Origin of the sequence: Muriicola sp. SD30, from assembly GCF_041205185.1 — a bacterium.
Lineage (GTDB): Bacteria > Bacteroidota > Bacteroidia > Flavobacteriales > Flavobacteriaceae > Muriicola.
The window spans coordinates 461,372-519,042 of sequence record NZ_JBGEWB010000002.1; the positions used below are offsets into that span (position 1 = coordinate 461,372).

46 protein-coding genes (2 of these 46 running past the window's edge) are annotated in these 57,671 nt (G+C 42.1%); 29 read left to right on the plus strand and 17 right to left on the minus strand.

Annotated features, from left to right (window positions below; translation table 11 throughout):
- From AB8P51_RS07165 to AB8P51_RS07185, 5 genes are all read left to right on the plus strand, one after another.
- Positions 1-637 carry the 3' portion of a DUF4382 domain-containing protein gene (locus AB8P51_RS07165; protein WP_369748108.1) on the plus strand. It extends 311 nt beyond the left edge of the window, so only the last 637 of its 948 coding nucleotides appear in the window; its start codon lies off the left edge, out of view; the stop codon is at positions 635-637.
- Positions 638-758: 121 nt separating this feature from the next.
- On the plus strand, positions 759-4,160 hold the full coding sequence (gene ileS, locus AB8P51_RS07170) for an isoleucine--tRNA ligase (protein ID WP_369748109.1): 3,402 nt from the start codon (positions 759-761) through the stop codon (positions 4,158-4,160).
- A gap of 6 nt (positions 4,161-4,166) precedes the next feature.
- Entirely contained in the window at positions 4,167-4,550 is a 384-nt protein-coding gene (locus AB8P51_RS07175) for a TraR/DksA family transcriptional regulator (protein WP_369748110.1), read from the plus strand.
- On the plus strand, positions 4,551-5,213 hold the full coding sequence (locus tag AB8P51_RS07180; RefSeq protein ID WP_369748111.1) for a DUF4097 family beta strand repeat-containing protein: 663 nt from the start codon (positions 4,551-4,553) through the stop codon (positions 5,211-5,213).
- Between the two features lie 77 nt (positions 5,214-5,290).
- On the plus strand, positions 5,291-5,938 hold the full coding sequence (locus AB8P51_RS07185) for a lipoprotein signal peptidase (RefSeq protein ID WP_369748112.1): 648 nt from the start codon (positions 5,291-5,293) through the stop codon (positions 5,936-5,938).
- On the opposite strand, the gene AB8P51_RS07190 is transcribed toward AB8P51_RS07185, so the two are convergent.
- Positions 5,926-6,486: a 5-formyltetrahydrofolate cyclo-ligase gene (locus AB8P51_RS07190; RefSeq protein WP_369748113.1), complete on the minus strand. Its 561-nt coding sequence runs from the start codon at positions 6,484-6,486 to the stop codon at positions 5,926-5,928. The genes AB8P51_RS07185 and AB8P51_RS07190 overlap by 13 nt on opposite strands.
- Before the next feature lie 531 nt (positions 6,487-7,017).
- Here AB8P51_RS07190 and uvrC point away from each other — a divergent pair.
- From uvrC to AB8P51_RS07240, 10 genes are all read left to right on the plus strand, one after another.
- Complete coding sequence (gene uvrC, locus AB8P51_RS07195; protein ID WP_369748114.1) at positions 7,018-8,805, plus strand: excinuclease ABC subunit UvrC; 1,788 nt, start codon at positions 7,018-7,020, stop codon at positions 8,803-8,805.
- A gap of 17 nt (positions 8,806-8,822) precedes the next feature.
- Positions 8,823-11,087: a patatin-like phospholipase family protein gene (locus AB8P51_RS07200; protein ID WP_369748115.1), complete on the plus strand. Its 2,265-nt coding sequence runs from the start codon at positions 8,823-8,825 to the stop codon at positions 11,085-11,087.
- Between the two features lie 205 nt (positions 11,088-11,292).
- Positions 11,293-12,435 (plus strand): 4-hydroxyphenylpyruvate dioxygenase, encoded by a 1,143-nt coding sequence (gene hppD, locus AB8P51_RS07205; RefSeq protein WP_369748116.1) that lies wholly within the window; start codon positions 11,293-11,295, stop codon positions 12,433-12,435.
- Between the two features lie 305 nt (positions 12,436-12,740).
- Positions 12,741-13,520, plus strand: coding sequence for a DUF3108 domain-containing protein (locus AB8P51_RS07210; protein WP_369748117.1), 780 nt, complete (start codon positions 12,741-12,743; stop codon positions 13,518-13,520).
- A 7-nt stretch (positions 13,521-13,527) separates the two neighbouring features.
- A complete protein-coding gene (locus tag AB8P51_RS07215; RefSeq protein ID WP_369748118.1) occupies positions 13,528-14,493 on the plus strand; it encodes a tryptophan 2,3-dioxygenase family protein in 966 nt (321 codons plus the stop codon).
- A 7-nt stretch (positions 14,494-14,500) separates the two neighbouring features.
- On the plus strand, positions 14,501-15,781 hold the full coding sequence (locus AB8P51_RS07220; protein WP_369748119.1) for a peptidoglycan DD-metalloendopeptidase family protein: 1,281 nt from the start codon (positions 14,501-14,503) through the stop codon (positions 15,779-15,781).
- 1 nt (position 15,782) lies between these two features.
- A complete protein-coding gene (gene pgi / locus AB8P51_RS07225; RefSeq protein ID WP_369748120.1) occupies positions 15,783-17,420 on the plus strand; it encodes a glucose-6-phosphate isomerase in 1,638 nt (545 codons plus the stop codon).
- 170 nt (positions 17,421-17,590) lie between these two features.
- Entirely contained in the window at positions 17,591-20,857 is a 3,267-nt protein-coding gene (locus tag AB8P51_RS07230) for a carboxypeptidase regulatory-like domain-containing protein (RefSeq protein WP_369748121.1), read from the plus strand.
- A 92-nt stretch (positions 20,858-20,949) separates the two neighbouring features.
- Positions 20,950-21,408: a hypothetical protein gene (locus tag AB8P51_RS07235; protein ID WP_369748123.1), complete on the plus strand. Its 459-nt coding sequence runs from the start codon at positions 20,950-20,952 to the stop codon at positions 21,406-21,408.
- A 10-nt stretch (positions 21,409-21,418) separates the two neighbouring features.
- Complete coding sequence (locus AB8P51_RS07240) at positions 21,419-22,012, plus strand: DUF1080 domain-containing protein (protein ID WP_369748124.1); 594 nt, start codon at positions 21,419-21,421, stop codon at positions 22,010-22,012.
- Here the strand turns inward: AB8P51_RS07240 and AB8P51_RS07245 are convergent.
- A complete protein-coding gene (locus AB8P51_RS07245; protein ID WP_369748125.1) occupies positions 21,995-23,053 on the minus strand; it encodes an endonuclease/exonuclease/phosphatase family protein in 1,059 nt (352 codons plus the stop codon). The two genes, AB8P51_RS07240 and AB8P51_RS07245, sit on opposite strands and share 18 nt — an antisense overlap.
- Positions 23,054-23,222: 169 nt before the next feature.
- On the opposite strand from AB8P51_RS07245, the gene AB8P51_RS07250 reads away from it, so the two are divergent.
- On the plus strand, positions 23,223-25,940 hold the full coding sequence (locus tag AB8P51_RS07250) for a carboxypeptidase-like regulatory domain-containing protein (protein WP_369748126.1): 2,718 nt from the start codon (positions 23,223-23,225) through the stop codon (positions 25,938-25,940).
- A gap of 82 nt (positions 25,941-26,022) precedes the next feature.
- Complete coding sequence (locus tag AB8P51_RS07255) at positions 26,023-27,321, plus strand: DUF5689 domain-containing protein (RefSeq protein ID WP_369748127.1); 1,299 nt, start codon at positions 26,023-26,025, stop codon at positions 27,319-27,321.
- Here AB8P51_RS07255 and AB8P51_RS07260 read toward each other — a convergent pair.
- The 3 genes from AB8P51_RS07260 to AB8P51_RS07270 all read right to left on the minus strand — a co-directional run bounded on the left by AB8P51_RS07260 (position 27,318) and on the right by AB8P51_RS07270 (position 30,420).
- Complete coding sequence (locus AB8P51_RS07260) at positions 27,318-27,719, minus strand: two-component system response regulator (protein WP_369748128.1); 402 nt, start codon at positions 27,717-27,719, stop codon at positions 27,318-27,320. The two genes, AB8P51_RS07255 and AB8P51_RS07260, sit on opposite strands and share 4 nt — an antisense overlap.
- A gap of 3 nt (positions 27,720-27,722) precedes the next feature.
- Positions 27,723-29,915 carry a PAS domain-containing protein gene (locus tag AB8P51_RS07265; protein ID WP_369748129.1) on the minus strand — a complete coding sequence of 731 codons (2,193 nt, stop codon included), beginning with the start codon at positions 29,913-29,915 and terminating at the stop codon, positions 27,723-27,725.
- A gap of 124 nt (positions 29,916-30,039) precedes the next feature.
- On the minus strand, positions 30,040-30,420 hold the full coding sequence (locus AB8P51_RS07270; RefSeq protein WP_369748130.1) for a DUF2237 family protein: 381 nt from the start codon (positions 30,418-30,420) through the stop codon (positions 30,040-30,042).
- A 141-nt stretch (positions 30,421-30,561) separates the two neighbouring features.
- On the opposite strand from AB8P51_RS07270, the gene AB8P51_RS07275 reads away from it, so the two are divergent.
- Positions 30,562-31,032 (plus strand): ankyrin repeat domain-containing protein, encoded by a 471-nt coding sequence (locus AB8P51_RS07275; protein WP_369748131.1) that lies wholly within the window; start codon positions 30,562-30,564, stop codon positions 31,030-31,032.
- 19 nt (positions 31,033-31,051) lie between these two features.
- Positions 31,052-31,825 (plus strand): amidohydrolase, encoded by a 774-nt coding sequence (locus AB8P51_RS07280; protein ID WP_369748132.1) that lies wholly within the window; start codon positions 31,052-31,054, stop codon positions 31,823-31,825.
- Here the strand turns inward: AB8P51_RS07280 and AB8P51_RS07285 are convergent.
- Together AB8P51_RS07285 and AB8P51_RS07290 are read right to left on the minus strand one after the other, a co-directional pair.
- On the minus strand, positions 31,812-33,431 hold the full coding sequence (locus AB8P51_RS07285) for an Ig-like domain-containing protein (protein ID WP_369748133.1): 1,620 nt from the start codon (positions 33,429-33,431) through the stop codon (positions 31,812-31,814). The genes AB8P51_RS07280 and AB8P51_RS07285 overlap by 14 nt on opposite strands.
- A 49-nt stretch (positions 33,432-33,480) precedes the next feature.
- Positions 33,481-34,185: a ComF family protein gene (locus tag AB8P51_RS07290; RefSeq protein WP_369748134.1), complete on the minus strand. Its 705-nt coding sequence runs from the start codon at positions 34,183-34,185 to the stop codon at positions 33,481-33,483.
- A 43-nt stretch (positions 34,186-34,228) separates the two neighbouring features.
- Here AB8P51_RS07290 and AB8P51_RS07295 point away from each other — a divergent pair, with 43 nt between their 5' ends.
- Together AB8P51_RS07295 and AB8P51_RS07300 are read left to right on the plus strand one after the other, a co-directional pair.
- Complete coding sequence (locus AB8P51_RS07295) at positions 34,229-35,128, plus strand: hypothetical protein (protein WP_369748135.1); 900 nt, start codon at positions 34,229-34,231, stop codon at positions 35,126-35,128.
- A gap of 37 nt (positions 35,129-35,165) precedes the next feature.
- Entirely contained in the window at positions 35,166-36,716 is a 1,551-nt protein-coding gene (locus tag AB8P51_RS07300) for a glycine--tRNA ligase (protein WP_369748136.1), read from the plus strand.
- Here the strand turns inward: AB8P51_RS07300 and AB8P51_RS07305 are convergent.
- Positions 36,713-38,806 carry a TonB-dependent receptor family protein gene (locus AB8P51_RS07305; protein WP_369748137.1) on the minus strand — a complete coding sequence of 698 codons (2,094 nt, stop codon included), beginning with the start codon at positions 38,804-38,806 and terminating at the stop codon, positions 36,713-36,715. The two genes, AB8P51_RS07300 and AB8P51_RS07305, sit on opposite strands and share 4 nt — an antisense overlap.
- A 139-nt stretch (positions 38,807-38,945) precedes the next feature.
- On the opposite strand from AB8P51_RS07305, the gene AB8P51_RS07310 reads away from it, so the two are divergent.
- Positions 38,946-39,713 (plus strand): exodeoxyribonuclease III, encoded by a 768-nt coding sequence (locus AB8P51_RS07310; RefSeq protein ID WP_369748138.1) that lies wholly within the window; start codon positions 38,946-38,948, stop codon positions 39,711-39,713.
- Positions 39,714-39,769: 56 nt separating this feature from the next.
- The gene (locus AB8P51_RS07315) at positions 39,770-40,810 is read left to right on the plus strand and encodes an aldo/keto reductase (protein ID WP_369748139.1); all 1,041 of its coding nucleotides are present in this window, start codon (positions 39,770-39,772) and stop codon (positions 40,808-40,810) included.
- Here AB8P51_RS07315 and AB8P51_RS07320 read toward each other — a convergent pair whose 3' ends face one another.
- The 6 genes from AB8P51_RS07320 to panC form a co-directional block, all read right to left on the minus strand.
- Positions 40,811-41,863, minus strand: a complete 1,053-nt coding sequence (locus tag AB8P51_RS07320) for a proline iminopeptidase-family hydrolase (protein WP_369748140.1) — start codon at positions 41,861-41,863, stop codon at positions 40,811-40,813.
- Between the two features lie 45 nt (positions 41,864-41,908).
- Positions 41,909-43,270, minus strand: coding sequence for a DNA repair protein RadA (gene radA / locus AB8P51_RS07325; RefSeq protein WP_369748141.1), 1,362 nt, complete (start codon positions 43,268-43,270; stop codon positions 41,909-41,911).
- 94 nt (positions 43,271-43,364) lie between these two features.
- The gene (locus AB8P51_RS07330; protein ID WP_369748142.1) at positions 43,365-44,510 is read right to left on the minus strand and encodes an alpha/beta hydrolase; all 1,146 of its coding nucleotides are present in this window, start codon (positions 44,508-44,510) and stop codon (positions 43,365-43,367) included.
- Positions 44,511-44,537: 27 nt separating this feature from the next.
- Positions 44,538-45,503: a lysylphosphatidylglycerol synthase transmembrane domain-containing protein gene (locus AB8P51_RS07335; RefSeq protein WP_369748143.1), complete on the minus strand. Its 966-nt coding sequence runs from the start codon at positions 45,501-45,503 to the stop codon at positions 44,538-44,540.
- A gap of 3 nt (positions 45,504-45,506) precedes the next feature.
- Positions 45,507-45,857 carry an aspartate 1-decarboxylase gene (panD, locus tag AB8P51_RS07340; protein WP_129606150.1) on the minus strand — a complete coding sequence of 117 codons (351 nt, stop codon included), beginning with the start codon at positions 45,855-45,857 and terminating at the stop codon, positions 45,507-45,509.
- A 13-nt stretch (positions 45,858-45,870) separates the two neighbouring features.
- Entirely contained in the window at positions 45,871-46,719 is an 849-nt protein-coding gene (panC, locus tag AB8P51_RS07345) for a pantoate--beta-alanine ligase (protein ID WP_369748144.1), read from the minus strand.
- A gap of 103 nt (positions 46,720-46,822) precedes the next feature.
- On the opposite strand from panC, the gene AB8P51_RS07350 reads away from it, so the two are divergent.
- From AB8P51_RS07350 to AB8P51_RS07375, 6 genes are all read left to right on the plus strand, one after another.
- Positions 46,823-47,632, plus strand: a complete 810-nt coding sequence (locus tag AB8P51_RS07350) for a glycogen/starch synthase (protein ID WP_369748145.1) — start codon at positions 46,823-46,825, stop codon at positions 47,630-47,632.
- A 5-nt stretch (positions 47,633-47,637) separates the two neighbouring features.
- Positions 47,638-49,464: a DUF4270 family protein gene (locus AB8P51_RS07355; protein ID WP_369748146.1), complete on the plus strand. Its 1,827-nt coding sequence runs from the start codon at positions 47,638-47,640 to the stop codon at positions 49,462-49,464.
- A gap of 117 nt (positions 49,465-49,581) precedes the next feature.
- Positions 49,582-51,429, plus strand: a complete 1,848-nt coding sequence (gene glmS / locus AB8P51_RS07360) for a glutamine--fructose-6-phosphate transaminase (isomerizing) (RefSeq protein ID WP_369748147.1) — start codon at positions 49,582-49,584, stop codon at positions 51,427-51,429.
- A gap of 227 nt (positions 51,430-51,656) precedes the next feature.
- Positions 51,657-54,407, plus strand: coding sequence for a TonB-dependent receptor (locus tag AB8P51_RS07365; protein WP_369748148.1), 2,751 nt, complete (start codon positions 51,657-51,659; stop codon positions 54,405-54,407).
- Positions 54,408-54,588: 181 nt separating this feature from the next.
- Entirely contained in the window at positions 54,589-56,097 is a 1,509-nt protein-coding gene (gene atpD / locus AB8P51_RS07370) for a F0F1 ATP synthase subunit beta (RefSeq protein WP_369748149.1), read from the plus strand.
- Positions 56,098-56,145: 48 nt separating this feature from the next.
- Positions 56,146-56,424 (plus strand): F0F1 ATP synthase subunit epsilon, encoded by a 279-nt coding sequence (locus AB8P51_RS07375; RefSeq protein ID WP_369748150.1) that lies wholly within the window; start codon positions 56,146-56,148, stop codon positions 56,422-56,424.
- Positions 56,425-56,472: 48 nt separating this feature from the next.
- On the opposite strand, the gene AB8P51_RS07380 is transcribed toward AB8P51_RS07375, so the two are convergent.
- The 3 genes in view from AB8P51_RS07380 to AB8P51_RS07390 are tightly spaced (at most 13 nt apart) and all read right to left on the minus strand, a layout consistent with a single transcriptional unit that may run on beyond the window.
- Positions 56,473-56,679, minus strand: coding sequence for a helix-turn-helix domain-containing protein (locus AB8P51_RS07380; RefSeq protein WP_369748151.1), 207 nt, complete (start codon positions 56,677-56,679; stop codon positions 56,473-56,475).
- 2 nt (positions 56,680-56,681) lie between these two features.
- A complete protein-coding gene (locus tag AB8P51_RS07385; RefSeq protein ID WP_369748152.1) occupies positions 56,682-57,194 on the minus strand; it encodes a DUF2975 domain-containing protein in 513 nt (170 codons plus the stop codon).
- A 13-nt stretch (positions 57,195-57,207) separates the two neighbouring features.
- Positions 57,208-57,671 carry the 3' portion of a DUF2975 domain-containing protein gene (locus tag AB8P51_RS07390; protein WP_369748153.1) on the minus strand. The gene runs 52 nt beyond the window's last position, so the window shows 464 of its 516 coding nt (coding positions 53-516); its start codon lies beyond the right edge, outside the window — the gene reads right to left on this strand; the stop codon is at positions 57,208-57,210.

The following is a 57,671-nucleotide window of genomic DNA, read 5'->3' on the forward strand; positions in this document are numbered from 1 at the left end:
ATTTTTAGATTATGAGACCGATGCTGACGGGAACTCGCCCGGATGCTATGTAGCCCTTGCTAATGGAGAGAAAGACAAGCTAACGGCTACTGCGAATAAAATATCGGTGAACGATGCTTTTGAGGTCTTTGCCAATACCTCTAATGAAGTGATCTTAGATTTTGACCTGAGGAAAACCATCAAAGAAGAGCAGGGAACCATGGGATCTGATTTTGAATTCGTTTCCATGTCTGAATTAACAGCCGGGATCAGAACGGTAAATGAGGAAACTACCGGAGAGATTTCAGGAACTGCAAATGATGCTGAAAATACCTCAGACAGAATCGTGGTTTACGCTTATGAAAAGGGGACTTTCAATGCCGAAACTGAAACTAGTGGGCAGGGGGAAAGTAATGTTACCTTTAAAAATGCGGTAACCAGTTCCGTAGTGAATAATACTACCGGATCGTATACGCTCAGTTTCCTTGAGGAAGGTGAGTACGAGTTGGTATTTGTATCCTATACAAAGGACGGTAACGTTTTCTACTTCAATGCATTGTTGGAGGCAGAATCGACAACCGGACTAAATTTAGGTGCTATCAGTGTAAGTTCAGCTCTGCAGATCAGTGCCAATGTAACGATTACCGGCACAATATAAAGCAATTAGTTTATCAGAATAAAAGGCCCTTAGCAGGGCCTTTTTTTGTTTCCGATTCATCAGAAATATGGACAAAATTCACTAATTTTGCCACCTTTAATTAGGTGAAAGAACAGTAGTTATGAAATTTCAGGAATACAAAGGTTTGGATTTATCCAGAATAGGCGAAGAGGTACTTCAGCGCTGGAAAAACGATCGTATTTTTGAAAAAAGTATTTCTACCAGAGAAGGGAAGCCCAGATATGTGTTTTATGAAGGTCCGCCTTCTGCAAATGGCCTGCCGGGAATCCACCATGTTATTTCACGTACCATCAAGGACATCTTTCCCAGGTATAAAACCATGAAGGGCTATCAGGTAAAACGTAAAGCCGGATGGGATACCCACGGACTGCCCATTGAACTGGGGGTTGAGAAGGAACTGGGAATTACCAAAGAAGATATTGGGGTAAAGATTAGTATAGAAGAATATAACGCCGCCTGTAAAAAGGCCGTGATGCGGTATACCGATGTGTGGAATAACATGACGGAAAAGATAGGATACTGGGTGGATATGCAGGACCCCTATATCACTTACAAGCCAAAGTACATGGAATCGGTATGGTGGCTGCTGAAAGAGATCTATGACAAAGGCCTCTTATACAAGGGATACACCATCCAGCCGTACTCGCCAAAGGCAGGGACCGGACTCAGTTCTCACGAGCTGAACCAGCCGGGGACATATCAGGATATTACGGATACTACCGTAACAGCTCAGTTTAAGGCTAAGGAAGAAAGTTTACCTTCCTTCCTGCAAGAGGTGAAAGGAGATATCTATTTCCTGGCCTGGACCACTACCCCTTGGACATTGCCATCAAATACTGCCCTCACAGTGGGTCAGAAGATTGAATATGTACTGGTCAAGACCTTTAACCAATACACCTTTGAGCCCATCAATGTTATCCTGGCTAAGGCCCTGATAGGCGAGCAATTTAAAGGCAAATTCACAGAAGTATCATCGGATGAAGAACTCAGTTTTTACAAAGCCGGGGACAAGAAAATTCCTTTTAAGGTAGCATTGAGCTGCCAGGGGAAGGACCTTTTGGGAATCAAATATGAACAGTTATTACCCTACGCCCTGCCCTATCAGCATTCGGAAAATGCCTTCAGGGTTATTTCCGGGGATTTCGTAACCACTGAGGATGGTACAGGGATTGTTCACACGGCACCAACCTTTGGAGCAGATGATGCCCTGGTAGCCAAACAGGCTTCTCCTGAAGTTCCGCCCTTGCTTGTCCTGGATGAAAATGAAAATCCCGTACCTCTTGTAGACCTTCAGGGGAAGTTTCGTACGGAGATGAAAGAACTGGCGGGGAAGTATGTAAAGAACGAATACTACGAAGAAGGAAAGGCACCTGAAAGGTCGGTCGATGTTGAACTGGCCATAAAACTAAAGGAAGAAAACAGGGCTTTTAAAGTGGAGAAATACCTCCACAGTTATCCTAATTGCTGGAGAACAGACAAGCCCATCTTATACTATCCGCTCGATTCCTGGTTTATCAAAGTGACTGATATCAAAGACAGGATGTTCGAGCTTAATCAGACGATTAACTGGAAACCAAAAGCCACAGGAGACGGTCGGTTTGGGAATTGGCTGGCCAATGCCAATGACTGGAATCTTTCCCGCTCTCGTTTCTGGGGTATACCTCTGCCTATCTGGAGAACAGAAGACGGGACAGAAGAAATTATCATCGGTTCAGTGGCACAACTGAAGGAAGAAATTTCAAAGTCGCTCAAAGCTGGTTTATTACAGGAGGATGTTTTTGCTTCCTTTGAGCCCGGAAATATGGATGAGGCGAATTATGATAAAATAGATCTGCATAAGAATGTAGTTGATGCTATCATCCTGGTTTCTCCTTCCGGCAAGCCGATGAAAAGGGAAACAGACCTGATCGATGTATGGTTTGATAGTGGCTCCATGCCTTATGCACAATGGCATTATCCTTTTGAGAACAAGGAGCTGATTGATGATGGGAAGACATTTCCTGCCGATTTTATCGCTGAAGGAGTAGATCAGACAAGAGGATGGTTTTATACCCTTCACGCAATAGCCACTATGGTTTTTGATTCGGTGGCATACAAGAACGTTGTCTCTAATGGCCTTGTATTAGACAAGGAGGGAAAGAAAATGTCGAAAAGGTTAGGAAACGGGGTCGACCCTTTTGAGACGATTGGTGAATTTGGTCCTGATGCCACCAGGTGGTATCTTATTGCCAATGCCAATCCATGGGATAACCTGAAATTCGACTCAAAGGGTATCCAGGAGGTCAAGCGGAAGTTTTTCGGCACCCTTTACAATACCTATTCCTTCTTTGCCCTCTATGCTAATATCGATGAGTTCAGTTATAGCGAAAAGGATATACCCTTAAATGAAAGGCCCGAAATCGATCAATGGATTTTATCTGAACTGCACTCCCTTATAAAAACCGTTGATGAGGCCTACGCAGACTATGAGCCCACTAAAGCGGCCAGGGCTATTTCGGATTACGTCCAGGAGAACCTAAGTAACTGGTATGTACGCCTTTGCAGAAGAAGGTTCTGGAAAGGGGATTACCAAAGGGATAAAATTTCAGCTTATCAAACTCTTTTTACCTGCCTTCGTACGGTTGCCCAACTCTCAGCCCCTATTGCCCCATTTTTTATGGAGCAATTATATTCAGACCTGTCTAAAGGAATAGGAGATACTTCTTTGGAAAGCGTCCATTTGTCAGACTTCCCGGTCTTTGATGAGACCATGGTAAATCGAACACTGGAAAGTAAAATGGAAAAGGCACAGACTATTTCGTCTCTGGTGCTATCAATCAGGCAAAAAGAGAAGATCAAAGTAAGACAGCCCTTGCAAAAAGTAATGATCCCGGTATTGGATGAAATGCAGCGCAAAGAGATTGAAGCGGTTGCAGACTTGATAAAATCGGAGGTCAATGTTAAAGAAATTGAACTTCTGGACGATGCCTCCGGAATTTTGGTTAAAAAGATCAAGCCCAACTTTAAGGTTTTAGGCCCCAGATTTGGCAAGGACATGAAAAAAATCGCTCAGGAAGTAGGGAAATTCGTACAGGAAGATATCCAGAAAATTGAGCGGGAAGGCGAAATTCCGCTTGAGATAGAAAATAAAAGTATTATCTTACAGTTAGAGGAAGTAGAAATAAGTTCCGAGGATATAGAAGGCTGGCTGGTTGCCAGTTCTGGAGGACTCACCGTAGCACTTGATGTGACTATAGATGATGATCTCAGGAAAGAAGGTATAGCCAGAGAGCTTGTAAACAGAATTCAGAATCTCAGAAAAGAGTCCGGATTTGAGGTTACTGATAAAATAGATATTAAAGTATTAAAGGACGGTTTTGTAGAAAAGGCGATTGAAAGCAACATGCAATACATCAAAACTGAAACTCTTACGGCCGACCTGGCCCTGGAGGAGCAACTGGATGCAGGAACAGAGATCGTGTTTGATGAAGTAAATACAAAATTGTTCATTCAAAAACATTAAGAAATTATGGGACAAGATTTAAAAGTTAGGTACTCAGATAAAGAACTGGAAGAATTCCGGGTTTTGATAGAGGAAAAAATTGAAAAAGCAAAAAGTCATCTCGATTTGCTGCGCAGTTCATATATGAATGATGGTAATAATGGTACGGATGATACGTCACCAACTTTCAAAGCTTTCGAAGAAGGCTCCGAGACCATGAGTAAAGAAGCGAATACCCAGTTGGCTATCAGGCAGGAAAAATTTATTCGCGACCTGAAGAATGCGCTTTTGCGGATTGAAAATAAAACTTACGGGATCTGCAGAGTTACAGGGAAGCTCATAAATAAGGAGCGATTGAAACTCGTGCCACATGCTACCTTAAGCATAGAGGCAAAAAATATGCAAAAATAAATGACACGCCCCGGGAAGGGGCGTTTTCATATCAGCTTAGTGAAGAACTTCGTCTTTTTGTTAATTCTCGTCCTGGGAATAAAGTCGGCCTCAGGCCAGAAAGTAGTAAGGAAAGTTCTGCTTCTTCCACATATTACACATATTCAGATCGATGCTAATAGCCTGGCCAAAGTAGATTTGGAAACGATCTCAGGGGCAGATTTAAGTTTACAGGCCATCATAGAAGGGGAATACCGGAAGGATCTGGCCATTGAGTTGGTAGAGGAAGGGAATACATTGAGGGTTTACGCAGCTTTACAACCTTATTTTAAGTTTCCAAATGATAAACTGAGTGCACATAAGGTGATCGCCATTTCCCTTCATATTGAGGTGCCGGAAGATAAATTTGTGAACCTATATGGAACCAGCGCACAGGTTACGGCTAGGGGAATATATAAAGAATTGGAAGTCGTATTAAGTGATGGGCAGTGTACCTTAAAAAATCTTAAGGATAATGTCCATGTTACCACCCAAAGCGGAAATATTGATCTGGAGACGGCGAGTGGAACAGTGAATGTGAACTCAAAATACGGTACCGTTAAACAGGACAACATCCCGGAAGGGCATACCAATTATCACCTTCAGTCGAACAGCGGAAACATAACAATTAAAGCGGTAGAGTGATGATATAATTTCTATCAGAAATACAACAACTACATTGTATTAATAATCCCTATTTTTGCCCCTGCAGAAGAAACCCTATGAATTTAAAGAAGTCCCTCATCCTCATATTCATCATTTTATTGGTAGACCAAATCAGTAAAATTTATATCAAAACCCATTTTATATTAGGGGAATCCATTGATGTAGTGAGTTGGTTTAAGATACTTTTTATAGAAAATGAAGGGGCAGCCTGGGGAACGAAACTGAGTGACATTCTACCCATTTCCGATAGTAGTGGAAAACTTGTACTTACCATCTTCAGGCTATTTGCCATCTCAGGAATAGGCTACTGGCTTTGGGATAGTATTCAGAAAGGAGCGTCAAAAACCTTAGTTATTGCGGTTTCATTGATTTTTGCCGGTGCCGTTGGAAATATCATCGATTCCCTTTTCTACGGGATGATTTTCGACGACAGCTACAATACTGTCGCAACTTTATTTTCTGATGAACCTTACGGAAGGCTTTTTTATGGTAAGGTGGTAGACATGCTCTATTTCCCTATGATCGATACCGTATGGCCCGATTGGGTTCCATTTTTTGGGGGGAATGATTTCCGCTTTTTTGAACCGGTCTTTAATATAGCAGATACCGCTATCAGCACAGGAGTTGGCATTCTGATTGTGTTCAATAAAAAGGCCTTTGGGAAAAAAGAAGATACTTCAGTAGAAACTGATCAGAACGAGTAGACTTTTTCGGGCGTGACACAGTAATCCAGTCTTATATCCTGTGCGTTCGTGTCCGTTATTTTATCAACGGCATCAAATAAGCTCAGACCAATTTTTCTGGTATTTTCTCCACATTCAGCCAAAAACTTGTCGTAATACCCGCCGCCGTAGCCTACTCTGTTCCCGGCTTGATCAAATGCGAGTAAAGGGACAAAAACTACCTCTATTTTTAAAGGGTTAACCTCAATTCCATTCTGAGGTTCCGGAATACCCCAGCTATTCGGTTTTAAGGAGGTGTTGTCTGTCAATAGAAAGTGTTCCAACTTATTTTTTGGCGCAATTTTAGGAACGATAACCTCTTTGTCTCTCCCCTGGAGAAGGGTAATAACAGGGCGGGTATCTACCTCTTTTTTAAGAGTACTGTGTAAGAAAATATGATAATAAGTAAAGTCCCATACATCCAGGGCCAGAAGGTTGTTGGCCACTTTCAGGCTGGCTTCATCGATGACGACATCGGATGTGTTCTTTCTCAATTCAAGAAAATGCGTCCGGAGATCTTTTTTAAGCATAAGGCCGAACAGTTCTTAGAAGTGGGGCTATGAAATGAACTTTAATCCTTAGCGGAAACAGTAAAATAAATCTTGAAGAAGAGCATCAAGATCAGGTACATTCCCAGGGTGATCAGGTAATTGTCCATTAAGTTATTGTTACGTTTGCGCTAAAAATAAGTAAAATATTTTCACTAATTCTACAAGAGGTATGATTTACTCGATGAAATACACATTTTTAGTAAATATTTAACAGGCCCATCAAAGTGTACAAAATAAATACATCTCTAAAACACAGATAAACAGCGACTTGAGTAGAATGTGAAAATTTAGCGCAAAGAAGGCTTTTTTGTTATTTTTTTAACGCACTTTTTCATCCTGATATCTGGTCCCTAGTGAGGATCGGCATTCTGTGGTTATTTTTAAAAATCTTTTCCCTAAATGCACGTCAGTATGAAGAGCAAAACCTACTCAATTTATAAAATAAAGGAATTTAGGGTTTAATAGAATTTGCTAAATTATCTTTGTTTATCGCGCTTCCAAATATTCCATATGCCTGAATTATCGGTAGAACTCCAGTTGAATACCCTCCCACAGTCGCCCGGGGTCTACCAGTTCTATGATAAGGACGGGAAGATTCTCTATGTTGGCAAAGCTAAAAACCTTAAAAAGAGGGTGACTTCATACTTTACCAAAACCCATGAAAATGGCAAGACCCGGGTTATGGTAAAAAAGATCCGCAACCTGAAGTACATTGTTGTCCCTACCGAATCGGATGCCTTGCTGCTCGAGAACAACCTTATAAAAAAATATCAGCCACGCTATAATGTGTTGCTGAAAGACGACAAGTCTTATCCCTGGATCTGTATAAAGAATGAGCGCTTTCCCAGAATATTTCCGACCCGAAAATTGATTAAAGATGGTTCGGAATACTACGGGCCCTACACCAGTATGAAGACGGTTAAAACTCTTCTTGATCTGATTAAAAGTGTTTATCCGCTGCGTACCTGCAACTACGATCTCTCTGAAGAGAAAATTGCTGCCGGAAAGTACAAGGTATGCCTTGAATACCACCTCGGTAATTGCAAGGGTCCCTGTGAAGGATTGCAAAAGGAACAGGAATACCATCAGCAGATCAGTGACATCAGAGATATCATAAAAGGAAACTTTAAATCATCTCTACACTATTTTAAAAAAGAAATGAAGTCTCTTGCAGCAGATATGCAGTTTGAGAAGGCGCAGCAGATTAAAAATAAGATTGAAGTACTGGAAAACTACCAGGCAAAATCTACCATCGTAAATCCTAAAATTAATAATGTGGATGTATTCTCCATTATTTCCGATGAAGCCTATGCCTATATTAATTTCTTGCAGCTTTCACACGGCTCTATAATCAGGTCTCATACCATGGAGATAAGGAAAAAACTGGAAGAATCTGATAAGGACCTACTGCAACTGGCAATTGTTGAAATCCGGCAGCGTTTTCAATCCCAATCCCGGGAACTTTACCTGCCTTTTACTGTGAGCCTGCCCGAAGATTTAAAAATTACACTGCCCAAACTGGGAGACAAAAAGAAGATCCTGGACCTCTCCAAAAGGAACGCCATGTTCTTCAGGCAGGAACGATTTAAACAAGTTAAGATTACGGACCCCGACCGGCATGTAAACCGGATTATGGCCCAGATGAAATCAGACCTGCGACTTTCCGAGGAACCAAGGCACATAGAGTGTTTTGACAACTCGAACATACAGGGGAGTAACCCGGTTGCAGCTTGCGTAGTCTTCAGAAATGGGAAGCCGGCTAAAAAGGAATACCGTCATTACAATATTAAGACCGTTGAAGGTCCTGACGATTTTGCTTCTATGGAAGAGGTGGTCTATCGCCGATATAAACGCCTGCTTGAAGAAGATGCCTCCTTGCCCCAACTGATCGTGATCGACGGGGGGAAAGGTCAACTTTCATCGGCCCTGAAGAGTCTCGATATTTTAGGGCTGAGGGGAAAAATAGCGATCATCGGGATCGCCAAAAGACTGGAGGAAATCTATTTTCCCGGGGATCCTGTTCCGCTCTATCTCGACAAGAAATCTGAATCCTTAAAGGTGATACAACAATTGAGAAATGAAGCGCACCGTTTTGGCATCACCTTTCACAGAAACAAACGCAGCAAAGAAGCAATCAATTCTGTCCTGGAAGAAATTTCAGGAATAGGCGAGAAAACCGTAGAACAGTTGCTGAAAAAATTTAAATCGGTCAAACGGATCAAAGAAGCTTCACTGGAAGACCTCAGCGAAGAGGTTGGCTGGGCAAAGGCAAAGAAAATATATGAAAACTTTCATTAAACTCCTATCTTCACTTTATGCGGAATAGTTATTTTTTCCTCTTGATGTTCATGGTGATCTGCCAGGTTAACGCACAGCAAATACCCATAGAGGACGCGCCTAAAGTGGGTCTGGTGCTCAGCGGAGGGGGGGCAAAAGGAATGGCACATATCGGCGCTCTTAAAGTCATAGAGGAGTCGGGAGTACACATCGATTACATCGGAGGGACAAGTATGGGGGCTATCATTGGGGCATTGTATGCTTCCGGCTACTCGGCCGATCAGCTCGATCAACTCTTTCGAAGTTCAGATCTCGCCAATCTGATCCAGGACAACCTGCCCAGAGATGCCAAAACTTTTTATGAAAAAGAGAACTCCGAACGTTACGCACTAACGTTGCCTTTTAACGATTTTAAATTATCATTTCCGCAAGGCCTATCCAGTGGTCAGAATATCTACAGTACCTTGGTAAGAATGCTTTACCATGTAAAGGATATTCGCGACTTTAATAAGCTTCAGATTCCGTTTTTCTGTATAGCAACCAATGTAGAAACCGGGAAAGAAGTTTTACTTAATAGCGGATTTCTCCCAGAAGCAATACTGGCAAGCGGGACGTTTCCCTCCTTGTTCCAGCCGGCGGAGGTCGATGGACAAATCCTTATCGACGGGGGTGTGCTTAATAACTATCCGGTTGATGAATTAAGGGCCATGGGTGCCGATATTGTCATCGGTGTGGATGTGCAACACGGCCTTAGAGACCGTTCATCTCTTTCATCTGCCACGGAGATCCTATTGCAGATCAATAATTTCAGGACTATCAAGGATATGCAACGAAAATCGGAGCTCACCGACATCTACATAAAACCCGACATGAATAATTTTTCCGTGATCGATTTTGAGCTAAAGGATACCATAATAAACACCGGGGAGCAAGTGGCTTTAGGGCACAAGGAAGCGCTGGAAGCCCTCGCCGCAAAACAAAACCGTGCTCCTGCACCAAGGCCTGAAATTCCGATTCAGGATTCTCTTATGGTAAACCGATTGGTCCTTGAGGGGAATACCAATTTTTCCAGAGGGTATATAAAGGGAAAATTACGTATTGACCTGAATGAAAAAATAAGTTTTGCAAAGCTGCAGCAGGGGATCAATAATTTAGCTGCTACCGGAAATTTTAAAACCATCAGATACGAACTTACATCCAATGGACTGGGTCAGGACCTTATAATGAACCTTACAGAAAGTACTGATAAGACCTTTCTGCGGATCGCGGCACATTACGACAATCTGTACAAGAGTGCGGCCCTCATCAACCTCACAAGAAAAAACTTGTTGCTGCAAGACGATGTGGCATCCATTGATCTAATTCTCGGGGACAACGTAAGATATAATTTCCAGTACTATCTGGATAAGGGATCCTACTGGAGTTTCGGAATCAATTCGAGGTTTTATGAATTTGAAAAAGAGATAGACTACCGTGTAATTGAATCTAACTATGATGTGCCTATAAATTTCAATGTCAACAATATTAACCTGAAGGTAACAGACCTGACCAATCAGATTTATCTTCAAACGGCCCTGAATGAAGAGTTTGCCTTTAAGATTGGAGCCGAACACAAGTTATTGACCTATAGCACAACCACCCTTGGGGAACAACAAAATGACAGTTTGCCACCTCCGCCAACCGGTTCAGGGAATACCACTTTTTTTGAGAAGAGCAATTACGTATCAGCATTCGGGCGTTTAACGCTCGATACCTACGACGACAAGTATTTTCCCTCAAGAGGGCTTTATTTTGACGGAGATTTTCACCTCTATCTCTGGTCATCTGATTTTAACGATAATTTTAAGGAATTTTCTATTGCAAAGGCTACCATGGGGGCCGCATTCCCTCTTTTTGATAAAATGAGTCTTAACCTGGAGACAGAAGGGGGATTTAAACTGGGAACATCGCGAGTTACTTCCTTCGATTTTGTTCTCGGGGGATTTGGTAATTACCCCCTGAATAACTTTCAATCCTTTTTGGGGTATGATTTTCTTAGCCTGCCGGGGAATAGCTATGTAAAAGCGTACGCTCGTTTCGATTTTGAATTCAGTCCGAAGAACCACCTCCTTTTTGCTGCCAATATGGCCAATGTTGAAGATGATATTTTCAGGACAGGAGAGTGGTTTACAGCACCGGATTATACAGGTTATGGTGTGGGATATGGCTGGGAATCCTTCTTTGGTCCGGTACAACTTATTTACTCCTGGTCCCCGGAAACGGAAGAAGGTAATTTTTTCTTCAGCCTTGGATATTGGTTCTAGTTCAATTCGTATGCTGAATTTCTCGGGCAGGGATACAGCCATACCGCATTTTCGCTCATTTTTTACGATCTTTGCAGGGATAATATAATTATGCTGATAAGGAGAATAGATATTACAGCCCATCTCCGGGCCATGTGGTAGTAACCCAATACTTTCAGGGGAATAACTCTACATAATTTTGTAAAATCATTTCAAATAAAATATCATGGCTACTTTAGATAACACATCATTACACTTGCCAAAGGAAAATCCTGAGGCAGAAGATTTCCTGCCCCTTTTAGGGACAGATCATGTTGAGCTCTACGTTGGGAATGCGAAACAGGCAGCGTATTATTACATGGCGGCATGGGGATTTCAACCTCTGGCATATGCCGGTCTGGAAACCGGACTAAAAGATCGGGTTTCTTATGTGTTGCAACAGGATAAGATAAGATTAGTTCTTACTTCTCCCTTGAAATCAGGGGGAGACATAAATCGGCACATAGACCTGCATGGAGATGGTGTTAAGGCTATTGCCCTGTGGGTAGATGACGCCACCAAGAGTTACGAGGAAACTGTAAAGCGCGGAGCGGAATCATATTTCGAACCAAAAACCATGAAGGACGATCAGGGAGAGGTGGTGCTTTCCGGGATACACACTTACGGTGAGACCGTACACGTGTTTGTGGAAAGAAGCAAGTACAATGGAGTTTTTATGCCCGGTTACAGGGCGTGGAATCCATTTTACCAGCCCGCTGATGTGGGACTGAAATACATCGACCATATGGTTGGGAACGTAGGGTGGAACGAAATGAACAAGTGGTGCCACTTTTACGCCCATGTAATGGGGTTTGCACAATTGGTTTCTTTTGATGACAAGGATATCTCAACAGAATACACCGCCCTGATGAGTAAGGTAATGAGTAATGGTAACGGACGAATAAAATTTCCAATTAACGAACCTGCCGAAGGACGTAAAAAATCTCAAATAGAAGAGTACATAGAATTCTACAATGGTGCCGGAGTACAGCATATGGCCCTTGCAACAGATAATATTATTGAAACAGTGAGTTCTTTAAGGGACCGGGGAGTAGAGTTTCTCACAGTTCCGGTAACCTACTATGAGGATGTACTTGATCGCGTTGGGGAAATTGACGAGGACTTAGCTCCCCTGAGAGAGCTCGGGATTCTTATCGATCGGGATGATGAAGGGTATTTATTACAAATCTTTACCAAACCTATACTGGACAGGCCTACCATGTTCATTGAGATCATACAGCGCAAAGGCGCTAAATCTTTCGGGAAAGGAAATTTCAAAGCGCTTTTTGAAGCTATTGAGAGGGAACAGGAATCGAGGGGAACCCTTTGATTTGGACTACCTTTTGTCTGTTTTAAATTGTGATTTAATAAACTATTGTTAACGATCTAGTTAAATTACGTTAAAACGAAATGCAGTTTCAGGAAGTTATATTAAATTTGTTGTCATAAGGGGTGGTTCCCTTATAACTTTAAGTATTGGTTTTTCATAATTTAAAGTTTGGTTGGTTATTTAGGAAAAAGCTCCGACTCTCGTCGGGGCTTTTTTTTGTTTTGAAGTTTGGAATAAATATTGTTTAAATAACGTTAATGAGATGGCTGTGATGCCCGATTTAGTAATTTTGAACAAAATCTAATATGAAAAAGAAGGTATTTCTTGTGTTTCTTTTTCTTCAGGGAATGATGTATGCCCAAAACATACATGAAGCCTTTAAGCCTGGGGAATGGCTAAAATTCAGGATTCATTACGGTTTTCTGAATGCTAGCTACGCCACTCTGCACGTCAAAACCGACAGTGTGGGGGAAACGCCTGTTTACCATGTGGTAGGGAGGGGAAAGACCACAGGGTTTGCCAGTATTTTTTTTAAGGTCGATGACACCTATGAAAGTTATTTTGATATGAATAACGGGAAACCGTATCGATTTATCAGAAAGGTTGACGAAGGAGGATATACCAAAGACATAGAAATCAACTTTGATTACGACCGGAAAGAAGCCCTGCTTGACGATAAGAAAAATGATAAAAAGTTTAATTTTGACCTGGGTGGGAATATCCAGGACCTGGTATCAGGCTTCTATTACCTAAGGAACAATTACGAAATAGGGGATCTGGAGATTGGCAAGTCGATTGAATTAAATATGCTCTATGATGATGATGGAGTGTTTAAGTTTAAACTAAAATATCTGGGGAAAGATATCCTAAGGACAAAATTCGGTAAAGTTGAATGTCTTAAATTCAGACCTTACGTACAGGCAGGGAGGGTATTTAAAGAACAGGAAAGTCTTACCTTATGGGTGTCAAATGATCTGAATAAGATCCCTATTCGTATTAAAGCTGATCTGGCCGTAGGATCACTAAAGGCCGACCTCGACGGCTATAATGGATTAAAACACCAGTTTAAGATCATAATGGATTAACGAAATCATGGAAAAAAAGGAGCAGATCGCATCCCAGATCGAAAAGCTGGCAGAGAAGTACAAGGATTCAGGACAGGACCTTAGTTCTTATCTGGACGGACTTCTTTACCAGCGATATCTTACCTATTGGGACTATATCCATCTCGATACCCTTTTGAGTCTGCAGGTACCCAGGACCTATTTTCCGGATGAGGAGATATTTATCATGTATCACCAGATCACAGAATTGTACTTCAAACTGATCATACACGAAGAAAAACAAATAGTGGATGACAGGTCGCAGGAAGTAGACCACTTCATTGAAAAACTAAATCGAATAAACAACTATTACAAAGCACTGATCTCTTCCTTCAGTATTATGATCACCGGGATGGAAAGAGAGCAATTTCTCCGCTACAGAATGGCCCTTTTGCCTTCAAGCGGATTTCAATCGGCTCAATATCGCATGATAGAAATTTATGCTACTCCCCTGGAAAACCTCTTACTTCAGTCAGATAGGTCGAATCTGTCAGAAGAAGACAGTATTGAAGACCTTTACGAGCATATATACTGGAAAAAAGGAGCAACAGATGTCAACACAGGCGAAAAAACATTAACCCTAAAGCAATTTGAATATCGCTACACGCCCAGATTTATAAGGATCGCAAAAGAAGTAAAAGGAAATACTATCTATCACAAGTACCTGAATTTACCGGAAAAGAGCCGCAATAATAAAGCTCTAAAAGACGCGTTAAGGAGGATGGATCTGAATGCGAACGTAAACTGGCCACTGATGCACATGGGGTCGGCCTACCGTTATCTAAGCAAAGGCGATAAGGCAATAGAAGCAACAGGTGGGACTAATTGGAAGGAATATTTGCCGCCAAGTTTTCAAAAGGTGGTGTTTTTTCCGAAATTGCATAGCGAAACGGAATTAGAAAATTGGGGGAAACAATGGGTAGACCACTTATTTAATCCCGAAAAAATAACTTAAAAATACGATGCGAAAATACTGGGGCCTCTTTTTAGCATGTATCCTCCTGTCCTCATGTGGAGAGGATAAATCAACATCTTCTATAGCTGATGAAGATGCAATTGCACAACCAATCATCCCTGAAAGAAATATTGAGAAATACGGCTTTAACCTCTCAGATTATATAGTAGTTGAAGACACTATTAAAAGGGGCGATATTTTCGGGGACCTGATGACGCGGAACAAAGTTGATTATCCTAAGATCTACGAGCTTACCCAAAGGTTTAAGGACACTTTCGATGTAAGGCGAATTCGGGTTGGAAATCCATACACCATTCTTAAATCCAAAGATACCTCGCAGGTTGCCAGAATATTCGTCTATGAGAATGATCCCATTAATTATACGGTGGTCGACTTCAGGGATACTGTACTTGCCTACAAAGGAAGAAAGGAAGTTAAAATTGTACAACGCGAGGCATCGGGAGTCATTCCCCAGGGTGGGTCTCTATCCGATGTCATTGTAAAACAGAATATTGATTACCTCATGGTTAATGAATTATCGGGGATTTATGCCTGGACGATCGACTTCTTTAAGCTTGACGCCGGGGATAAATTCAGGATTATCTATGAGGAAAAATATATCAATGACAGCATTTATGCCGGGGCAGGTTCAATAAAAGCTGCCTATTTTGAGCACAGAGGGGAACCTTTCTACGCCTTCGCCTACCATAATGATTCGCTCGACATAAAAGAATATTACGATCAGGAGGCCAATAACCTCCGTCGTACTTTTTTAAGAGCCCCTTTAAAATTTGGCCGACTCTCTTCCCGCTATAATCTCAAGCGAAAGATTCGCTATTACGGATACAAGGTAAGGCCTCATAAGGGTACGGATTACGCCGCACCGATTGGCACGCCCATCCTGGCCACGGCAGATGGGGTAGTGACCGAATCTACACGAAGGGGAGGAAACGGCAAATACGTCAAGATAAGACACAATGGTACATACAGTACTCAGTACCTGCATATGAAAGCACAAAATGTTCGAAGGGGGGAGTATGTAAAACAGGGTGATGTCATCGGCTGGATTGGGATGACAGGTAATACCGGAGGACCACATGTCTGCTACCGCTTCTGGAAGAACGGCAGACAGGTAGATCCACTCCGCGAAAAACTCCCGGCTGCAGAACCGCTGGCTGAGGTACTTAGACCGGCCTATTTTGAGTTTATGGATCCTGTGAAAACGCAACTCGATTGTATCGAATTTCCGGAGGAGCAGGCAGAAGAACTCTTAACCCTTAACCAGTAAAATGCCATTAGCCAACATCAATCCAACCACTACCGACGCCTGGAAAAAGCTTGAAAAACACTACAGGGAAAATAAAGGACAACACCTCAGGGAATTATTTGAAAGCGACCCGGGAAGGGCTGAACGATTTTCAAGGCAATGGCAGGATTTTTTTGTTGATTTTTCAAAGAACAGAATTACAGATACCACCCTGGAATACCTGCTCCAATTAGCAGAAGAAGTAAAGCTCAAGGATTCAATTGGTAAATATTTCGAAGGAGATATTATCAACGAAACCGAAGGCCGTGCCGTTCTGCACACAGCCCTGAGAGCAAGGAAATCAGATAAAGTTCTGGTAGACGGGGAAAATGTAATTCCGGAAGTATATCAGGTAAGAGATCATATCAGGAAGTTTTCAGAGGCGGTCATTTCAGGTGAGAAAAAAGGCTATACAGGCAAAGCTATTACCGATGTGGTCAATATAGGAATCGGGGGATCTGATCTGGGCCCGGTGATGGTCACAGAGGCTCTTAAATACTATAAAAACCACCTTAAGACACACTTTGTCAGCAATATTGACGGGGATCATGTACAGGAGATCCTGAAAGAAATCAATCCGGAGACTACCCTGTTTGTGATCGTCTCCAAAACCTTTACTACCCAGGAAACACTCACCAATGCATTAACCATCAAAGATTGGTTCCTGAAAAGCGCATCCTCCAAAGATATAGCCCTGCATTTTGCAGCTGTATCTACCAATACCGATAAAATAAACGAATTTGGAATCGCACAGGAAAACGTTTTTCCGATGTGGGACTGGGTTGGAGGCCGATTTTCCCTTTGGAGCGCTGTAGGACTATCTATAGCCCTGGCCCTGGGGCCAGACCATTTTGAGGAATTACTTGAGGGCGCAAGGGAAATGGATGAGCATTTCCGAACAACCGATTTTAAACAAAATATTCCTGTATTGCTCGGCCTGCTTAGTATCTGGTATAACAATTTTTACGGGGCAGAAACCGAGGCTATTATTCCCTACACCCAGTATTTGAGCAGATTCTCCGCCTATTTTCAGCAGGGCATCATGGAAAGCAACGGGAAAACTACCGCAAGGGACGGATCAGCAGTTTCATATCAAACCGGGACCATCATCTGGGGGGAACCGGGGACCAATGCGCAACACGCGTTCTTTCAATTGATCCACCAGGGGACAAAACTAATTCCGGCCGACTTTATCGGTTACAAAAACTCCCTTTACGGCAATACCGATCACCACCAGAAACTCATGGCAAACTTTTTTGCCCAGACCGAAGCCCTGATGAATGGAAAAAAAGCCAGTGAAGTAAAGGAGGAATTGGTAAACAAAGGGTTGAATGAAAAGGAGATTGAAAAACTCCTGCCCTTTAAATTATTTGAAGGAAATAAGCCCACCAATACCCTGTTGATAGACAAGTTAACCCCTAAGAGCCTTGGGTCCCTGATAGCCCTGTACGAGCACAAGATATTTGTTCAGGGAGTGATCTGGAATATATTCAGCTATGACCAGTGGGGGGTGGAATTAGGGAAGCAACTGGCCAATACAACCCTCAAGGATATCACATCTTCCGAAATTTCTAATCACGACACTTCTACCTTGCGATTATTGCAAAAATTTAAGACTTAGAAACTCAATTTCATATTTTAAAATTACCCCAAAATATCCCTATCCATTATGGGATGTTTTAGATAATTTTATGTTAAATTTGTTCTCCTTAATTTAACACTGTCTTAATGTATTTGTCTCTGAAATAGGGCATTTTTGCGGACGGTTTATAACTAAATAACACGAGAACTATGAAGAAAATTTACTTTGTCCTTGCTGCATTTTTGATGACAGCGATGGCTTTTTCACAAGGGGTTACTACTTCTGCAATCAGTGGTAAAGTAACCGATGACGCTGGTGAACCACTTGGTGGTGCCAGTATCGTGGCAGTACACCTTCCAACAGGAAGTACCTATGGGGCTGCTGCCGATTTCGATGGCTTTTATCGAATCTCCAACATGCGATCTGGAGGCCCATACCAGATTACCTTTTCCTATATTGGGTTTACAGATAATGTAAAAAACGAAATATATCTAACTCTGGGTAGAGCTTCTCAGTATAATGTGCAATTGTCAGAATCGGCTACTGCACTTGAGGAGGTTGTGATTTCAGCATCAGCTTCCGGAGTTTTCGGAGCAAATAAAACAGGAACAGAGACTACAGTTTCCAGAAGAGATGTTGCTACGTTACCTGCTGCTTCCAGATCTATTGCTGATTTTGTTCGGATTACTCCACAGGCACAGATTACTGAAGGCAATGACGGATTCTCCGTATCACTTGCAGGACAAAACAATCGCTACAATGCCATTTATATTGATGGAGCAGTAAATAATGATGTTTTTGGTTTGGCAGGTTCAGGTACCAATGGAGGACAGACAGGGGTGAATCCTTTCTCTGTTGATGCGATCGAAACTTTTCAGATCAACATCGCTCCTTTCGATGTACGTCAATCAGGTTTCTCAGGAGGATCAATCAACGCCATTACGCGTTCGGGATCAAATACCTGGGAAGGATCGGCTTACGCCTTTGTTCGAAATGAAAGCCTGGCTGGTAAAACACCAACCTCGCTTACTAATGACGGAGACACCCGTGAGAAATTAGCTGATTTCAGCGCACTTACATACGGTGTTCGAGTAGGTGGTCCGATAGTAAAAGACAAAGTGTTTTTCTTTTTAAACTATGAAAGACAGGACGACGAAACTCCACAGCCTTTTAATATCAGTAACTATACAGGGCGCTCATCTGCAGCCGACCTGAATAACCTCAGTAGCTTTTTGGTAAGCAACTACGGCTATGATCCGGGAATATTTGACAACAATACCCGTACTTTGGCTGGGGATAAGCTCACCGCAAAAATCGACTGGAATATTAATCAGGATCACAAGCTTTCCTTCCGTTATGGATATGTGGGAGCTGATAACCTGGAAGCTCGTAATTCCGGAAACTTTGGAATAGGATTTATCAACGGTTCTGAGTCCTTCGAAACTCAGACACATTCTATTGCCTTAGAACTAAGCTCGCGTTTTGGCAATAAGTTTTCAAACAACTTCATTCTTGGATATACTCAGGTAAGGGACGACAGAGATCCACTAGGAGATCCATTCCCAACCGTTGATATCCAGGACGGTTCAGGAACAATTTCCTTCGGAGCAGAGCCTTTTTCAACGGCTAACCTGCTCGACCAGGATGTCTTGACCCTTACTAACAACTTCGAAATTTACTCAGGAGCCCATACCGTGACCTTGGGAACTAACCTGGAATTTGCAAAAGTTAAAAACCTCTTTTTTGCCTTCAATTACGGGGATTATACCTTTGAAGATCAATTTGACGGAGCAGGAACTTTAACCTCTTCAGGTCTCAATCAATTCCTTACCGGGCAGGATGCAGATGTGTATCAGCACGGTTATTCTCTTGTAGGAACAGGAGTTGTTGGCGATGAGTCTGCAGGGGCATCAGAATTTGATACCTTCCAGGCCGGATTCTATATCCAGGATGACTGGCAGATGACCGATGACTTCAAATTGTCATTCGGAGCAAGAATAGACATCCCTTACTGGAGTGATGGAGTAGTAAATGACGATTTTAATGATAGAACAGTCCCATTACTGGAAGCTGCCGGTAAGGATTTACAAGGCGCCAGAGTAGGACAGGGAATCGATCCGACCCCTATGTTTGCGCCTCGTCTTGGCTTTAACTGGGATCTTAACGGTAAAGGAACCACGCAGATACGTGGAGGTGTTGGAGTTTTTACCTCCAGACTTCCTTTGGTATGGCCAGGTGGAACGTATAATAATAACGGTATCACTGGAGGATTTATGTTCGAATTCGGACAGCCTTTTGAACCCAATGTAAACAATCAGTTTGAAGATCCGGCTCCGGGATCCGGAGGATCAGGAGGTAATGTAGACCTTATCGCTAAGGACTTTAAATTGCCACAGGTAGCCAAGTTTAACATTGCGGTAGATCAGAAATTGCCAATTTGGAATCTAATCCTAAGTGGTGACTTCCTCTATACAAATGTGATTACAGATGTATACTATCAGAATCTGAACTTAAAAGGTCCAACCGGAACCTATGCAGGAGCAGATAACAGACCTTTCTACGATAGGAGAGATGAGATTGATCCTACCTACCAGGGAGTTTACCTGGCATCTAATACAGGTGGTGGTTACGCTCATAATACAACTTTCTCTCTACGTAAGCCATTTGAAAATGGATTTTCAGGACAGGTTTCCTATACTTTCGGAGATTCATTTAAAATCTTTGATGGCACTTCTTCACAAAACAGTTCACAGTGGAGAAATATCCAGAGCGTAAACGGTAAGAATTCAAACCTTCCCGTTACCCGATCAGATTTTGCCCTCGGTAACAGAATCACAGCTAATGCTTCTTATGAAGTTAACTGGAGTGATAATGTAAAAACGACCTTCGGTGTTTTCTACGAAGGATACCAGAGTCAGCCTTATAGTTTTATCTATAGAGAAGGACGTGATTTACTGAACGATGATTCCAGGGATAATGCCCTGATTTACATCCCTGCTTCTCAGGATGAAATTGTTCTGGCAGATATCACTGATAGTAGTGGTAATGTTGAAGTCTCAGCTGCTGAACAATGGAATGATCTTGATACCTTTATCAATAGCGTTGAATATCTTAGTGAGAACCGAGGAAAATACGCAGAGAGAAATGCTTCAAGAGGAATCTGGAATCATATCATCGATTTAAAAATCCTTCAGGATTTTAGCCTTGAATTTAGCGGGAAGACACATACTTTCCAGATCTCGGCAGACATCTTCAACTTTACTAATCTTATCAACAAGGATTGGGGACAAAGAAGGTTTATCAGTTCTGAAGTGAGTCCGTTGACAACAGTTTCAACAGGGGCAACTCCGGAATTCCAGGTGAATTACGGAACTGTCAACGATGATGGTACGCCTAATATCACTCAGATTGATGATTTTGGATTAGCATCGTCAAGATGGCAAGCTCAATTAGGGATCAGATATATCTTTAATTAAAAGATATCCTCAACTAAATAATAAGAACCCCGCTTTATGCGGGGTTTTTTAATACCTAAAAATTAGTACTTTTAAGACTTAAACTAAACAAAATGCAAGAAAGCAGTCTACTTTTAGAATGGATACAGGTATTACATTCTTATCTGGCCTATATCGTCCTGATCCTCTTATTTCTGGCTGTAGCTAACGCGATTACAGGCCTCGTAAGCAACAGAATGTTTACTATGGGCAAAGATCTTCGTCTCAGCCTGTTTACGCTAATCCTCTGCCATATCCAACTTCTGGTCGGGCTTATCCTCTGGTTTATTTCTGCCAGTGGTTTTTCGGCTATTAAAACCCTTGGGATGGGCGGGCTGAACTCTGCCGCCAGATTACTGGCCGTAGAACACCCCTTTGTCAATATCCTGGCCCTGGCCCTGATAACAATCGGCTGGTCCCGGCACAAACGATTTTTGGAAGGGAAGAAGAAGTTTAAAAGTATTGCTCTTTTCTACGGGCTCGGCCTTGTGCTGATTCTTAGCAGAATTCCATGGACACAATGGTTCAATTAAATACCTTATTATGAAAACAATACAATTTTTATTCTCCCTGCTTATGGTAACAGGACTCTCCGCCCAGGGAAAGGAACTTTTTAACGGGAAAGACCTAGAGGGCTGGACTGTCTACGGCACTGAGAAATGGTATGTGGAAGACGGCCTGCTTGTCTCTGAAAGCGGCCCCGATGCCCAGTATGGTTACCTGGCAACGGATGAGTACTTCAAGGATTTTGAGCTCAGCCTCGAGTTTCTACAGGAAGCCGATGGTAACAGCGGGGTTTTTGTCCGCTCTACGATTGACGGCACAAAAGTAAGCGGCTGGCAGGTAGAGGTGGCACCCAAAGGGAAACATACCGGAGGTGTTTATGAATCCTATGGCCGTGGCTGGCTGGTGAAGCCGGAAGTGGAAAAAGAACTCGTCCTGAGAGAGGGACAGTGGAATACCCTAAAGATCCGCCTAATGGGCGACCAGCTTACTTCATGGCTTAACGGGGTACAGATGGTCAGTATCAATGATGAAGCCATTGGTGCCGGTGAAGGCGCCATCGCCCTGCAAATCCATGACGGGGGAGGGATCAAGGTAAAGTGGCGGAATATCAAATTAGTCGTTCCGGAGTAACGGCTCTATCTCCTTTATCAGATATCCATATACCGGAAAGTGATCACTATAACCGGCAGTATATCTCCCGGCAGTTATAGTGCGTAAGGGATATCCCTTATAATTTCCCTGTGCTTGTTTTAAATGGGGCGGGTCAAAAATATTTACCTTCCATAGTTGAAATGGGTTTTGCCCGTTGACCAAATTTCCACTTGTATAGATCTGATCAAATAGACTCCATGAATCTCTGTATGCCAGACTCCCCTTCCCCTTTTTGAATAATCGGACCATTGGGTTGAATAATTCTGAAGACTGTATGCTCCGAGTTTCTTTTTTTATTGACAGGACCTTTTGCATAGAGTAATCAACAGGATTATCATTAAAATCTCCCATGGAAATAATCAAAGGATCAGGAGAAATTCTCCTTATAGAATCGATGATTTTTAAATTTAATTCAGCGGCTGCTATTCTGTAGGGCCTGCTCCTTAGTTCACCTCCCCGGCGGGATGGCCAGTGATTTACAATAAAGTATAACGAAATCCCATTCATAAAGCCGTGAACAACCAGTTGATCCCTGGTAGGTTCTCTGAATCGTTCTTGGTTTAATATTACTAATCGATGTGTTTGAAAATTAACAGGAACAAAGGAAGCTTTCCGAAAGATTAACGCAACATCAATCCCCCGTGCATCAGGTCCATCCTTATGAATAATTCCATAGTCAAATCGCGCAAGTTTTGGATGAGCAATCAGGTCGGATATAGTCTGAAAGTTTTCCACCTCACATATTCCCAGAATGTCTGGTGGACTTTTTCGTAAGGAAGATCCAATTTCAGAAATAACCCCAGCCAGATTTTCTATTTTCTCTTTGTATCGTTTTGCAGTCCATTTATACTTTCCTGTTGGAGTATAATCTTCATCAAAAGTACTCGGGTCATCAATGGTATCGAACAGATTTTCCAGATTGTAAAATGCTACAGTTCTGATTTGATATACGGAAGATTGTCCATTGAGAAAAGAACACAGCAAAAAAACCCAAATCATCCTGAAGTAATGTATTCTCATTTTATGAGGGAATTTCAGCCGCAATATAGCCGCTAAAGTTGCAAGGCGATTGCAGCAGCACAGCTTACTTTGGCCAAATTAAAGGATGAATCAGGCTAAAATCTGAATGATGATGAGGACGGTTATAACAAATGATAGAATACGAACAATCCTTCTCAATTTACTAGTGATGTTATTTTTTATACACATACAAAAAGCCGCAGCCCAGAAAATTATGATCACAGGGCAGGTGATAGAATTTCAGGAGAGAAAGGGTATAAAAGGTGTCAGTATATGGATTGATGGGGAGTCGGAAACCACATTATCCGATACATCGGGAAAGTTTCGTCTGTATACTTCTAAAAAAGGGAATTTACAACTGAATATCTCGGCTTTAAATTATGTCACAATGACTTATCCCCTCTTTGTTGATTCTGAAAACATCAATTTGGGGGCGGTTTATCTGAAACGCGATCTCGACCTCGAAAAGAGGGATCAATTATTAACACTTTCTGAGACTGATTTAAAGGATGAGTCGAATCTGGACAGTAATTCTGGCTTACTTCAGGCTACAAGAGATGTTTTCCTGAAGCGGGCGGCTTTTGATTTTGGCCAGGCATTTTTTCGCGTAAGAGGATATGATTCCAGGGAGGGAATGGTGTTGATTAATGGCATTCCGATGAATCGAAATTGGGATGGGAGGCCACAGTGGAATAATTGGGGCGGACTCAACGATATTACAAGGAATCAGGACTTTACTTTCGGCCTCGAGGCTTCAGATCATAGCTTCGGGGGCGTCCTTGGAGTTTCAGCTATTGATCTTTCACCGCACAAATTCAGACCGGGCATGCGGGTATCTACGGCGGTGTCTAACAGAACGTATAGGAACCGACTAATGGCTACCTACCATTCAGGAAAAGGAGAAAAGGGGTTTGCCTACTCCTTGTCCTTCTCAAGACGATGGGCTGAGGAAGGATTTGTAGCCGGAACTCCTTATGACGCTTATTCTATCTTCTTGTCAGCCAGTCTTTCTTTATCGCCCCATCAGACCCTGAATGCTACACTTATTAATGCATATAACAACAGAGGGAGGTCTGCACCATTAAATGACGAAGTTGCTAACCTGGCAGGAACAAACTATAACCCTTATTGGGGTAATCAAAGTGGGTCTCTCAGAACTTCAAGAAGCAGAGAGATTCATGAGCCACTTGTTCTTTTATCACATGAGCTTTCAAAGAATAATCTGCGCTTCATGACTTCCTTTGCCTTTCAATGGGGGAACAGGAGTTTTACACGGGTAGGATATTTCAACGCCCCGAATCCCGATCCGACCTATTATCGATATTTACCCAGTTATTACGTCAATAGTCCGATTGGAGCAAATTTCATTGGTGCAAACGAAGCAAGAATAGGATTTATTGAAAATTCACAATGGTCCTGGACAGATTTATTCGAAGCCAATTCAGTACCGGCCAGAATAAATGACGCTGCCTATATCTATCAGGAGGATGTAAGCGATGAGAAGACATTTTCAGGGAGTACCATCCTGAATTTACCTATCGGTAAAAGACTCAGGATTGATACTGGATTTCTAATGCAACATTCAGATGCTGAAAATTTTGCCAGGGTTATCGATCTTTTAGGAGCAGAACAATTTCAGGACGTAGATCCATTTAGCAATACCCTAAATAACATGAACGAAACAACCGAGAGGGTGGCAGGCGACCTTTTTGGTTATCACTACAAGATCAGTACAAAGTATTGGAATAGTTTTTTACAAGCCCGTTTCGATTGGAAACAATGTGATTTTTATGTCGCTGGAGAATATGCTGAAAAGAGTTTTCAGCGAGACGGGCTTTTTTTAAATGAACGATTTATTGATAATTCATTTGGAAAAGGGGAAAAAGTACAGTTCCAAAGCTGGGGAATCAAAGGTGGTCTCTCGTATGGACTTACCTCAAGACATTGGATAAAAGCCTTCGCCTACGCGGGAAATGAACCTCCTCCACTTAAATATGCTTATATCAATCCAAGAGAAAATCATTTAGTTGTCCCGGATATTTCAGAGGAAAGGATTTACAGCCTGGATTTGACATATCTCGTACGACTATCGAAGCTAAAAGGCCGCATCTCTGCATATTATACCCGTTTTATGGATGGAACTGAAATTAACTTTTTTTACGTGGATTCAGGTATCGGATCAGAATTCGTACAGGAAGTGGCTACAGGTGTTGACAGACTGCACAAAGGTCTGGAAATGGGCCTGGAAGTTGACGTTTCACCAACCACAAAGCTCTCGCTGGTTGGTTCAATAGGAAGATATGAATATGCCAGTGACCCTGCTGTATCCATAAATTTTGATACGAGTGGCGAAGATGAAATCCTGAATGGAACCGGTGGGAATATCGACCTGGGTTTTTCGTCTGTTAAGGGATATCATTTGAGTCAGGGACCTCAGACTGCACTTTCATTAGGAATAGAATACAGGGATCCTATGTATTGGTGGGTAGGGTGTACGGCCAATTACCTGGCAAACAGTGTTGTTGATATAGCCTATATCAAACGTACGCGGAGCTTCAGAATAGATCCTGAAAGCGGAAAACCATTTCCGGATATTTCAGAAGATCAACTCAGACATTTACTAGCACAGGAAACACTCCCCCCAATTTACCTTCTCAACCTTATCGGGGGTAAATCCTGGCTGTATAAAGGGAAGTACATCAGTACATTTCTCAGTGTTAACAACATATTCAATGTAACCTACAAATCCGGGGGTTTTGAACAAAGTCGGAATGGGAATTATCAGCAAATGCTAAGGGACAACATGAGTGGTACACCTTCTTTCGGATCAAAATATTGGTACGGCTTTGGCCGGACCTTCTTTTTAAACCTTGCTATAAGCTTCTGAAATGATTGTGATCTCTAATAGGTGGAAGAAACTTCAGGTGGTGGGTTTAATACTAATTGTTTTTTGTTCAGCTTGTATAAAAATGGATGAATGGGCTGTTCCGGTAGAAAAGTGCAGCAATGATATTCTACCCAATATTTCTTTAGGGGAAGTCCTTGATCAATATTCTGATACAACAATGGAAATTGTTGAAGACTGGGTTATTGAAGCCTATGTCATCTCTTCTGATCAAGAAGGCAATATTTTTAATACCCTTCACCTCCAGGATAAACCGGTAAATCCTACCGCAGGGCTTCAACTCGAATTGGAATTACGGGATTCTTATTTATTCTTTCAGCCCGGAGATAAGGTGCTCATTTCTCTAAAAGGACTCTATCTAGGTAAATCTAAGGGCTTGTTTAAACTCGGAAGTGCGTTTTCCACATTTGGAACACTTCAGCCTGGCCGACTTCCCAAACACCGTATTTTTACTCATATAGCCAAAAGTTGTGATCAACCCTTTTCATTGCAACCACAGATTATATCAATAGATGAAGTTCCCTTTCAGCCATTGAATACACTTGTACGTATTGAAGAAATGGAGTTCGCAGAAGAAGAGCTTGATTCCAGCTACGCTCAAGAAAATGAACAAACTCTGCGAAAACTTATAGATTGTCAGGACAATGAAATTAGACTGCTAAATAGTGGATATTCCGATTTTTATGCAGAAACGCTGCCAGCTGGGATGGGGAGTATTACAGCCATTAATTATACTGAAAATGGGGAACCGACTTTAATCATTCGATCTGTTGATGATATCCATTTTACTCAGGATCGATGTGAAGAGTGGATTACAGAATTCACTTCTAAGCATCTCTTTATCTCAGAATTGGCAGATCCCGATAACAATAGTTCAGCAAGATTTGTGGAACTCTATTATTCAGGTGATGAGCCCCTCCCACTTAAAGGATGGCATCTGGATCGATACACCAATGACAATGCTGATAAAAGTTCCTCTGTAGATCTTTCTGATTTTGTTGTGGATCCAGGTCAATTTTTAGTCATTGCTTCCAATGCAGAGGTATTTGAACAAACCTATGGTTTCGCCCCTGATATAGAGGGGGGATCTAATAGTCCGGCCGATTCCAATGGAGACGATAATCTTACCCTGGTTGATCCCTTCGGAAAGCTAGTCGATATATTTGGGGTCATAGGAGAGGATGGGTCCGGCACCAGCCACGAATTTGAAGACGGAAGGGCATATAGGAAAACAGGAGTAAGCCTGGCAAATCCGGTATTCACCTCGCAGGAGTGGGTAGTTTACAATGATACCGGAGCTTCGGGAACTATAAATCAACCCCAGAATGCTCCAGGAGACTTTAGTCCGGGATTGCCCAATTAATTATAGAGGATGTCATGTAAAGTATCGGGGGAAATAGGCTTGGAAATAAAATCCTTGACCATCTTGTATGAATTCGCCCTTTCGGTATCTTTCGGATCAATCGAAGAACTTAGGATGAATATTTGAAAATTGAGGGAATTGAATTCAGCTTGTTGATGGATGGCCTCCAAAAATTCCCACCCATTCATAACTGGCATATTGAGGTCTAAAAAAATGATGGGCGGCATGGGCTTTCCCTCGTTGTGTATTTGTAAAAGGCCGGATAATCCTTCTTCTCCATTTTGAAAAACGGTAATGTCGCCGTTAAAATTGGCATCCATTATAAGGCGCTTGGTCCCGTAAATAAATATAGGATCATCATCAATGATGCATATGTTCTTAACTTTCCCCACTACCATTTTTTAAGCTGTTTTTAATAGAAGCGAGAAAGTAGTGCCCTTATCTACTTTACTCGAAACACTTATTTTACCATCCATGGCCTCGATCTGGTTCTTGGTAATAAAAAGCCCGATCCCTTTCGCATCCTTGTGATGGTGGAACGTTTTGTACATCCCAAATATCTTGTCCTTGTGTCGTTCAAGATCAATTCCCAGACCATTATCTGCAAATTCGATGGTACAAGAACCACTTTCATTTTGCTTTACCTTTATTTTTATGATGGGATGACGTTCAGGGGATTCGTATTTTAAAGAGTTGGTAAAAAGATTTAAAAAGATACTTTCTAAATAAGCGGGAATAGCCTTCACCCTGAGATCTTCCGGAATATCGATTTGGCATTCTGCATTCTTTTCAAGGAGCAGGGCATTGATGTTCTTTTTTACTCTGTTGATCTTTTTAAGTAGATTAACAGATCTTACTTTTTGTACTCCTCCCACCTTTACCTGTACTACCTCGTTTAGGTGAGCCACCGTTTCATTAAGACTCTCTGAGGCGTCTTTCAGCATCTTGCCAATGTTCTGTAACTCTGAAGGATCGTTTTCCTTAAGAAGAAAATCGGTAAGCATAGTCATATTGCTGGCATGCGACCTCAGGTTATGGGAAACGATATGGGCAAAATTTAAAAGACTGGCATTTTGGTCCTGAGTAATCTCCACCAGAGATTTCAGATGCTCTTCTGCCTTTACTAATTTGGAGATGTCCATAATTTGAGAAATGACATGTGAGAGCTCCCCATCAATATTCTTGACCCCCGTAATGGACACGATGAGGTGCACTATGTGTCCTCTTTTATGATAATATCGCTTTTTAGTTTGATATGAATTCCTTTTACCCTCCAGAACTTCTGACCGAAATTGCAAATCCCTGGATCGATCTTCGGGATGTGTGAGGTCTAAGTAGTTCATCTTCATCAACTCCTCTTCCGAATAGCCGGTGATTTCACACAGGTTTTGGTTGAATTTTATCCAATTTCCTTCGAGAGAAACCAGAGCCATTCCGGTAGCGGCATGTTCAAATGCACGTTCAAAAGACTCTTTACTGTAATCCAGCTTCAGCTGTGTTTTTTTTAATTCTGTAATGTCCCAGTTCGTTCCAATGACATTGAATGCATTTCCTTCAGAATCTCTTCTGATAACACCAAAGGCGCGAATATATCGAACCTCTCCAGAGGGGTACACAATCCTGAATTCGGTATTGAAATCTCTATGCCCTTTAATAGCTTCCTGCAATTCGTATTGTGCTTTTTCTCTATCATCTGGATGTACCGCCGATTCCCAGGCGTCATAAACACCTGAAAAATCCTTTTCTCTGATTCCGTAAAGTCGGTACATATTTTGATCCCATTCAAGGGAATTATCCCTGAGATTTAAATCCCATATACCAATTTGTGAAGCTTCTGTAGCGATTGAGAGTCGCTCACTAACTTTCTTATATTCCAGATCGGCTTTCTTTTTCTGATCGATGTCCCGAAAAGTACCTGTAATTCTAACAGGCTTGTCGTTTAACAACTCTACCTCACCTTTGGCATGAACCCAGCGCTCATTTCCCTTGGCCGTAATTATCCTCAATTCAGTATCCCAGGGGGTCCCATCACTAATGGCTCTACTTACCAGTTCTGTGATCCTCTCCCGATCTTCCCCTTCCTTATAGAAATTAATTCCTTCCTCTAAGGTAGGAACATAGTCTTTTGAAACCTCATGGATTTCTTTGGTTGTTTGGGTCCAGTATATTGTGTTATGTACAAGATCGACCTCCCATCCGCCAACTCTCGACACTTTCTGAGCCTTTGAGAGTAATTGTTCCTTTTTGATACGCTCTGTAACCTCTTCCCTTAGAATGTATGACCCCTCAGCATCGCCATCCTCATCATAATAAGGCATGATTTGCCATCGATACCACAGGAAGTTTCCCTTTTCACAGACCACGGGAATAACCTTTTCACCATTCTGTTTTTTTTCCAGACAATCTTTGTTCAGTTCCCTCAGGGAATTAATCGGAAAAGCGAATTCCTGCTCTGTTTCTGAGGTATTTTTTTCCTGATTGATAAAGATCATGTCCCAAACCCCTGAGGTTTCGATCATGTTGAATTTACGATCGACTTTGGCTATGGGAAAGGGAAGGTTTTTAATGGTGTCAGTAGAAGAGACGGTCTTCATAAACTAATACTTAAGTATGGTTCATGAAGGATAACGTTCACAACGGGGAATAATTTTGTATATGTAGGAGAATTCGTCAATAAAAATGTGAAATAACCTTATAAGCCTTAAATATGCCAGGAGATTAATTATCGGAAGGCATGTAAGCATATTTTACAAGGGTATCCAGTTCGGTATATTCCAGTGCTACTTCATGGGTTGCTTCCAGTACCACCTGAGGTGCTACTCCTGCCTTTTCTGCTTCTAACCAGCGGGAGATACATAAACACCACCGATCGCCGGGCTTGAGTCCGGGAAATTGCCATTGAGGAACGGGGGTAATCAGATCATTCCCGCGTTTTTTTGAAAACTGTAAGAATTCTTCGGTAACCATAGCACAAACTACATGGGTTCCTCTGTCCTCGGCCATAGTTTTACAGTACCCATCCCTGAAGTATCCGGTTACGGGATCATAACAACATGCCTGTAGGGGCAGGCCAAATACATTAAGTGGATTTTTCTCCATACAGCAAGATAGTACACATTATCCAAAAACACTTCAGGAATCAAATTTCTATTTTGCATGGATTAATAAAGGATTTCTATAATTTTTATCTCCTTTTTGGCAGCATGTTGTACCTTTAATCGGGTATTATATTTGCTACTCATGGAACAGGAATCGTTTTTCGAGGCTATCAGACAAGGGGATTTAAATACCGTTAAAACACTTGGCAACAAACATCCCGGATTGCTAAAAGGAAAAGACCAGAGGGGTTCCACACCTCTCATTCTGGCAGCCTATTACAATCGAGGAGACATCGTTGAATTCCTCTTGGAAAAAGGAAGCGATGTCAATGAAAAAGATGGCACAGGAAATACAGCCTTGATGGGAGTTTGTTTTAAAGGGTATACCGACATTGCAGAGCAATTGATGAATGCCGGAGCAGATGTAAATATTACCAATGTGATGGGGTCGAGTTGCCTGATTTATGCAGTAACTTTCAATCAATTGGAAATTGCCCAACTCCTGATCAAGCATGGTGCTGATATCCATATCAGGGATGCACGTGGACACAGTGCGCTTGACCATGCAAAAATGCAGGGATTTGATCGTTTTCTATCCCTGTTAGCTCAATAATCATTTTCGAACTTCAATTTTGGACACACAATTAAATATTGCCCTTGTACAAACCTCATTATTCTGGCAACAACCTGAAAAAAACAGAACGCATTTTGCCCGACTTATAAGAGACTTAAAACAGAAGGTAGATCTTATTGTTCTTCCTGAAATGTTCACCACTGGGTTCACCATGACCCCTTCTGAGATTGATAAGGAAGAAGGACCCGTTACGTTAGAGTGGATGAAAGGTCTTGCAGAAGAAACAGGATCGGCATTGACAGGAAGTATTGTATTTTACGAAAACGGGAAGTATACCAACCGACTGTTTTTTGTTAAACCGGACGGGAATTTTGAGCAATATGATAAGCGCCACACCTTTACCCTGGCTGGGGAACACCTGACATATGCATCCGGGAAAGAAAGGATTACAATCGATTACAAAGGATTCAGGATATGTCCCATGATTTGCTATGACCTTCGTTTTCCGGTATGGGTGAGAAATACGGAAGGCTATGACCTGCTGATTTTTGTGGCTAACTGGCCTAAAACACGAATCGCAGCATGGGACACCTTGCTTAAAGCAAGGGCAATTGAAAATATGGCGTATTGTCTTGGGGTCAATCGAATTGGCGAGGACCAGAATGGCTATGAGTATAATGGGCATTCAGCATGCTATGATCCTCTGGGAGAAAAACTGGTATTTTCATCCGAGGAAGAAGTGCTGTTCGTGGAGATAAATAAAGTACATCTCAGAGAAGTAAGGGATAAACTGAGATTTCTCGATGACCGGGATTCGTTTACTCTTCAATAACAAAGAGTTGTTCAAGTTCCCAATTGGCCCTGACTTCAATTTCCTGGGGGAAGTAAATTACTTTTTCAGGCTGAATCTTTTCCTTAAAGTTTCCGGTGTCCCAACGTTGATTTCTATTTGTATCGAAGATTGCACGTAACAAATACTTAGCCGGATTCAGGAGGTTGAATTCAAAAAGCTGATCTTCTTCTGCTGCGATTGATCGAACTATTTCTCCCTGTGGAGTGGTCAATTCAACAAGTACCGGATAGTTTACATCCCCGCTCAACCGAATCCTTAGATTACCATAATCTGCATAACTACCCGTTGTCAGCCTGTAATTCAGGGTATCATTAGTTGTTCCGAAGATATCAGTAAGCGCCCCTGGTAAAATGCTGAGTAAGTATGTTTCGTTAGGTTCCTTTTCAAAATCAACAACAAGGCGATTTCCTATGGTATCAAGCGATATTTGTAAAGGTTGGGGAAGAGAATCTTTGTTGATCATGGAAACCCGTGCAGTATCGCTCGCTTGAACGGGGATATTGGCAGAGAGAGTTAGGGTGTCTAAGAAATTTATAGAGCTGCGATGACTTGCTGAGACTAACAGTGTGTCTATTGGGAGTTCCCGTGTTTTGATCGTAAATGTATCTCTCTGTTCTAAACGGGGATTGATGATTTCGAAGATGAGGGAATCGGCTTTAAAGGGGGTGAACCAGTAATTGAGGGTATCCTTTCCCGGCTCTTTGGCCAGGTAAGTGAATACCGTATCTGGGATTTTTGTTATTGGTTGAACTTCCAGCTTTTCATCCGGTCCGTTATAGCCAAATACAATTTTGTTACTTGCCGCCAACTTAGGCACTACCGGACTATAATCAGCGACTTCCCTAAAAAGATCTAACACATATATAGAATCTGTTGGTAAAGTAATAGTGTCCTCCACGAAACCTATCTTGTCTACAACGGGGTCGTAAAGGTTATTTTTTGCCTCATCTTTTATGGCAATCAAACGATAATCCCCTGCTTTTAAATATTTTAATCGGAAAATAGTGGTACTATCCAGGGTATTCGTAAGATAGTTCGGAGGGTTTTTCCGGATGACAGAATCTGTGTAGCTCGAGTCGATTTCATAAAGCATTACACTTATAAATTCGTCTGTTTCTTTATTAAAAGCATCCCTAACTACCCCCATGAGCGAAAGCGAATCTAGATAATCGCCTGTGGAGAAGACATAGGTTAGGTAGGGGTATGCGTTGCCCTCATTATTATCTACAATACTTTCTCCAAAATTCATGGTGTAGGTGGTGTTCTCCTGCAACGTATCATTAATCACGATTTCGATGTATTTGCTGGCACCTCCCTGCGGACTTATGTCAAGGGGATTCTTAAAAGGCGGAGAAACGATCAGCTGGTTCTGGACATCCTGGAGCTTGATGTATTCATCGAAATACAACCTGATTTTTTTAGTCGAAAAATTGGTGCTCAGATTTTCAGGTTCAGCTTTAACCAGAACAGGAGGTTCGGTATCTCTGGGTCCCCCGGTAGGACTGCCGCGTCTGGCACATTGAAACAAGGCAAGGACAATAAACAGAACGAATACCCCAGAAAGAAATCGCTTTACGTTAGCCATTGATCCCAATGTTTGGGCAAAGAAACAACTAATTTGCAGAATTCTAAAATCAGGGTACCATAGCCATTGTCGCGATGTAAACTTCAACTTTGCCGGCCTCAAGCAGAACCTTTGAACAGGCTTCCAGTGTAGCCCCTGTGGTCACTACGTCATCTACCAGCAGAATCCTGCATCCATTCAGAATTGAAGGGTATAATAGCTTAAATACAGGTTTTTCGTGTTGCCATCGGAATATCCTCGATTTTTGAGTTTGAGTACGGGTATGGGATGTTTTTGAAAGAATGTCTTCTCTGTAGTCGGCCTTGAGTAGATTGGCAAGTTCCTGGCCAAATCCGGCTACCTGGTTGTAGCCTCTTTTTTTTAATTTTTTGGGATGAAGAGGTACAGGGATGACCATATCAATTTCGGGAAGTGCATCGTCTTGCTTTAAAATTTCCCCATACCATTTTCCGAGGAGGTTACTTATACGTGACTGATTGCGATATTTAAGGTAATGAAGGAGGTTCTGAACCAGTCCGTTTTCATAGAAATGCAGATAGCTTGCCGCTTTTTGAACGGGTATTCGTCCATAAAAAACCCGATCTAAACTGTTTTCTGTCGAAAAATTGAACTCGGTAAGTGGTAATTGGGCTCGACAAGAGACACACAAAATCTGCTCTCCCCGATATAATCGTGCATTACATCCAAAACAGACAGGGGGTACCAGAATGGTGTTGAGATCATTTATTATATTTGGTAGCTTACTGAAATTCAAATCTGAACGTATCAAAACCTACTTGCAACGTACCCCCTAGCGAATGGACTTTCAAGAAACTAAATTCAACTACAAAATCATCCTGGCGGCTTTGGTGGCAGTAATTATAGGTATACTAATTGCCTTTTATTACAGCTATGCACAATCTCAGAACCAGATTTCGTATCTGGAAGACGAAAAAACACTTCTGGTTAGGGATCTCACCCTAATGAAAACAGAGGTAGATCGTCTGTCGGCACTCAACGAGGTCAATGAAATTGAATTACAGGATTCCAGGGACCGTGTGCAGCAATTACTCGATTCTGTTGGGCGTCTTAATTTTACCATAGGGAAACTCAGCGAATTTAAAAACGAACTCCGCAAATTGGAAGCACAGTACGACAGTATTAAATTAAAGAACAATCTTTTACGCTATAATAACAGATTGCTGGCTGATAAGTTTAACGAATCTCAGGAAGTGCTTGAAGAGCTGAGAGGAAGAAGCAGTTCCCTTGCACAGGCCGAAGCGCTTCTGAGGAGAAAGAACCAGGAACTAAGCAGGGAACTCAAGATGAAAAGTTACCTCAACCTCAGCAATGCCGAAGGCAGTGGTTTTAGAATGCGTAGCGGGAGACCTATCAAAACAAATAAGGCTTCAACCATTGAAAAGCTCAGGGGTTGTATAACCGTACAGGCAGATCCCAACACGCCGGCACCTCAGGAGAAAGTGCTGTATTTTCAGTTTCTCGGTCCGAATATGGGAATCATCGAAGACAATGCCAACATCATTTCAGTAAATGGCAATATATACAGTAAGCGGGTAACACTGATTTTCAGAGGTGAAGAAATGAGTGTATGCGACTTTATAACGGTACCGGAAGGGTCACTTCTCGATGGGACCTATACCCTTAATGTATTTGAAGACGAAAAATTACTGGCTACGACAGAATTTCAGTTAAAATAATCCATCCTTTCTTTTACTAAAGTTCTATTTTTGCCCCATGGCAAATCAAGAAGATATATTTAAAAAGGTCATTTCACACGCCAAGGAGTACGGCTATGTTGTGCAGTCGAGTGAAATTTATGATGGTCTGAGCGCAGTATATGATTATCTGCAAAATGGAGCTGAATTAAAAAAGAATATCAGGGAATACTGGTGGCAGGCCATGGTGCAGCTCAACGAGAATATTGTTGGAATCGATTCAGCCATCTTTATGCATCCCACTATATGGAAGGCCTCGGGGCACGTCGATGCCTTTAATGATCCTCTGATCGACAATAAAGACTCCAAAAAAAGATATCGGGCAGATGTGTTAATCGAGGATTATGTGGCCAAAATTGAAGCTAAAATTGACAAGGAAATAAAAAAGGCAGCTAAGCGCTTTGGAGATTCCTTTGACGAAGCCCAGTACCGTGCAACCAACCCCAGGGTATTAGACTACCAGAAGCGATCTGAGATTATTCTTCAAAGAATGGCCAGATCCCTGGAGAAGGAAGACCTGGCCGATGTTAAAGACCTTATTGAGGAACTTGAGATTGCCTGCCCTCTTTCCGGCTCCAGAAACTGGACGGATGTAAAACAATTTAACCTGATGTTCGGTACAAAACTCGGAGCATCAGCTGATTCTGCAATGGACCTGTATCTTCGTCCGGAGACAGCTCAGGGGATCTTTGTAAATTTTCTCAATGTTCAAAAATCGGGACGTCTGAAGATTCCATTTGGGATCGCACAAATAGGAAAGGCCTTTAGAAATGAGATTGTCGCCCGCCAATTTATTTTCAGAATGCGGGAATTTGAACAGATGGAAATGCAATTTTTTATCAGGCCCGGCTCACAGAAAGAATGGTACGATACCTGGAAAGAAACCAGGATGAAGTGGCACCTTTCGCTGGGGATGGGAGAAGACAACTACCGTTTCCACGACCATGAGAAGCTGGCTCATTATGCCGATGCGGCTGCAGATATTGAATTTAAATTCCCATTTGGCTTTAAGGAATTGGAAGGGATACATTCCAGAACCGATTTTGATCTGAGCAGCCATGAGGAATATTCAGGAAAGAAACTGCAGTATTTTGATCCTGAATTGGAAGAAAGCTACGTCCCTTATGTTATTGAAACTTCAATAGGGCTCGACAGGATGTTCCTTGCAGTGCTCTCCAATTCCCTCGTTGAGGAAGAATTAGACAATGGATCGACTCGTACCGTACTAAAAATTCCGGCAGTGCTTGCACCAACCAAAGCAGCTGTTCTGCCCCTGGTAAAAAAGGACGGATTACCCGAGATTGCCCATAAAATCATTGAGGAACTTCGCCTCGATTTTAATGTGATATATGACGATAAGGATGCGGTAGGTCGCCGCTACCGCAGACAGGATGCTGCCGGGACCCCCTTCTGTATCACCGTGGATCATCAAACTCTGGAAGACAATACGGTAACCCTGCGCCACCGGGATACTATGGAACAAAGACGTCTTCCAATTGAGGAATTATATCCGGCCATAGAAAAGGAAGTGGCCATGAAGTACTGGCTGAAAAAAGTGATCGTAGGTTAAAGTCGGTATTCAAGGCGGAAGCCGGCGTAATAATTCCGGTCATTTCCAGGGTAATAGTATCTGGGTTCAGCTCCCCCAAAGGCTTGGGTATTAATTAAAACAGACTGGGCATATCGCACATTGAAAAGGTTGTTGATCCCTAAGCTCACGCCTAAAGTCAGGGCGCTGGTCAGACTTGTTTCATAGCGCCATTTGGTACCAAATACATGAAAGGGTTCACTAGACAAAGTATTGGCATCTGTAAGTGGAATATCGCTCACATACTGATGGGTTGTGTTCCAAAAAAAGCGATTGCTGTACTGCAGTTGTATACCATTATTTAACCGATGCCTGGGTACACCGGTTAAAGGATTTCCGGAGAAGTCCTGGTCCTCATCCAAAAATTCAACAAATTGATGATCGTTGTAGGTATAATTTATAAACGGAGTTAGCGTCCAGTCCCGACTTATATCCCATCGATAATTTAAAGCCGCTTCCAATCCACGGTGCCTTGTTTGACCGGCATTTCTTCCCACAAACTGATCATCTCCTATACGTTCAGCCACCAGCAGATCTTTGACATTCATCTGGTATACCGTTAGCAGGAGATGTAATTTGTTCTTTAAGAGGAATAAGCGGGAGCCCAGCTCGTAATTTGTCCCTGTTTCCTGGGCAATATCCGGATTGATTAGTCCGCCGGGGGTCAGGGTTTCTTCCAAAGTAGGATTTGAAAATCCTCTGCTGATATTAGCGTAGACCGATTGGTAATTGTTAATTTGATAATTGAGGTTGATACTCGGGAGGGCGATGACCTTAAACTCTCGTTCTGCACTGCGATTGGTATCTCCTGTATTAAACATATCCCTGTAATCATATTGAGTCTGGTTTACATTGAGGCCAAGCTGAATATTGAATCCGGGAAAGAGGTCTGCACTAAGCGTTCCAAAGGCGTTAAATTGGGTGCGGTATTCCTTGTTGTGAGCAAATTTATCCCCCTGTAAGCTGCCTTCCCCCTCGTTTTCGGCATACAGGTTTTCAAATTCGCTCCAGGTATATTCATCTTTATAGACTTCAGTACCGAAGCTATAAATAGAATTTAAGCCTATCAATTTTGCACTTCCTCTGAATAGGGTTCTGAAACCAAAGCCGTTGGTGTATTCGTCAAGGATCCCAAAAGGCCGGGCCTCATAATGGTCGAGATAGGAATAAAATAAACTGGTAGAATTCTGGAATTTAGGAGAAAACCGATGCTTGTAATTGATGCCTACCAGGGAATACTTGTTTGCTTCAAATCCCTTTGAAGCCGCCCAGGTAAATGCGGCCTGAGTAGGATCATCCTGGAAAGCTGTGATTCCGAGTGAACTTGGGATTTGAGCCGTATAATCAATATAATTAATCAGAATTCCGATCTGACTCTTATCGTCGATGGTGTATGAGCCATGTAATAAGACACCATCCCTGTTAAACTGGCTATTGTCTCGGTAACCCTCGCTCTCGAGATGGCCGTAATTCATGTTCAGTGAGAGAGAACCATCTGTATGTCTGAAGGACAGATTGTTCTTAAACAAGCCATAGGAGCCAAAGGTTGTATTGTTAAAAAGGGTGCTGCCCTGCCCCAGACCTTCTTTGGGCGTTAGTATTATAGCACCACCAAGATTGGTGCCGAAGGTAGTAGCCTTGGGTCCTTTTACCACTTCTATCTGACTCAGGTTTTCAAGGTCAAATGCTTCTATACTCGAAAAACCACTTCCATCCGTAACAGGAATATCCTCGTAATACAAGCGTAATTTATCGGTCCCAAAAAGGGTTCTGGCTCCAATTCCCCGGATGGTGATTCGGTTCGTATTTAATGCCCCGGATAGGATATATACTCCCGGGATCTGATTGATGGCCGACACTGCATCTACCGGGCTGAAATTGTCGAAGATCTTCTCTCCGATAATCTGGGAGGGAATGATCCCTTCGGTGTGCTTTACTTTTTTTTCCTCCAGTAAAAGAACTTCAGGTAATACGGTAACACTGTCTACGCCTGACACGACTTGCGCGTAGAAAGAGAAGCTCCCGGAAAGGAGCAAACCAAATGTCAGTATTTGTCTGATTGTATACTTCAAGAAGGCAAAAGTAAGTATTAATAAAGACTGGGGAAAAAGAGAAATTCCGATTTACGAGTCATATGATGCAAAGTAAGTGGGGTAGCCCTCAGTTTTCACAAATAACATAGTTTCTTTAATTTCGGCGAAAATCAGATTGATGAAGATTGTTTCCTATAATGTAAATGGCATAAGAGCGGCACTTAATAAAGGATTTTTAGAATGGTTGCGAACGGTAGATCCGGATGTAGTCTGCCTTCAGGAGATCAAAGCCATGGAAGAACAACTCGATGTAAGTCTTTTCGAAAAAGCGGGTTACCCCTTTCATTACTGGTATAGTGCTGAAAAAAAAGGATATAGTGGTGTAGCTATCCTTTCCAAACAAAAACCTGAGCATGTAGAATTTGGAACAGGAATAGACTATATGGATAAGGAGGGAAGAAACCTAAGAGCAGACATTAACGGGGTTTCTGTAATGAGCCTCTATCTACCCTCAGGGACAAACATTAAACGTCTCGACCACAAATTGCAGTATATGGCCGACTTTCAGGACTACGTCAATGGACTTAAAAAGACAAACCCCAACCTGGTTATCCTGGGGGATTACAATATATGTCATCGGGCTATCGATATCCATGATCCAGTGAGAAATAAAAATGTATCGGGCTTCCTTCCTGTAGAGCGCGAATGGATAGGGAATTTTATCGACAGTGGGTTTATTGACAGTTTCCGTTATTTCAATAAAGAACCTCATCAGTATACCTGGTGGACCTATAGGGCAAATGCCCGTAATAACAATAAAGGTTGGCGGTTAGATTACGGAATGGTGAGCGAGACTCTGGAAAACAGGCTGAAAAGATCTGTAATTTTGTCAAAAGCGAAACACAGTGACCATTGTCCTATTATGTTAGAATTGACCACAGCTTAATTTTGACTTAACAAAGGGATGCCTACCTTTGCTGCCGAATTATAATTCAAGAATTCATGATTTATACTACACTGCCACATACTTCCCTTGAAGTGAGCAAAATCTGCTTAGGTACCATGACATGGGGAAAACAAAATACTGAAGCTGAAGGTCATTCGCAGATGGATTATGCGGTAGAGCAGGGGGTCAATTTCTTTGATACGGCCGAACTTTATCCCATACCTGCACACCCCGATCGGTATGCCCTGACTGAGAAGATCATAGGAAACTGGTTTCATAAAACAGGGAAGAGAGATAAGATTGTTCTGGCATCCAAGATCGCAGGGAAAGCGTCTTTCACCAAATTCATCAGGACAACAGGTTTTAAAAAAGATGGCTTGGTGGAAGCAGTAAACGGCAGCCTTAAACGCCTGCAAACGGAGCATATCGACTTGTATCAATTGCACTGGCCTGAGCGTTCGACCAACTACTTTGGGCAAAGGGGATACAAACACGACATCTCGGATTTCTGGCAGGATAACATTCATCAGGTTCTGGAAACCCTGAGGGATTTAATTAAGGAAGGAAAAATAGGTCATGTGGGCCTGTCTAATGAGACCCCCTGGGGAACCATGCGATTTCTTGAGGAAAGCAAGGTTCATAAAAGTCTTCCGCGTATGGTTAGCATACAAAATCCCTACAGCCTTCTGAACCGAACTTTTGAAGTTGGACTTTCTGAAATAGCCATAAGGGAAAAGATTGGATTGCTTGCTTATTCTCCCCTTGGTTTCGGAGTGCTTAGTGGAAAATACCTAGGGGGACAAAAGCCGGAGAATGCCAGGATCACGTTATTTCCAGCTTATGCGAGATACAGTAATGAGATTGCTCTGGAGGCAACTCAGAAGTATCAGGATCTTGCCAGGGAAAATGACATGTCGCTTACACAAATGGCGCTTGCTTTTGTCAATTCAAGACCATTTCTAACAAGTACAATCATAGGAGCTACCTCTATGGAGCAACTTAAAGAAAATATTGGCAGTATTGACCTTGTCCTCAGCGAAGAAATACTTCAGGGTATTGAAGCCATACACGAGCAACACCCGGATCCCGCTCCCTGATCAGAAGGTCTTTTGATCCACATCGTGAATAAACCGGATCACGCCTTCAAAGTAGTTTTTCTGATCGTCGTACTGAGATAAGTGACTGCCATTTGGGCAATATAAGTATCTGCCGTTTTTGACTTCTTCAGACATCCATTCCATATGGGAGGGATCCATTGTATCATACTGAGCACCGATGACAAGGGTTGCAACTTCAATTTCTTTCAGTCGGTCCTTTACATCCCAGTCCTTTAAGGTAGCATCCCCTGTAATACCAAATTCGCTATAACCCTGCATATGTACATAGACCTGGTTGTTAGCGTGTTTAAGACTTCTCATTACGGCTTCGGGCCATTCCTCCGGAGGCATTCTCAGTACATGTTCGGTGTAGTAATGTTCAAACAGCAATTCCCCGTATTTTGGATTAGCGAAGTCTTCGGCATCTTCCATTGCTTTAATTTCCTGATAGATTTCAGGATCCATTTGTGGCCCAAGGACATTCTGGGCATAAGCGTTGTACTCGGGAACACTACTCATCATATTTGAGATAATCAATCCCTTGAGGTTATCCTGGTGTTTAAAGGCGTATTCCATTGCCAGTATTCCACCCCAGGATTGACCCAGCAGGTAGAAGTTTGAGGCGTCTAATCCCAGGGCTTTCCGTACCTGCTCCACCTCTTCAACAAATCGCTCCTTTGTCCAAAGGCTGAGGTCATCGGGTTGGTCGCTGAAATAAGATCCCAATTGGTCATAGTAGATATATTCAATATTCTCCTGTGGAAAGTATCCGTCAAAGCATTCATATAATTCGTGGGTCATTCCAGGTCCGCCATGAAGGAGTAATACTTTTTTAGTCGGATTGTTGCCTATGCGTTTGGTCCAGACATTAAAAGTTCCTTTTTCAGTAGTGATCGGGATCATTTTAATTCCCCCGGTGAACTGGTCGTCCCTGTTTTCAAAACTCAGATACTGTTCAGCACTGCTGCTCTCAGCCTGTTCTGTTTTTTCTGTATTCGATTTGCATGATAAGAGAGTAAGGACCGCTAAAAAGAGGATGGAATACGCTTTCATTGTCTTAGGTTTGGTGAGAAATAAAGTTAGTAATTATTCGATACCTCAGCTGAACAATTCCCTGATAACATCTTCAATCTTTCCTACTTTACTGATCAGGATCCTGTGATTTTTCAGCGTAATTTTATTGTTTTTAGAGACAAAAATCCGGGTGAACCCTAGTTTTTCTGCTTCAAGGATACGTTGGTCTACCCTTCGAACAGGTCTCACTTCCCCTGCAAGGCCAATTTCTGCAGCAAAGCAAACACCTTTTTCCAGGGGAATATCGGCATTACTGGAAAGAACAGCCGCAACGACACCCAGATCAATGGCAGGATCATCAACAGTTATACCTCCGGTGATATTTAGAAAGACGTCTTTGGCGCCAAGTTTAAACCCGGCTCTTTTTTCTAGTACAGCCAGTAGCATATTTAGTCTTTTTGCGTTGAATCCGGTAGCAGTGCGCTGTGGGGTTCCATACACGGCAGAGCTTACAAGTGCCTGAATTTCAATCAGCAGCGGGCGCATACCCTCCAGGGTAGCAACTATGGCCGTTCCACTTAAGGCTTCATCGTATTTAGAAATCAGAATCTCAGACGGATTACTTACTTCCCTTAGTCCGCTTCCCTGCATTTCATAGATGCCCAATTCGGCTGTTGAACCAAAGCGGTTTTTCAGGGCCCTGAGAATCCGATACATATAGTTCCGATCTCCTTCAAATTGAAGTACTGTATCTACCATATGTTCAAGAATCTTAGGTCCGGCTATGGTCCCATCCTTTGTTATATGGCCAACTAAGATCACGGGCGTATTTGTCTCCTTTGCAAATTTGATAAGCTCTGCTGTACATTCCCGTATCTGAGAGATACTTCCTGCGGAGGATTCTATATAATCCGAATGCAGGGTCTGGATAGAATCAATTACTACAATGTCAGGATTTACCTCAGCAATTTGCCTGAAGATCTGCTGTGTTTTAGTTTCCGTCAGGATAAAACAGTTGGAACTATCAGGTTGGATTCTCTCTGCCCTCATTTTAATTTGCTTCATACTTTCCTCACCGGAAACATAAAGCGTTTTATAAGGCAGCCTCAGAGCGATCTGAAGCAGTAAGGTACTTTTGCCTATCCCCGGCTCTCCCCCCAGGAGTACTAAAGAACCTGGAACCAGTCCGCCTCCAAGAACGCGGTTAAATTCATTATCAAGGACATCAAACCTGATTTCCTTATCCGTATCAATATCTGAGATATTTACCGGGGCAGCACTTTTTGGAGCACCATTCATTTCGACTTTCCAGCTTTTTTTCTCTTCTTTTTGCACTACTTCTTCCACAATGGTATTCCATTCTTTACAGGCGGAGCATTGCCCGACCCATTTGGCGTACTGAGTGCCACAATTCTGACAGAAAAAAGCGGTTTTTGTCTTTGCCATGATATGGCTAAAGATATAGTGGTAATTGTAAATAACAAAAGAAACACCCCGCTAAAAAGCAGGGTGTAAATGTTGTTGTAAGATGTGTGTTTTGCTAATATCCGAAGTCGGCCTTTATCGCATCGATTTTTTCCAGGGCGAGTTCCTTGGTTAGGAAATCGATTTCCTGCATACCGAAGGCTTTTTCAAAGGTCCTCAAGGCCTTTTTAGCCTCTCCCAACTGTTCGTAATATTCCCCCTCAAAAAAGAATCCGAGCATAGTTTCCGGGTATTCTTTCTTGCACAAATCTGAAAGGGGTTTTAAAGATTCAAAATCATCTTTTTTTCTGGTGGCGGCATAAATGGCCATAATATCGTTAAGACTTACGCTTTTGCGAAAACCGAACAGCTCTTCAATAGTGTTGTATTTATCCTCAAGGTATTTAAAAGCGGGCTCATCTGAGGTCAGAATCTCTTCTCTGTACTGCTTTGGGGAAATAGGTTTAAAAACTTCAAACATTTTTTCCCAGGCTTTTCCAAGACCATAAGTAACAACAGAAACTTCATTGGACTCCGGGTAAGCGTCAAAAGAGTAGTGAATGGAAGGCTTATCGACTTTTCTGAGGTTTTGGTCCAGTAATTTGATTTCATTTCCAGTGGCGGGTTTCCCTCCCCCTGCGATGAGGTGATAAAATATTTGCTGTTCCATCGCCATTAATCGTTCAGGCACTCTGATTTCCATTTCCGGTGCCAGATGAGGGGCAATACTGATAAAAGCATTGAAAAAGGATCGGTCTTTAAAAAGGAAGTAATTCCCGAAATTGGCCGTGATATCGTACCCAATAAACATTCTGAAAGGTGCAGTACTGTAGGTAAGATCGAGATATGGGACAATCTCCATCCCAATAAACTCATAGAAACTTTTACCTTTTTCTGCCGGTAACCCGGAAGCCTCTTCAAAAGCACAGTCATCCCATCGCAGATCATCTTTACTCTGATCAATCCCTACAATAATTACCTGGGGCATTCCTTCAAATCTGCTGTAAAATTTGGCGTTAGCAACTACCTGGTCAAAGAGGTATTCCGCATCGAGTACAACTATTAAAGGATATTTTTTTTCAGGGGTATAATCCTCGGGAAAATAATAAGAGACATTACGTCTTTCCTGTAGTTTAAACGATTCGAAAATTTCGTGAGTTACCTGGGCAAAAGTGCTCTGGGTAATAAATAAGACAAGGGTCATTAATATGACATTCCTCATTGGGTTGGTTTTTGGGTTATTGAAAACCTATCGGTTTCTGTTCAATAACGGTAAGAGTAGAAAAGATATTGCACCGAATACAACAACCATGAGGGTTTGGGCGATCCACATAATCCAACCAAAGGCATCTCCGGAAACTGCACTAACTCCATAAATAGATAAGGCTTTACTCACTGCAATAGGATAGAGTCCGATTCCTCCATTTGTGGTAGACATGGCAAAGGCGCCTGCAATAAATGCAACGAGAAACTCAGATAGGTTCAGGGGTATAGTTTCTATAACGGTAAATTTGATTACCCAGAACATGGCAACATAGGCACCCCAGATAAAAAAGGTATGGAAGATAAAGAGCCATTTGTTTTTCATTTTAAAGATGCTCATTACTCCGTCGAGCAGGCCTTTTACAAGATCTTTCAATTTAATCGCAAGTCGGGAACTGGATCTCCTGAGAAAGGCGAGAAAGATAAACAGGAATAGTATACCAGCTGCAACCAGGATAAGGGTTGCGGTAAGGCCAATCCCGTTGGCTTTGAGATAGGTAAGAATGATATTGGTTTGAGAAAGGAGGGCTATAAAAATTATCAGCAGTAGCATCAACAGATCGATTACTCGTTCTGTAACGATGGTTCCGAATCCCTTTTGGAAAGGCACTTTTTCATAAGTAGCCAGTGCCGTTGCCCTCAACACTTCGCCGGATCTGGGGATTCCCAGGTTGGCAAAATAGGCGATAAGAATAAAAAAGATATTATTCCAGATTTTGGCCCGGTAACCAAGGGGTTCCAGTAAATAATTCCATCTGACGGCCCTTGAGATATGACTCAATATCCCGATCAATACAGATATTGCCACCCAAAATAGATCGGCTTCCCTGATGTATCTGAAGATCTCCTTCCTGTCTTCAGGAGATGTGTTGTAATAAGAATACCAAACCAAAAAAACTCCCAGGAGGACCGGGACGATAATTTTCAGAAGTCTTTTTAAGCGGGAGCTCAAAGTTTAGGTTAAAAGATTGTTCTCTTCGTTGGGAAAGATCATGGCAGGCTCAAAGGTTTTAGCCTCTTCGATTTCCATCCAGGCGTAGGTGATCAGTATCAGGATATCGCCTACGGCTACTTTTCTCGCTGCAGCACCATTTAAAGTTAATTCCCCAGTGTTTCTGGGTCCGGGGATAGCATAGGTCTCCAGGCGTTCGCCGTTGTTATTGTTGACGATCTGAACTTTTTCTCCTTTAATAATATTGGCCGCATCCATCAGGTCCTCATCAATGGTAATACTACCGATATAATTCAGGTCTGCCCCGGTAACTTTTACCCGGTGTATTTTTGATTTTACTACTTCAATTTTCATGGCGCAAAAGTAATCAATTCACAGCTATATTGTCAATGAGGCGAACCCCCTCGGCATAAACGGCAATAAAGCCTCTGTATTTTCTGTTTTTTTGTTTTCTAATCATCGGTGTCAGTGTTTGAACGTCGGCGATTTGAAAATATTCTAATTTCATATCCTGTTCCGAAGCGAAAACGCTCGACACATACTTACTTATAGTAGTCGCATTTTCCGTGCCAAACATACGTTTGACCTCTTTCAGGGTTCTGTAGATTAAACCTGCCTTCTTTCTCATCTGCTCCGAAAGCAGACGATTACGTGAACTCAACGCCAGGCCATTGGTCTCACGAACGATAGGACAGCCTATTACCTCCACCTTAAATGGCAGACTTTCTGACAGTCGGGTCACTACCTGGAGTTGTTGAAAGTCTTTCTCCCCAAAATAGGCTTTGTCTGGCCTGATCAAATCAAACAGCATTTCTACAATAGTAGCAACACCATTAAAATGCCCGCCACGGAATTCCCCTTCCATAACCTTGTCGAGACCGTCAAAGGAGTACTGTTTTGAGGCAATGTCTTCACTGTACAGTTCTTCTACTGCCGGGGCGAATACCGTGATGTTTCCGCTTAATACTTCTAATAAGGCCAGATCAGCTTTCAGAGTTTTGGGGTACTTCCTAAGGTCCTCTGCATTATTGAATTGGGTAGGATTTACAAATATTGTTACTACAATTCGCTCATTTTCTGCCAAAGCTTTCTCCACCAGACTTAAATGTCCTTCATGCAAAGCGCCCATAGTTGGAACTAAACCGAGAGTTCCCGACTCAGCTTTATTAGAATTTAAATGGGAAAGGAGCTCTTTTTTACCCGAAATCAACTTCATACCAAAATTTAAAAAGCGAGCAAACTTACTATAATTACAGCTAATCTGCATAATTTTTGTAATTTTGCAGCTACGTTTCTGCGATAAATAAAAGACGACCTGTATGAATGGTAAAAAGATATTGTTTGTATCTTCAGAATTAGTGCCCTACCTACCAGAGAATGAAGTTTCCTTAATGTCTTACGAAACACCTAGAATGGTGAATAGCAAAGGCGGTCAAATCCGGATCTTTATGCCGCGATATGGCAATATAAACGAACGGAGGCATCAGCTGCACGAGGTGATCAGGCTGTCGGGAATGAACCTGGTCATAAATGACATGGATATGCCTTTGATCATTAAGGTGGCTTCTATCCCAAAAGAAAGGATTCAGGTTTATTTTATAGATAACGAGGAGTACTTTAAACGAAAAGCAACCTTTACCGATGAGAACGGTGATATGTTTGCCGATAACGATGAGCGTGCCATCTTTTTTGCCAAAGGAGTAGTAGAAACAGTTAAAAAGCTAAATTGGAACCCGGATATCATCCACGTTCACGGTTGGATGTCTTCTCTGCTTCCTCTATACCTGAGAAAATATTACGCCGATGAACCCCTTTTTGCAGACAGCAAAATTGTACTCTCCGTTTATGGGAAGAGTTTTGAGGGGACACTCGATAAAGACCTGATAAAAAAAGTAACCTTCGACGGTATTGCTGAAGACGCTGTTACCCTCCTTAAAGAGCCTACATATAATAATTTGTTAAAAATAGGGGTCAATAATTCTGATGCTGTAATTTTAGCAGCTGAAGGGATTCCGGAAGATCTGCTTGCGCACATCAACAACCTTCAAAAGCCCGTGTTACCATATGTTCCACTTCAGGAATTTGAAGAGGCCTATGCAAATTTTTATGACACCGAAGTTTTAAAATAAGCCCCATGCGATTCTTTTTACGAGGTACAGTTCCTGCCCTTATAGGAACACTCCTGCTTATTGCGGTTTCTTCCTGCGAAGAAGACGTCACAACCATCGGTAGAGGGGTCATCGACCAGAATCCCTTTACCTCAGACGTAGCCGTCTACGATGTTTTTGCCTACAATAAGAATGTGATAGCTGTTCAGACGAATAAGTTACCTATATATCAAATAGGGGTGTTTAATGACCCTGTTTTTGGCAGGACTACTGCAAGCATTACTACGCAGGTATCCCTGCAGGGAGGTGTTGGAAATCCAATTTTTGGCAATTATGCACAGAGCACAGAAGATATTTCTGATACTGACGATGTGGATGCTACCATAGAGGAAAACGAAAGAATATTAGACGTTGTATTGTATATCCCATATTTGAGAAACGACAATGCAGATACTGATCTCGACGGAGTGATAGACGAGTTGGATGCAGATCCTGAAGACCCCGATAGTGATAGTGACGGGGACGGACTAACAGATAACGAAGAACGACTTTTAGGCACGGATCCGTTGAATCCCGATACTGACGGGGATGGAATTGCCGATGATGAAGATACGAGTACCCTTGCCAACAGATTTCCGGTTAAAAGAGACCTGGATAGTATTTACGGTAACAGGGATGTGCCATTTAATTTAAAAGTACAAAGGTCTACCTACTTTTTACGTGACCTTGATCCTAACACAAATTTTCTGGAAGCCCAGGAGTATTATTCGAGTCAGGAGTTCGCACCTTCATTTGTATCCGATGTTCTTTTCGATGGTGAGGTATTGATAGATGATGAACAAACTCTTGTTTTTGCAGAAGATGACCCGGATACCGAAGATGATGAATCTCTGGAAGCTCCGCAAGTAATAGAGCCGGGAATAAGGGTTTCTTTAGATCCTGATTTCTTTCAGGCGAATATTCTGGACAAGGAAGGACAATCAGAACTTATCAGCAATTCTAACTTTAAGGATTTTTTCAGAGGCCTTCATTTATCCGTTACTCCGATAACAGACGATATTATGCTTCTCCTCGATCTTAGGAGTGCCAGTATTACTATCACTTATGAGTATGATCGGATAGTAGACGAGGAACTGGAGACTGACGAAAGGGAATACACCATCAGCCTTATTACCGGTCAGACCAATGCACCCATTTCAGGAAATGCTGTAAATACTATAATTTCCGAACCTTATCCTGCGGAAATTTCAGATAATCTGGATACAGGAAATAATGCTTCCCGGATATATCTGAAAGGGGGCCCGGGCACATACGCTGAATTAGCGCTTTTTGAAGAAAACAATGGGGAGGCCATAGTCAATGATATTAAATCGAGAAACTGGATAATAAACGAGGCCAATCTTGTTTTTTATGTAGACAGGGAAACACTGGACGCTGCCGGAGGTATTACAGAACCTTTAAGGTTGTATATGTACAATGCTGAGACCAATAGCCCGGTTTACAATGCTACAAGTGAATATTCTATTGAAGACTCCCGATTTGGAATTTACCTCGATTACGATGCTATTTTACAGGAAGAAAATGATCAGGGAATTAAATATAAAATTAGAATTACCGATCATGTTAACAATCTGATCCTCCGCGATTCAGTCAATGCAACCCTCGGACTTGCCATTTCACCAGATATACGTATTTCGGGCGCTAACAGTGCGGTGGTCGATGGCAATTCTGATAAAGATCTCCCTGTTGCTGCAACTCTGAGTCCTTTAGGAACAATATTATATGGTAGCGAAGCCAATGTTCCTGAGGATAAGAAGCTTAAGCTCGAAATATTCTATACAGAAATTAATTAAATCCTCTTCTTAGCATACCACTGGCGGATAAATCTCGTTATACAACCTAAAAACGAGCGTTATTTCATTTCTTCTCGTAAATTTACAATCCATAAAAATGCTTAATCTCTAATTACTATGTGTGGTATAGTTGGTTATATAGGTCACCGGGAGGCATATCCCATCATTATGAAAGGGCTTCAAAGACTGGAGTACAGGGGCTATGACAGTGCCGGAATCGCTCTGTTCGATGGAAACCAGATCAATATGTCCAAGACAAAGGGCAAGGTGGTCGACCTGAAAAACAAATCAGAAAAGAACATATCAATAAACGGTTCTCTCGGAATGGGCCATACCCGTTGGGCCACTCATGGGATACCAAACGATGTGAATTCCCATCCACATTACTCTAATTCCGGAGACCTGGTGATTATCCACAATGGAATCATTGAAAATTACGAGGCTATAAAAACGGAACTCACTAAAAGGGGGTATGTCTTTGAATCTGATACGGATACCGAAGTTCTCGTAAATCTGATTGAAGAGGTAAAAAAGAAAGAAAAAGTAAAACTTGGAAAAGCCGTTCAGATTGCTTTAAACCAGGTAGTTGGAGCCTATGCCATAGCAGTTTTCGACAAGGCAAAGCCCGATGAGATAGTTGTTGCAAAATTAGGAAGTCCGCTGGCTATAGGAATTGGCGAAAATGAATTCTTTATCGCTTCAGATGCTTCACCATTTATTGAGTATACCAATAATGCAGTATACCTTGAAGATGAGGAGATGGCGATCGTAAGGCCCGGGAAGGAAATAAAATTGCGAAAGATTAAAAATGACGCGGTGGCCTACCCCATGATTCAGGAATTACAACTCAATCTGGAGGAAATAGAGAAAGGCGGTTATGACCATTTTATGCTGAAGGAGATCTACGAACAACCCAGGGCGATTAAGGACACCTACAGGGGTAGATTGCTGGTAGATCAGGGATTGATAAAAATGTCGGGGATAGATGATAACCTTGAGCGGTTTATGAATGCAAATCGCATCATTATTGTTGCGTGCGGTACATCATGGCATGCCGGCCTTGTGGCTGAATATATCTTTGAAGATCTTGCCCGGATACCTGTTGAAGTGGAATACGCTTCTGAATTCAGGTATCGGAATCCAGTGATCACCAATAAAGATGTTGTTATTGCGATTTCACAATCCGGGGAAACTGCAGATACCCTGGCAGCCATTAAACTGGCAAAGGAGCATGGTGCTTTTGTGTTTGGAGTCTGTAATGTGGTAGGTTCATCTATTGCAAGGGAGACCCATGCCGGAGCCTATACGCATGCAGGACCGGAAATTGGTGTGGCGTCTACCAAGGCTTTCACCACTCAGATCACTATCCTGACCTTACTGGCCCTAAAGCTTGCCAAGGAAAAGGGCGCGATCAATGAAACCAAGTATCACGAAATACTTGTAGAACTGGAAAACATACCAGAAAAGGTCGAAAAAGCCCTTGAAGCAAATCCACTGGTAGAAATCATCGCAGATGTCTATAAAGACTCAGAAAACTGCCTTTATCTGGGAAGAGGATACAATTTTCCTGTAGCCCTGGAAGGAGCTTTAAAACTTAAAGAGATCAGTTATATCCATGCGGAAGGTTATCCTGCCGCCGAGATGAAGCACGGCCCCATCGCATTGATCGATGAGCAGATGCCCGTAATAGTCATTGCCACCAAGAAGGGGCATTATGAGAAAGTGGTGAGTAATATCCAGGAGATAAAGACACGTAAAGGAAAGATTATCGCCATTGTAACTGAAGGAGATACCCAGGTAAGAGAACTGGCAGATCACGTTATTGAAGTGCCTGAAGTTTTAGAAGGACTGAGTCCGCTGGTAACAACCATTCCCTTGCAACTTCTTTCTTATCACATCGCTGTTATGAGAGGTTGTAATGTGGATCAACCCCGTAACCTTGCTAAATCGGTTACCGTAGAATAAATTCAATTAAAAATTTTATAACGGCAGTTCCTGAAATTCGGGAGCTGCTTTTTTTTTGATTTCTGCTTTATTTGATTCTTTTTCAGGAGGATAAATCTTACCAAATTGACAATAATCTATCCCCTGCAATTATAAATTAACAATTCTTCCCATAGCTTTTTTTGATATTAGTATTCTACGACGTAAAAAAATTGTTAAATTGCCCGCTATAACAAAGACCCAGACGAATGAGAACAGCACTATTATTATTCTTCCTGCTTATAGGGTATGGAATTAATGCACAAACCACAATTCAGGGAACCGTAAAAGACGATGGCGGAGAACCTATACCAGGAGCAAATATCGTCATAATAGGGACCACTACCGGAGCAGTGGCAGATTTCGACGGAAATTTTACCCTGTCCACAACCCAGGCACCTCCTTTTGTGCTTAAAATTACAAGTATTGGTTATACCGAAATTACCATTCAGGTTACTTCTAACAACCAAACGCTGGACATTGTCCTCCAGGAGTCATCAACACTGCTGGACGAGATTGTAGTTTCTGCCTCGAGGACACCGGAACGACTTTTTGAATCTCCGGTTTCCGTAGAAAGGTTTGGGTTGAAAGAAATTAAAAATACCGCTGCTGAATCCTTCTATGGGGGACTACAGAATTTAAAAGGGGTTGACATCAACACTAACAGTTTAACCTTCCAGTCGATAAATACAAGAGGGTTCGCCACTTTTGCCAACACCCGTTTTCTTCAATTGGTAGACGGTATGGACAACTCGGCCCCCGGACTCAACTTTGTACTGGGTAACCTGGTGGGGATGTCCGAACTGGAAGTACAGTCGGTTGAGATCCTTCCCGGCGCATCTTCAGCGCTCTACGGTGCAGGTGCATTTAACGGGATTCTGTTTATGAGGAGTAAGAATCCCTTCGATTTCCAGGGAATCAGCGCTTATTTTAAAACAGGAATCACCTCTCAGGAAGCCGCAGGAGATAATAATTATTACGATTTTGGAATCAGGGCGTCACACGCCTTTAGCGATAAACTTGCTGTAAAAGCCAACTTTTCCTTTTTAAAAGGAGAGGACTGGCATGCCAACAGGACAGATGATATTTCCAATCCTGGAGCTGACAGAACAGATCCCGCCTATAATGGTCTTAATGTATATGGAGATGACTTTACCATTCCACTTAATTTTGATCAACTGGCAGGTCTTCCTTCAGGAACACTGGGGTCGGCTAGAGTATCCAGAACCGGATATGATGAAATAGACCTGGCCAATTACGGTGCAGAGAGTGTCAAGACGGATTTTTCTGTGCATTACAGACCGTTTGCCGATGATTTTGAGATAATTTATAACGGAAGAGTAGGTAGGGGAAATACAATCTATCAGGGTGCCAGCAGGTACGCTATAAAGAACTTTATTATGCAGCAGCATAAATTGGAATTCAGGAATGATAATTTCTTCCTAAGAGGATATATCACCTCAGAAAATTCAGGAGATTCTTATGATACACGATTTACCGCTCTCAATATTAACCGAAGGTGGAAAGGAGATCAGCAATGGTTTGAAGAATACGCAACTACTTATATTGGTGCGCGACTAGGAATAGGTACCGGAGTGCTCGCTGATGATGCTACAGCCCATGCTGCAGCCAGGCAGGCAGCCGATACAGGTAGATTTCTTCCTGGAACGCCTGAATATCAAAATGCATTTAATCAGGTAACCGCAGACGGTGACCTTCTTACCGGCTCAAAATTCATTGATAATACCAAATTGCGCCATATCGAAGCTAATTATAATTTTAGCTATCTGACAGGTGATTTTGCTGATGTACAGATCGGCGGGTCTTTCCGTGAATACGTCTTAAATTCTAATGGTACCATCTTTACCGATATTGACGGGCCTATTGCATATAATGAATATGGGGCTTATATGCAGATTCAGAAAAAGATGTTAGAAGAAAGATTGAAATTCACAGGTTCTATTCGCTATGATAAGAATCAGTTCTTCGATGGGTTCTTCTCTCCAAGAATTTCTTTTGCATATACTGCCGGAGAGAACAGGAATCAGAATTTCCGGATCTCGGCCCAACAGGGTTTCAGAAATCCTACGACTCAGGATCTGTTTATTGGCCTGGATGCCGGGTTAGCCGTATTGGTAGGCTCAGCACCTGACAACCTGGACAGGGATATCAGAAACTTTCCTCTTAGTGCAGCTGGCGAGACTTTAACCGGTTCTAGCACCGCTACTGTTGTGGGAAGAGCGGCATATGAAAATGCTTTCGCAGCTGCTTCTGTTAGTGCTGGTACTCCAACAGCGGTAAATACACCAGTAGTAAAACCAGAAGAGATCACAGCCTTCGAAGCTGGTTACAGGGCTCAATTTGGAAAAGTGACGATTGATCTGAGCGGTTACTACAACCAGTATAAGAACTTTATTTCGAATACTACAGTATTAGTGCCCTTGTATGGAACAGCCGGGGATAATGCATTGTCACTTCTTGCATTACAGAATGGGGATTTTGCACCTTATCAGACCTACACCAATTCATTAGCTGATATAAATTCATATGGAGCTACAATAGGCCTGGATTTTAAAGTGCTGGGTAATTTTGATCTTGGGGTGAACTATACCTATGCAGAAATCGATTTTGATCAGGCAGCTTTCCCTGATTTCCGAACGAACTTCAATACGCCCAACCACAAGGTAAAGGCGTCATTCGGAAATACCGAATTGTTTGAGAATTTTGGATTTAATGTGAATTACCGCTGGAGTGATACCTACTTCTGGCAGGCAACATTTGCTGATGGACAATTACCTTCATTCACGGTTCTGGATGCTCAAATTAACTATGCTGTGCCAAATATCAAGTCGGTATTTAAGGTTGGAGGATCTAACATCCTCGGGCAGGAATATTTCTCTGCTGTGGGAACAGGAGGAGTAGGGTCCATATTCTATGTATCCTGGACTGTAAACCCTTAAAAGGCGGAATAAACCAAGTACAAAGGCACCGGGAAACCGGTGCTTTTTTTATGTGAAAAAAGTAAGGGAAAGCATTCTTATTTACAATGTTATGACATATCTTTGCAGCCGGAAAAAAGAAGCCATTACTCCTTTTAGATGGCCTTTTAATTTTCCTTTAATTGAATCAAAAAATTGAATAATGGCTAAAGTAACTGGCAAAGTTTCTCAGATCATCGGCCCGGTGATCGACGTAGAGTTCGCATCCGGATCGGATCTTCCAAGAATCTATGATTCCCTTGAAATCACAAAAAGCGATGGTACACTTCTTGTCCTGGAAGTTCAATCCCATATCGGCGAGAACAGTGTTCGTGCCATATCTATGGATTCTACTGACGGTCTTAGCAGGGGAGTTGATGTTGTCTCTACCGGGAAAGCTATTCAAATGCCCGTAGGGGAAGATATTTATGGCCGACTCTTCAATGTGATCGGGGATGCTATTGACGGGCTGGGAGACCTTCCCAAGGAAGGAAAAAACGGACTGCCCATCCACAGGGAAGCACCTAAGTTTGAAGATCTGTCGACTTCTACAGAAGTTCTCTTCACCGGGATCAAGGTCATCGACCTTATTGAGCCGTATGCAAAAGGAGGAAAGATCGGTTTGTTTGGTGGTGCAGGAGTTGGAAAGACCGTACTTATCCAGGAACTGATTAACAACATCGCCAAAGGACACGGAGGTCTATCCGTATTTGCTGGTGTTGGTGAGCGTACCAGGGAAGGGAACGACCTGCTCAGGGAGATGCTAGAATCAGGAATTATAAAATATGGAGACGATTTCCTTCATTCCATGGAAGAAGGAGGCTGGGACTTGTCTAAAGTTGATAAAAAAGCCATGAAAGAATCGAAGGCAACCTTCGTTTTCGGACAGATGAATGAACCTCCAGGAGCACGTGCTCGTGTTGCCCTTTCAGGACTTACCATAGCTGAGTATTTCCGTGATGGTGCAGGTGACGGACAGGGGAAAGACGTTCTCTTTTTCGTGGATAACATTTTCCGATTTACCCAGGCAGGATCTGAGGTATCAGCCCTTTTGGGACGTATGCCCTCAGCGGTAGGTTATCAGCCTACCCTGGCAACAGAAATGGGTGCCATGCAGGAACGAATTACATCAACTAAAAGAGGGTCTATTACCTCAGTACAGGCGGTTTATGTCCCTGCGGATGACTTAACAGATCCCGCGCCTGCTACAACATTTGCTCACCTGGATGCAACAACAGTACTTTCCCGAAAGATCGCGGAGTTAGGAATTTACCCTGCGGTGGATCCACTGGATTCTACATCGCGTATCCTTACTGCTGATATCCTTGGGAAAGAACACTACGCCTGTGCACAGCGTGTAAAAGAGTTATTACAGAGATATAAGGAGCTTCAGGATATCATCGCCATTCTCGGAATGGAAGAATTGTCTGAAGAAGATAAACTGGCAGTTGGTAGAGCAAGACGTGTACAGCGTTTCCTTTCTCAGCCTTTCCATGTTGCAGAACAGTTTACTGGTATCCCGGGAGTCCTTGTTGATATCAAGGAGACTATCAAAGGATTTAATATGATCATGGACGGAGAACTCGACCACCTTCCTGAATCGGCCTTTAACTTAAAGGGAACTATTGAAGAAGCTATCGAAGCCGGTGAGAAAATGCTGGCTGAGGCATAATTGAACAAATAGGTTCTTTAGATAACAGAACAATACTAAAGTCAAAAGATGCATTTAGAAATCGTATCGCCGGAAGCTACACTCTTTGAAGGAAAGGTCAACTCAGTTACCGTACCCGGCCTTACCGGAGAATTCCAGGTGCTAGACAATCACGCCCCTATCGTATCCCTTCTCCAGAAAGGACAGGTTAAAATTGGCGGAGAAATCAGTATCCCGGAGGAACACGAAGCTAAATTTTCCAAAAACAAAGAAGGGAAAATGACCCTGGCAATCAGTAGCGGGACCATGGAGATGAATGACAATAAGGTGATTGTGCTGGTTGACTAATTCCTGAACACATATTTAAATTTAAAGCCATGCTGTGCATGGCTTTTTTTATTCTTCTCTGTATTCTAATATATCTGCCGGCTGGCAATCCAGAGCTTTACATATTGCTTCAAGGGTTGAAAACCTCACAGCCTTTGCTTTTCCCGTTTTAAGAATGGATAAGTTAGCTGTTGTTATGCCAATTATTTCTGCTAATTCGTTGCTTTTCATCTTGCGTTTGGCCAACATCACATCTAAGTTGATTACGATTCCCATCTTTAAATTGTTAGGTCCTGTTCGTGCTGTACAATGTATCCCTTTTTGAATATGGCTCTGATAAATAGTACAAATACACCAAGTAATAAACTAAGCAGCAAATTATACACATCATTGAAATTGGACTTATCCATAATAAAATGGATCAGGAAGTAAATAATTGGGCCTATTATTAGATTTAAAATAGCAAAATAGTTAAGCTGTTTTATGGCCTTCTGAGTGAACAACTTTTCTGCTTTAAATGTTTTTAAAATATTAGACAAGAGATAAAAAAAGACGGAGAAGAACAACATTGCCAATGTTATAGTTGCGATTATGTTAGATTCGTAGAAGCCCTTTATAAAAGTTTCAGGTAGAAGAGGGAGGGCTATCTGAAATTGTTTATCCGCGATTTCAAAATTACCTGTTGCTAATGAACCCAGGATATAGGTTATCAAAATAATACTACATATGGCTGCTATTCTACTTAAATAGAATAAGTAAAAGGACAATGATTTTGGGCCAAACATTTTCATAATATATGATACTTTAAATAGTTAGATCGTTTTCGATCTTCAATTCAAATCCATCTTTCATTAATTTAGAAATGATCAACAGGAAAAGAGCGAAAGTTAGCAACGGCACTCTTGCCCCTAAATTCTCACCGAAAATGTGCCCAAAGTTGTAAGAAGTGAATACCTCATTTTCAATAGAATTGGAAATACCACTAACAACCCCAATAATAAATTTCAATATAGAATAGTAAATAAAAGCCCATCCGATAGTATTAAATGCTTTTCCATTTTCTTGGCTAAAAAATACATTTGCTTGGATCCGCTTGATGCTTTTAGCAAAATTGAATAAATGGAATAGAATGTATATTGTTATTATAGCATTGACCAATGCAATAATCAAGGTTAGATTTATATCAAAATCACGATCAGAAAATAGAACTAAATCATGAGTATACCTTGCTAGTACACTTAGATATTCAATGAACTTAATGGCAGCTC

Bases quoted from the DNA above. Each gene is read 5' to 3' on its own strand.
- ileS (WP_369748109.1), top strand. From the start codon at position 759: ATGAAATTTCAGGAATACAAAGGTTTGGATTTATCCAGAATAGGCGAA.
- AB8P51_RS07175 (WP_369748110.1), top strand. From the start codon at position 4,167: ATGGGACAAGATTTAAAAGTTAGGTACTCAGATAAAGAACTGGAAGAA.
- AB8P51_RS07180 (WP_369748111.1), top strand. From the start codon at position 4,551: ATGACACGCCCCGGGAAGGGGCGTTTTCATATCAGCTTAGTGAAGAAC.
- AB8P51_RS07185 (WP_369748112.1), top strand. From the start codon at position 5,291: ATGAATTTAAAGAAGTCCCTCATCCTCATATTCATCATTTTATTGGTA.
- AB8P51_RS07190 (WP_369748113.1), bottom strand. From the start codon at position 6,486: ATGCTTAAAAAAGATCTCCGGACGCATTTTCTTGAATTGAGAAAGAAC.
- uvrC (WP_369748114.1), top strand. From the start codon at position 7,018: ATGCCTGAATTATCGGTAGAACTCCAGTTGAATACCCTCCCACAGTCG.
- AB8P51_RS07200 (WP_369748115.1), top strand. From the start codon at position 8,823: ATGCGGAATAGTTATTTTTTCCTCTTGATGTTCATGGTGATCTGCCAG.
- hppD (WP_369748116.1), top strand. From the start codon at position 11,293: ATGGCTACTTTAGATAACACATCATTACACTTGCCAAAGGAAAATCCT.
- AB8P51_RS07210 (WP_369748117.1), top strand. From the start codon at position 12,741: ATGAAAAAGAAGGTATTTCTTGTGTTTCTTTTTCTTCAGGGAATGATG.
- AB8P51_RS07215 (WP_369748118.1), top strand. From the start codon at position 13,528: ATGGAAAAAAAGGAGCAGATCGCATCCCAGATCGAAAAGCTGGCAGAG.
- AB8P51_RS07220 (WP_369748119.1), top strand. From the start codon at position 14,501: ATGCGAAAATACTGGGGCCTCTTTTTAGCATGTATCCTCCTGTCCTCA.
- pgi (WP_369748120.1), top strand. From the start codon at position 15,783: ATGCCATTAGCCAACATCAATCCAACCACTACCGACGCCTGGAAAAAG.
- AB8P51_RS07230 (WP_369748121.1), top strand. From the start codon at position 17,591: ATGAAGAAAATTTACTTTGTCCTTGCTGCATTTTTGATGACAGCGATG.
- AB8P51_RS07235 (WP_369748123.1), top strand. From the start codon at position 20,950: ATGCAAGAAAGCAGTCTACTTTTAGAATGGATACAGGTATTACATTCT.
- AB8P51_RS07240 (WP_369748124.1), top strand. From the start codon at position 21,419: ATGAAAACAATACAATTTTTATTCTCCCTGCTTATGGTAACAGGACTC.
- AB8P51_RS07245 (WP_369748125.1), bottom strand. From the start codon at position 23,053: ATGAGAATACATTACTTCAGGATGATTTGGGTTTTTTTGCTGTGTTCT.
- AB8P51_RS07250 (WP_369748126.1), top strand. From the start codon at position 23,223: ATGTTATTTTTTATACACATACAAAAAGCCGCAGCCCAGAAAATTATG.
- AB8P51_RS07255 (WP_369748127.1), top strand. From the start codon at position 26,023: ATGGATGAATGGGCTGTTCCGGTAGAAAAGTGCAGCAATGATATTCTA.
- AB8P51_RS07260 (WP_369748128.1), bottom strand. From the start codon at position 27,719: ATGGTAGTGGGGAAAGTTAAGAACATATGCATCATTGATGATGATCCT.
- AB8P51_RS07265 (WP_369748129.1), bottom strand. From the start codon at position 29,915: ATGAAGACCGTCTCTTCTACTGACACCATTAAAAACCTTCCCTTTCCC.
- AB8P51_RS07270 (WP_369748130.1), bottom strand. From the start codon at position 30,420: ATGGAGAAAAATCCACTTAATGTATTTGGCCTGCCCCTACAGGCATGT.
- AB8P51_RS07275 (WP_369748131.1), top strand. From the start codon at position 30,562: ATGGAACAGGAATCGTTTTTCGAGGCTATCAGACAAGGGGATTTAAAT.
- AB8P51_RS07285 (WP_369748133.1), bottom strand. From the start codon at position 33,431: ATGGCTAACGTAAAGCGATTTCTTTCTGGGGTATTCGTTCTGTTTATT.
- AB8P51_RS07295 (WP_369748135.1), top strand. From the start codon at position 34,229: ATGGACTTTCAAGAAACTAAATTCAACTACAAAATCATCCTGGCGGCT.
- AB8P51_RS07300 (WP_369748136.1), top strand. From the start codon at position 35,166: ATGGCAAATCAAGAAGATATATTTAAAAAGGTCATTTCACACGCCAAG.
- AB8P51_RS07310 (WP_369748138.1), top strand. From the start codon at position 38,946: ATGAAGATTGTTTCCTATAATGTAAATGGCATAAGAGCGGCACTTAAT.
- AB8P51_RS07315 (WP_369748139.1), top strand. From the start codon at position 39,770: ATGATTTATACTACACTGCCACATACTTCCCTTGAAGTGAGCAAAATC.
- AB8P51_RS07320 (WP_369748140.1), bottom strand. From the start codon at position 41,863: ATGAAAGCGTATTCCATCCTCTTTTTAGCGGTCCTTACTCTCTTATCA.
- radA (WP_369748141.1), bottom strand. From the start codon at position 43,270: ATGGCAAAGACAAAAACCGCTTTTTTCTGTCAGAATTGTGGCACTCAG.
- AB8P51_RS07330 (WP_369748142.1), bottom strand. From the start codon at position 44,510: ATGAGGAATGTCATATTAATGACCCTTGTCTTATTTATTACCCAGAGC.
- panD (WP_129606150.1), bottom strand. From the start codon at position 45,857: ATGAAAATTGAAGTAGTAAAATCAAAAATACACCGGGTAAAAGTTACC.
- panC (WP_369748144.1), bottom strand. From the start codon at position 46,719: ATGAAGTTGATTTCGGGTAAAAAAGAGCTCCTTTCCCATTTAAATTCT.
- AB8P51_RS07350 (WP_369748145.1), top strand. From the start codon at position 46,823: ATGAATGGTAAAAAGATATTGTTTGTATCTTCAGAATTAGTGCCCTAC.
- AB8P51_RS07355 (WP_369748146.1), top strand. From the start codon at position 47,638: ATGCGATTCTTTTTACGAGGTACAGTTCCTGCCCTTATAGGAACACTC.
- glmS (WP_369748147.1), top strand. From the start codon at position 49,582: ATGTGTGGTATAGTTGGTTATATAGGTCACCGGGAGGCATATCCCATC.
- AB8P51_RS07365 (WP_369748148.1), top strand. From the start codon at position 51,657: ATGAGAACAGCACTATTATTATTCTTCCTGCTTATAGGGTATGGAATT.
- atpD (WP_369748149.1), top strand. From the start codon at position 54,589: ATGGCTAAAGTAACTGGCAAAGTTTCTCAGATCATCGGCCCGGTGATC.
- AB8P51_RS07375 (WP_369748150.1), top strand. From the start codon at position 56,146: ATGCATTTAGAAATCGTATCGCCGGAAGCTACACTCTTTGAAGGAAAG.
- AB8P51_RS07380 (WP_369748151.1), bottom strand. From the start codon at position 56,679: ATGGGAATCGTAATCAACTTAGATGTGATGTTGGCCAAACGCAAGATG.
- AB8P51_RS07385 (WP_369748152.1), bottom strand. From the start codon at position 57,194: ATGAAAATGTTTGGCCCAAAATCATTGTCCTTTTACTTATTCTATTTA.